The following is a 57,671-nucleotide window of genomic DNA, read 5'->3' as shown; positions in this document are numbered from 1 at the left end:
GGCGGTTGGGTGATTTCCATCCTCGACAGTTCAAGCGCTACCGGACTCTATACTTCGCTCGCCGTTGACGGCGGCGATAATATCCACCTTAGTTATTACGACGCGGCCAACAAAGCCCTGAAATACGTCCGGATCTCTTCAAGCGGCTCAAAATCGTTTGAAACGGTCGACAGCGTCGAGGATGTCGGCCAGTACAGCGCCTTAACGGTCGACAGCGGTAATGTTCCGCACATCTGTTATTACAACGCGACCACTCATACCTTAAAATACGCGAAGAAGAACGGGGTTTGGAGTGTGGAAACGATCGACGGGACCGCCGATAACGGCCAGTTCTGCTCGATCGCGGTTGACGGGAACAGGAAAGCGCACGTCAGTTACTACGACGCGACCAATTCGGCGCTGATCTACGCGACCAACAGGAGCGGAGCTTGGCTCCGCTCCCCGATCGACAGCACCGGTTCGGTCGGCCAGGATACGGATATCGCGATCGGCAGCGACAATAAACCCCACATCAGCTATTGGGACGCGACGAACAATACGGTGAAATACGCCGTGGAGAACTAGTTTATAATAACCCTCACCCGACACGATTTCGCTTCGCTCATCGTGTCGCCCTCTCCCAAAGGGAGAGGGCTTAGGTTTAAGTTAAAAAAAAGTATTTCCCCTCTCCCCCTGGGAGAGGGGTGTCACGAACGAAGTGAGTGACGGGGTGAGGGTTCTACAAAACTTTGATCTGCAGTTCTTTCAATTGGTTGGGAGAAACTACGTCCGGCGCCCCCGAAAGCGGACAGAACGCCGATTGGGTCTTCGGGAAAGCGATCACGTCGCGGATCGAGTCCATCCCCGCCAGGAGCATCACCAACCGGTCCATCCCTAAGGCGATCCCGCCGTGCGGCGGCGCCCCGTATTCCAGCGCTTCCAAAAAGAAGCCGAAACGGGACCGGGTCTCTTCTTCTCCGAGGGATAAGAGCTTAAATATCTTCGCTTGAACATCGGGGCGATGGATACGGATCGAACCGCCGCCGATTTCGGTCCCGTTGAGGATCAGATCATAAGCCTGCGCTTTGATCGAAGCTGGGTCTTTAAGGAAGCGGTCTTCCAAATCGTCCCAACTGCCGTGCGGCGCCGTGAAGGGGTGATGATTGGAAACCCAGCGTTTTTCGCTCTCGCTGTATTCCAGTAGCGGGAAATCAGTCACCCAGAGGAAATGAAAACTGTTATTATCGATCAACCCCATTTTACGGCCCAGTTCCAGGCGGAGTTCGCTCAAGACCTGATGCACGACTTTAGTTTTATCGGCGATAAAGACTAAGATATCACCAGCCTCGCCCTTCATCCGGTCAACGATCGCGTTAAGCTGCTCTTCCTTGAAAAATTTAACGATCGGTGATTTCAGGCCGTCGGCATTGATGGCGATCCAGGCCATCCCCTTGGCCCCAAAACTTTTAGCCAGCTCTTCCAGTTTATCGATCTCGGCGCGGGAGAACTTCGAGCCCCCCTTGATATTGAGCCCCTTCACCCGGCCGCCTTTGTCGACCGTTTCGCGGAAAACCTTAAAATCGACCTCCTTCATCAGGTCGGAGAGTTCGATCAGTTCCAGGCCGAAACGGGTATCCGGTTTATCGTTGCCGTAACGGTTCATCGCCTCTTCCCAGCTCAAGCGGGGAAGAGGCAGGCTGACCTGCGGCAGGTGTTTTCCCCGGTATTGGTCGATGTCTTTAGCCAGGGCAGCGAGAGTCTGTTTGATCATCCGTTCCATCATTTCGATAACATCTTTTTCTTCGACAAAAGAAAGCTCAAGATCAAGCTGGGTAAATTCCGGCTGGCGGTCGGCCCGCAGGTCCTCGTCCCGGAAACAGCGGGCGATCTGAAAGTACTTCTCGACTCCGGCGACCATCAGGATCTGTTTATAAAGCTGGGGAGATTGGGGCAGGGCGTAGAACTTGCCGGGACTGACCCGGCTGGGGACCAGATAATCCCTCGCCCCTTCCGGCGTTGATTTACCGAGGAACGGCGTTTCGATCGCCAGGAATCCTTCGTCATCGAGAAAATCGGACATTGCCTTGGTGATCTTGTGGCGGAAGATCAGATTTTCCCGCATTTTTTCTTTGCGCAGATCAAGATACCGGTATTTCAAACGGACCATCTCATCCGGTTCGGTCCTGGGGTCGGCGATCTCGATCGTCGGGGTCTTGGCGGCATTTAAGATCTCCAGCTCTTCTCCGGTCACTTCGATCTCGCCGGTCGGAAGATCACGCTTGATGGTCGCTTCGGACCGTTTCACGACGATACCGCTGACGGCGATCACATACTCGGAGCGGAGTTGTTGGGCTAAGGCATGCAAAGCCTTATTCTCTTCGTTAAAAACTATCTGGATCAGGCCGGAGCGATCGCGCAGGTCGATAAAGATCAGGCCGCCGTGATCGCGGCGGCGATGGACCCAGCCGCAGAGACCTACCTTCTCCCCCTCCCTTTCGGCCCGTACTTCCCCGCAGTTAATGGTTCTCTTGATCTTCATGAGTTTTATTATAACTTATTAATAACCGGTGTTCCAGTCAAGAAGAAGGCGGACTTTATCGGCAAAGTAGCCGGTTTTGGTGACCATTTCAGCCACTTCGGCGCGGGTCAGCTGCTTGTTCGGCTCGAATCTAAACCCCTCAAGGTAACTTAAGATCCCCGCTTCTTTCGCGGCGCTGACCTCTTTGATCGCCCAATGACGCCCCGGCAGGTCGGAGAACGGCAGTTCCAGCAAGCGCGGCTCGCCCAGTTTGGCAAAGCGGGAAAGGACCGAGACCCCCTCGGCCCTGGTAATATTCCCCCGCGGCCGGAAGGTTTTGTCGGGATACCCTTTGATCAACCCGTCTTGAGCCCCTTGGTCGATAAACATGACCGCCCAGTGGTCCAGCGGCACATCGGCAAAGGGCTGCCGGCCGGGCGCGGCGGCTTTTTCTCCGGTCGCTTTGGCGATCAGCGCTTTTTCCTCATCCATAGTGATCGCCATTTCCGGATGGAAAGATCCATCGGAAAAAAACGGCACCATCAGCCCAGCGTCAACGACCGCTCGGACATAAGGCGCAAACCTATTGTCTTTTTTGACATCGGGCGCGACATCCTGCTCGACCGACGGGAAAGAAAGATCGTTCGCTTTGACCAGCCATTTGGCGAGATCGCCGCGGGAAAGCCCTTTTTCCGGACTGAAATCGGTCGGTTCAATAACCCCGGCAATGATCAGCTCCTGGATCTTTTTTCGCTGCGCCGTCTGCTGTTCTCCCAGCGGGGACATGGTTTTGACCAGCATCGTCGCCATTTCCGCCCGGGTGATATTCCCTTCCGGCCTAAAGGTACCGTCGGGATAACCGGTTAGAACGTTTTCCATCGCTAAATAAGCGATCGGAAAAATCGCCCAGTAATTGGCGGGAACGTCGTCAAAGCTCTTCATGCTCAATAAGCGGATTCGCTCGCTCCCGATCAGCCGGTCCTTGGCGTCATACCCGGCAACCCGGACGGTGTTCTTGCCCGGCCGCAAGGAAAGGTTAAGTTGGAATTTGCCGTCGTCTCCAACCGCGACTTCCCGGCTGTTCACCGTCACCCGACGGATCAGCCAATTCAGAACTTCGCCGGCAACCACCGCTTCCTGGGTATAGAGAACACTTTTATCGGTCGGAATGATCGAAAAGTTTTTGATCGCGACCGCCTCGGCCGACGGTTTCCCGCGACTCACTCCATAAGTGATCGAAAAATAATGGGTATCATTGGCGGAAACCTGGTTATACTGGTGAAACGCGTAATCGAATCGATAGTTGCCGTAATACAAGCCGACACCCAAGGTCAGGTTGTTGGTAAACTCAATATCGGCCCCGTTGTTCCGGCCGACGTAATCCTGATCGATGCCGGCCCGCAGATCGAGGAAATCGATCGGCGACCATTCCACCCCTTGGTGGAAAAGACTGGGCAGACTATAATTGGTCGGATAATAATCATAATCGAAATTGTAGGACAGCTCATGATCGCCGAGCCGGCGCCAGCCTTTTGCCCCGAGAACCCTGAAGCTGAAGCCGGTCTTGAGAAGCGCGGGAAACGATTCTTCCGCTCCGCTGTCCCATTTCATTTTACCCCCCATTGAAAAAGGGAGGGCGTTTTGCAGCACCATCCCGGCCTTAAAAACATTATTAGGCACATAATGGAGCGCCAAATCAATTTCGTTGCCGCCGGCATTACCGCCGGTGATCCCGGGCCCGGTTATATTGGCAAAATAAAACTTCAGCGTCGCCCCGGCGGCAAGGTTATCCAAAACCCTCCAGTTCATGAACCCTTTGAGCGGCGCTCCCCACGACAAGAGCAAGGTTTTAGTGCTGTAAGAGAAGCTGGTCCCTTCTGAAGACGACGGAACGTAACGCACCCCGTCCTGGACCTCGGTCGTGACGCCCGGACCGGTAAAACCGATGCTACTGCTGACCAAACCGAGACCGAACGTTCCATAATTAGTCGGATAAGCGCCGCCGAAATTCAAATAATCGTATTCATTAATAAACTTACCGGCCATCGTGGTCAACTGCCAGTTGGAGAGATAGGCTAAAGACGCGGGATTGCTGAAAATACCGAGCAGATCATCGGCCACGCCAGCATAAGCTTTCCCCATCCCCAAGGTCCGGGCGCCGACGCCGATATAGGTCGGGTCGTTGGAAACGGCGATTTGCGCCGCGACAACCGAAGAAAACAGCAATACAACGGCGACAACGCCGAAAAAGGCCCTAATTGATCTCATTTGCCGCTCCCTTCAATTTGTTTTTAATAATAACCTATCAAGGCCGAAGATTCCACCAATTTAATTATAAATGACCAGGTAAGCTTTGCCGATCGGATTATAATCGCCAATCACTCTGATGACATAGATCCCGTTCGCCAGCCGGCTCCCGGTATCGTCGCGGACCGCTTCGATCTTGACCTGGTTAAAGCCGGCTTTGCCGCCGTTGGTCCCCGGCAAATAGAGCCGGGTAATGACCTGGTGACCGCCCCCGCTGATCAGGTAGATCGAGACCTGGGCGTCTTTGGTCAGGTTATAAGCCACGCCGAATTCTTTATCGACGGAAGAAGAAAACGGCATCGGAAAGACGGACAGTTTACCGCCAAGGACCCCGACCGAGCCGCTGGTCGCGACCCGCAGATTATCGATCGTCTTAGAAACGAGATTGTTCGACATATCTCTTCCTTCCACATAAAGGGTGTGGGTCTTGACCGATTCATCGGCCAGCTCTTCGGGCGCGTCCCCGGACATCTTGACCATGTAAGACGTTACCAAATCGGCTTTCATCACCATCTCCGTCCCGTCGAGCACAACTTCATAATAGTTCTTATCGATCGCCACGTTATCCACCATTGTCACTTCAAACTTCGGCCGCTTACTGATGTAATCCCCGCTCTCCAACGTTACCCCGGCGATCGACACCCACAACTGCGGCAACTGACCGTCCATCTTAACAAAGGCGACCGGATTCGGCTCCTCTACCCGACCGAGCGTAAAGGTCCCGCTGGTTCCCGATCCGCTATTCCCCGCCAGATCGACCGCCTCCAGTTTAATCATTGAATCGGTCGAGTAACTCGACGGCAAGGCCCAGTCATAAGTCCCGCTGTTGGCTAACCCCGCGGCTATAACCGACCAGGTCGCCCCCCCATTAAGCGACAATGAGATCGTAATGGGGGTCGGCCCAAAACCGACGCTATCGGCCGCCGAGTATTGAATGGCATAAGCGGTGCCGGAGACCAATGCTCCAGCCGACGGCGCTATAACCGAGACCGCCGGCAAACTGGTATCGACGGTGAAGGTCCAGGTCGAAGAGTTCGCGCTCCAATTGCCGGCATTATCGCGCGCTCTGATCCTCCAACTGTGAGCGGCATCGGACAGCGCCCCGGTTACGGCGTAAGAAGTCGCCGCCCCCAAGGTAGCGACGATCGAGCCGTCGATCGTCATTTCATAATTGGCGATCCCGCTGGTCGCGTCGATCGCCGCGTTCCAGATCAGGGTCGTTAGATTATTATTGACGTAGGCGTTATTCGCCGGAGTCACCAGGTTAGGCGCGGTCGGACCGGCCGTATCAAGAATAATACCGTCGCTACCGGTCGGCGATTCATTGGAGGCGACGTCCCGAACCTTAACATAGACGAGCCTGATGCCGTCACCGTCCGTCAGCGTGTAAAGCCGCGACGCTTCATAAGTTATCCAGCCGGTATCATTGCCGCTGCCGTCAAAAAGATTGTTGCCGGCGGCCCTCATCTGAACAATATCAGGCGCCGCCGCCACCTCCAAAGTGATGGTCGCGTCTTTACTATAAACAGTACTGCCGCTCAACCGATCTTTAAGCAGGACCGTTGGCGCGGCCGGGCCGAAATTAACCACGATTTGGGCGCTTGCCGCCAGGCTTTCGTTGGAGGCGGCGTCGCGGACAAGGTAGTAAGCCTCGCGGGTCCCCTCGCCGTCAGCCAGAGTAAATTCGTACCTTGAATTATAAGCAATCCAGCCGGTCTCCCCTTGAGTAAATCCGGCGTCGCGGGCGATCCGCATCGAAACCGCGTCGGCGCTCACCCCGAACGCTTCCAGAGAAATCAGGGAAGCCGAGGAATACAGCGAACTGCCGGTCACCCGATCAAACAAAGTAATATGATCGACTTCCGGTGAAACGGTATCGATTGTTATGCCGTCGCTGACCACATTGCTTTCGTTGGAAGAAATATCGCGGACCTTAAAGTAAACCGTTCTTTGCCCCTCGCCCGCGGTCAAAGTGTATTCGGTCGTCGCCAGGAGAGTGGTCCAGCCGGTCGAATTCTCCGTAAAGCCGGCGTCTTGCGCGATCCGCATCGAGACCGCGTCGGCGCTGATGCTTAACGCTTCGAGACTAATCGTCAGTTCGTTGGAATAAGACAAACTGCCGGTTACCCGATCTTTCAGGAGGATACTGCCGACCGCCGGCGAAGCGGTATCGACCAGGATCGCGTCATTAACAACGTTGCTTTCATTCGAAGCGGCGTCGCGGACCTGGTAGTAAGCGGTCCGCAGGCCGTCACCGGCCGTAAAGGTATATTCGGTCGTCGCCAGGAGAGTGGTCCAGCCGGTCGAATTCTCCGTGAAGCCGGCGTCTTGCGCGATCCGCATCGAGACCGCGTCGGCGCTGATGCTTAACGCTTCCAAAGTTATGGTCAATTGATTAGTCAGAACGGTACTGCCGGTCACTCGGTCTTTCAGGAGGATACTGCCAACCGTCGGCGAGGCGGTGTCGACCAGGATCGCGTCATTAACGATATTGCTTTCGTTCGAGACCAGATCGCGGACCTGGTAGTAAACCGTTCTTTGCCCCTCGCCCGCGGTCAAAGTGTATTCGGTCGTCGCCAGGAGAGTGGTCCAGCCGGTCGAATTCTCCGTAAAGCCGGCGTCTTGCGCGATCCGCATCGAGACCGCGTCGGCGCTGATGCTTAACGCTTCGAGACTAATCGTCAGTTCGTTGGAATAAGACAAACTGCCGGTTACCCGATCTTTCAGGAGGATACTGCCGACCGTCGGTGAGGCGGTGTCGACCAGGATCGTATCATTAACGATATTGCTTTCGTTCGAGACCAGATCGCGGACCTGGTAGTAAGCGGTCCGTAGGCCGTCACCGTCCGTAAGGGTATATTCGGTCGTCGCCAGGAGAGTGGTCCAGCCGGTCGAGTTCTCCGTGAAGCCGGCGTCTTGCGCGATCCGCATCGAGACCGCGTCGGCGCTGATGCTTAACGCTTCCAAAGTTACGGTCAATTGATTGGTCAGAACGGTACTGCCGGTTACCCGATCTTTCAGGAGGATACTGCCGACCGTCGGCGAGACGGTGTCGACCAGAATGGTATCGCTGACAACCTGGCTTTCATCCGAGGTCAGGTTCCTGACTTTATAGTAAGCGGTCCGCAGGCCGTCGCCGGCCGTAAAGGTATATTCGGTCGTCGCCAGGAAAGTGGTCCAGCCGGTCGAGTTCTCCGTAAAGCCGGCGTCTTGCGCAATGCTCATTGCAGTCGGCTCGCCGCTGACCCCGAACGCTTCCAGAGAGACCGTCAGCTGATTCGTACTCAAGCCGCCGGTCACCCGGTCAAACAGGGTAATGTGATCGACTTCCGGCGAGACGGGAGCGGAGTAAGTAATGGTAAAGTCGTCGGCGCTCATCGCCGTACCGACATAACCAACCTGGTCGACCGCCTCAACGCTGACCCGGGAACCGGCGCTGTTGACCGAAGGGACCGTCCAGATATAACTACTGTCATTCGGTTCCTGACTGGCGATCAGGGTCCAGCTCTCACCGGTATCGAGAGAATAACGCAAGGTGATGGGACCGGCGCCGAAACCGACCTCATCGGTCGCCGCCCAGGTGATCTCATAAGTAGTCCCGGCTGACAAGGTCTCGCCGCCGTTCGGATTGATGATCGAAACCTCCGGGGTGCCGGAATCGATCGCAAAGACGCCGGACTCTCCCGTTCCTAAATTATGGTAAAGGGAATTATCGGATACCGTTACTTTGACCCGAACTTCAGTCGTTGAAAGATCGGCCGGGGTCGTCCAACTGAACGGAGAGACGACCGCCGCGTCAGAGGTGATCAGGTTCGGATAGGTCAAGCCGCTGTCGATCGAATACCAGATTTTCAGAGAATTCGGACCGATCCCGGCAACGTCGGTCGCTTCGAAGGAAATAGTCTGGACCGAGCCGCCGCGATAGACTTCCCCGCTGGCCGGCGCTTCAACGGTCACCAGCGGCGGAATGTTATCAACATAGCCGAAGAAAATATTACCGGTCATCGCCGCGCCGATCAAACCGACCCGATTTTCCGCCGTAACTCTAACCCGACCGCTGGTCGATTCAAGGGTCGCCGGCACCGGCCACGAATAAACGCCGTCGTTCGGCTCCTGGCTGGCAATTTGCGTCCAGGTTTCTCCGGTATCGAGGGAATAATAAAGCGTGATCGGATTGGCCTTGAAGCCGCATTCTTCGGTCGCCACCCAGCGGAGATCATAAGAAGCGCCCGAGGAAACAACTTCACCGCTCTGCGGGCTGATAATCGTTACTTCCGGCGAGGTCGCATCGATGACAAAAGTGACATTGGATTCGTCGGAACCGGTATTATGCAGGTCGCCGTTAGCCTGAACAGAAACTCTAACCTTGACTTCCGTGGTTGAGATCAGCGGAGTGGTCCAGGAGTAAGGGGCGTCAACCGCTTCCTGGGTCGCCACTTCTATCCAGGCGGTCCCCTCGCCGGTCGTGTAATAAATTCTTGCTGAATCGGCCAGGATCCCTTCCCGGTTGCTGGCGGCAAAGACCACTTCGTAGCTGACCCCGCCGCGCCAATCTTCTCCCCCGTTGGGAGCTTCGATCGTCACCAAAGGAAGAGACGGATCGGCAAACCAGTCGTAGGCTCCCCGATCGGTCCCGGCCGGCGTGCCGCTCGCCCTATTTGGGGAGATATCTAACAAGTGGTAATCATGCGTAGCCTGGCTCCAGAACCCGGGCTCGACAGAGATGTCGCCGATATCGGGCGAAACCCCGTTCCAATCTGTCGCCCAATTATAAACGTCATTGTAGCTGGGGGTAAGGACCGAAGTGCCGCTCCAATAAACCCCGGTCCCATATCCCCGTCCATAAATTATATTGTTCTTCAACAACAAAATACTACTCAAGCCGCCGGTCGAATCGGTGCTATAAAACCCATATCTGGCGTAAGATGAGTTTTTGCCGGCAATCGTATTCCTGTTTACCAGGCCGGGAGAACCCGAAGGAAAATTATAACCATTGACATAAAGATCATAATTGTAATTATTAATTACGTTCCGGTAAATTTTCAGAGCTACCGGTCTTGATACAAATATTCCATAAGTAACAGAGGACATCGGATTAACTGCTTCCCCGGAAACATAATTTCCTTCGATCGTTACCATACAGGTATTGGGCCCAAGTGAACTATCCCCCGCGTAAATCGCCTTTTCCCAGGCAGCGTAGAAATTGACTACATTATTTTTAATATAAGTTTTCCAAAGACCGGTAGACCTGATCTGACCGTTAATATTTAACCCTTCAATTGTCGTAAAATTATGCATCACAAAATTGCCGGTCAAATGGTTGCCATTGAGGTTCCCCACCTCCGTGCTTGGGGTCACGCCGTGCACATACCGCTCGACCCCAAGCTGGAAACTGCTCCCCCACTCCCCATTGGCCACGGAGTAATTTCCATTGCCGATATTAATATTATAAATGGTGTAACGGTTCGCTTTGCTCAACGTCCGCCAGGCGGTCGCCCAGGAGAGCCCGTCTCCGGTCGCGTCACTCCCCTCGCCACTGACAAAGGATTCGGCTATATATGGTGAGTAAGCCTCTCCAGTTCCATCATACGCTCCAATATTAACCCCGCCGATCCCGGTTCCGATACACGGTGAATCATAATAAAGCCGGTAATCACTGTTCCACGGCTCGACAAAACGAGGGTATAGTGAGATCGTATTGGAAATATTCACTCCATTAGGGGCGTAAACATCGATCCCGTTCCGCCAAATTAGATTGGTATCAAACCGCTCTTTCCCTCCGCTGTAGGGATTATAAATGCCATAGCCTTCGACTGTCCCGTCAAGCGCGGCGGCATAGGAAATAATATTGTTCGTTACTTCGGCGGTCGCGTCGTTAAAGGTATCGCCGGTAATCCCCTGCGGCGCATGAACAATCGTGTTCCGGTCGATATTGGAAACCGCGTTGGTTATACCGGAAGAATCACCATCTTCTCCGTAAAAAACGGTCATTCCATCAATTAAATTGCGGTAGATATAATATCCCTGTCCGCCATTATCCCATGTCCCGCCCGTCAGACCAAAAGCATATCCGCCAGGAGTCAAGGAAGTATTGATAAGTTCATTGGCTTCAATGGTGGTCAACGAACCACGGCGCAAGTATATGTTCCTCGCGTCATTTGAGCTAAACCGATTGTTTCTAAGATAGTTATTATTCCAGCGGACCTGAATAAGCCAATCATACAAATCATATATGCCGTTGATAATAGAAATCCCTTCAATAGTTGAGTTTCGATCGATATGCAGAATTTCGGTCGCGGTTGAGTTGGCGTTAATTATGGAAACATCGCGTCCCGCCCCCTGAAGATGATGGTTGTAGCCAAACTTGATCGGGAAGGACTCGCCGGCCGCCGCGGTATACTGCCCGCCGCCGATATTGATTTTCCGCTCGGTATATCTGGCCGCCCGGGTCAGGGTCCGCCACGGGCTGCCGATCGAGCCATCTCCGGTTGTGTCATTGCCGCCTCCGTCAATGTATGATTCCGCCCGATAGGGGGAACCAGCTTCACCCGCCCCGTCATAAGCGCCGATATTGACCACCCCCCCCTCACCGGCGTTAATACATGGAGAGGTGGAATAGAAGCGATAATCACCATTCCAGGGAGCGACAAAATGAGGGGAGGAGCTGATGGCGCCAAGCCCGGCCGACACGCCGGAATCATATTCCGTTTCATTCTGCCAAACATTGTTATAGTTACAAGAATAAACCGCGTTGGAGTTTCTCTTTTTAATCCCATTTGAACCATAATCTGTCCCGCTCGAATAACGCCAGGTGTAATAGATGTCGCCATCAAGCCGGGGTTGGTTCATGACAATGTTATTCTTAACGGTCACCGTCTGGGTTGAAGAAGAGGTAATACCATCATGGTTCATCACTAAAGTATTCCGGTCAACCGTCCCGCCGTAATTGTCTCCATTAATATAAATGCCATCCCCATACTCCCTGACCTCATTTTTATAGATCGTCCAGTTGTTAATGGTGTCATCAAAATAGTTGTAAATCCCAATACCCCGTCCGGCCGGTTTGTCATAAGATAAATTTCTGGCAGAATTAACTAAAATATTGCCGCTGGCGTTAAAATAACCGTCGCAGGCGGAGAGCGCCGTATCCTGGGTTTGGGTAGTCAATCGATTGTTGAGGACCGACGCGTACTGTCCATTGATCACGATCGTTCCGCCAAAGGAGATATAAACCGTCCCCCAGAACGGCGACCAACCATAGACCGCGCTCCCCCCTTCACCCAGGGCCAGCAGGTGCATTCCTTCTACCGTCGTGTAGCTCCCCATGGTGAAGGCGGCGGTAGCGGCCAGCGCCTCCAGCGTAACCGTATCCCGGCTCGCCCCGGAAATATGCATCCTCTCACGGAGGTTGATCGGGGTAGTGTCGCCATTTGCCTGGTTGTAGGTCCCGGCCAGGACATTGATCTTAGTAATGGTATATCTTAAGGCCTTACTGATGCTCCGCCACGGGTTGCCGATCGAACCGTCGCCGGTCGTGTCATTGCCGCTCCCGCTGACGTAAGAATTATATTGATAAGGCGACCCGGGAAGACCAGCTCCATCGTAAGCCCCGATATTGACCCCCCCTTCACCCAACCCAAGACACGGATTGGTCCAGGTCCCGGTTGAGGCGTAAAGCCGGAAGTCTTGAGCGTCATAATCGTAAAACCCGGGGCACTCCGACTTATTGGTCGCGTCATAGGCAAAGGCGCCGCCATAATCGGCCCCGTTGTTCCAGGTATCGTTATAGCCGTTGATCAAGCCGGCGCCGCCGTACAAACCGACGCTGTCCGACGCCGCGACCGCGTCAAGCGACGGCTGGTTGACCATAATATTGTTCTTCACCGTTCCGGCCAGGGCGTAAACGCCGTACCTGAACCTGGCGATCGTATTTCGATTGATATACGCGTCGGTCGCCCTGACGCCGTAATTGGTATAACCGTAGATTGCCGTCGTTTGGCGGTAAATAGTGTTCCCTTCGATCGTCGGGTAACCGGCATTGGCCAGGATAGCGTAAGTGTAATTTTCCGCGTTAATAATATTCCTGGAGACGACCACCCCTTCAAAAGAAGTCGTCAACAGGGCGTTGCCGCCGTTCCCTTTCAGGAAGAAACCCTCAAGCCGGGCCGCTGTCTCCAGGCTGACCGCCGTGCCGGCGCCGCCGTCTTCTTCGATCGTCGCCTGGCCGGTTACTGAAGCATAAACGTTCCGGCCGGAAATGGTGACCGGGAAAGTTTCACCGGCTGATGTATTGTAGGTTCCCGAAGCGGCGTAGATCGGCTTGCTCGCCGCCGCCGCGGTCGCCGCGTAGGTCAAAGTCTTGAAAGGCCCGTTGTTGCCGCTCCCAACTTCCGACGTCAAACCGTTATAGCTGTTGTTGCCGGTCACCGGATTAACGTAATAGGCCGCCTCTGAAGTAACGGCAAAGATCCCCGACTCTTCGGTCACTACGTTGCTCCGGGTCGCGATGATCTTGATCCTGGCGGTATCGGTCGCGACCTCGGTGACAAACCAGGGGAAACTATTATCGTCAGCCTCCCCGGTCGCCAGATCAGAATAGGTCGCGCCGCTGTCGGCTGAATAATAGATATCGATCCGATCGGCCGTCCCCGGCGAGACCTCCCAGGTAATGTTATGCCAACTCCCTCTCTGCCAGACGTCGCCGGCTAGCGGCGCCCCGATGGTTAGTGAGATCGGGTGGTCGTAGTAATAGGCCCCCATATCGGCCCGGGTAGTGTCGGGGTCGTTGTATTGCGGGTCGGGATCGCCGGCGTCGATGCAATTGGAAGCCGCCTGCAGGTGATAGTCGTTACCGGCCGCGTCGACAAACTGCGGATCGTCAAAAATAGTCCCGGTCCCGCCGCCGACCGTCCCTTCGTAAGTCACGTTAACCGCGTATAGGTCGTTATAGTTGGAATTTACCGTTCCGCCGGTCTGAACAATCCCTTTGACCGTTTCGGTAGTAGTATATCCGCCAACGCTCCCGGCAATGATCGTGTTTAAAATATTAGCGTTGACCGCCGACCTGATCCCGACGTTGCTCTTGGCGATCGTATTTTTGTTGATGGTAAAGGTCCCGCCGGCGACGCAATTGATGCCGCCTTCCAGCGGATCGAAATAATCGCGGATCTCGTTCAAAGTGATGTTACCGTCGCCGTTGAGGTAGATCCCGGCCTTTGATCCGCCGTCGAGGCCCATGATCACGTTGTTCCTGGCGATAAAGTTGGTACAGGCTCCGGCTTGATAAATACCATAATTAGCGGTAATGGTGTTCCCTTCAACAGTAATACTGTCGCCGCCAGCCAAATAAATGCCGTCACTACCGGAAGAATGGTTGGTAATAACGTTGTCGCTGAAGACAACGTTGTTGGCGCCGCTGCCGACCGAAATGGTCCGGTGTCCTTCGGAACTGATGGTGTTGTTATAGACCCGGCAATTATCGCCGCCCGCGTCAATATGCAGGGCGCGGGCATTCCCGCTCGCCGCGCTAAGCAGAAGTTGGTTATTGTTCAGCCTGGCGTTCGGCCCGGTCACCTTAACCCCCGCATAATTACCCGTTGCGGCGCTCCGCACGACAAAACCTTCCAGGGTCCCGTTCCCCTCCACAGAAACCCCGTCGGTCTCGAGAAGGCCGGTATCGATCTCGGTCGTGCCGGTCCCGGAAAAGACCCGGCCGACAATAATGATCGGGAAAACCTCGCCGTTGTCGGCGCTGAAATCACCCCGAGCGACAACGGTTGAGCCGGCCACATCCTGGGTCCCGGCGTAAGAGAGGGTCTGCCACGGTCCGTTGCCGCCGGAAACTTCGGTCGTTAACCCATTGTAATTGTTCGCCCCATTTATCGAATCAACGTAATAGTAAGTGGCCGGGGTGATCGTGAAATTGCCGTCTGATTCATCCGTTGACAACCCGCTAAGCGCGCTAACGCCTTCAACCTTAACCCTGGCCTGATCGGTAAAAGTGCTGTCAACCAGCCAAGAGTAGGTCCCGTCATCGGCCTCGTTGGTAGTGATTTGCTGATAGCTGGCCCCGCCATCCCTGGATAAATATAAATTGATCGAAGTCGGGAAACCGCTCGACTGCCAGGTAATATTCCGGGCGCTCCCCGCCTGCCAGACCTCGCCGCTATTCGGCGCGGTCACCCTGACGCTAAAGTCGTAGTCATACGCCCCGCGGTCAATCCCCAGCCCTTCCGGCGTCCCGGTGTCGATACAGGGAGAATCCGGCTGAAGATAATAATTCCGGTTATTTGGATCGTAGAATTTTGGATCAACGGTGTTGTCGCCGCTCCCGGCGGTCACATTATAGTAATTGGTATCGTTGGCAAAGAAAGTATTGTACCGCGAAGTGATCTGATTGGTACTGTTACTGTAAAGACCGTAGGTCCCGGTAGCGGAATAACCCCCGACTTCGCCGGCAATAATATTATTGGTCATGATAATATCAGCGCTGTTACTCCTGACCCCGCGATTATTTTGAACTATCGTATTTTTGTCCAGAAGGAAATTGGTCCCGGTTGAATAATAAAGATATATGCCGCCATAGGTTGAACTTTGGTAACCGCGCACCTCGTTGGAAGCAATCGACCCGTCACCCGAAAAATACATCCCGGCATAGGTCGAGGTCCCCGGATGGGTCGCCGTGATCTTGTTGCGATCGATCGTTACCCCGCGAAGATAATTAGGATAATAAGAATAAATCCCGTAATCGGCGGTAATTGTATTCCCTTCAATGGTAATGCCGTAAATATTACCGGTAGAGGCTTGATAGAAGGCAATCCCGTTGCTGTACCAATTCGAAAATAAAGTGTTATCCCTGATATAGGTCAGCGGATAATAATTATTTGAATAATACAAGGCGGAATTATATGAATAGATATTATTCCCGATAATATTCGACCGACTGCCGTCAATAAAAACGGCATTACCGCTACTCTCCTGGGAAATAATATTATTCAGCAGGGTAACATTGGCGCCGTTGACGTAAACGCAGGCATAACTGCCGTTGTTCTTTTTAACCGTAAACCCTTCAAGAGAAATATTGTTTCCCAGGACCAAATTGTGGGCGGCAGTCGCTCCGGCGTCAATTGTCACCAGCGCGGTCGAAGGATACTTGCGCAGGGTCGCGGTCCCCAGGTTGAGAGGGAAAGTCTCCAGTCCGGAATAGCTCCCCTGCAGGGCGTAAACCGTCCCTTCGGTCAGGGAGAGCGCTTTGGTCATGGTCCGCCAGGGGTTGGCAAAAGTCCCGTTCCCGGTCGTGTCGCTCCCAAAAGGACCGACATAAGACTCGCTGGTAACAGAAGATGGTGTTCCAACGCTTGCAAAAGCGCCGCGGTTGCCGCCGTCGTCCGCCGCCGCGATACAAGGGGAATCGGCAAGAAGGCGATAATCGTTGCCACTCGGATCGACAAATTTAGGGTTCTGTTCGTTATCCGCGGTCTCGTTAGAGACTGTCCCCACATAATTGGTCGCGGTATTGAAGAAAGTATTATAAGAAGAATCGACGCCCTCCTCGTACTCTTGGACCTTGATCCCTTCGCTTCCGGGAATAAATGTCCCCAGGACCGGCGCGGCGGAGATAATATTGTTTTTGATGATATTACTGCCGCTAGTCGAATAAACACCCCGGTAATTCTTGACCAGGGTATTGTGGTTGACGGTAAAGTAATTCGGCGGAACGGCGTCGCAAACAATCGCCGCCCGGTCACTTAGCGCGGCCTGGAACCCGCGCACCTCATTGGAAGAGATATTTCCCGAACCCCCCAGCACCATCCCATAACCGCCGCTCGCCGGTGTTTTCGCCTCAATAGTATTTGACCTGATATCCAGGTTCAGACAACTGGCGCCAAGGAAATAGATGGCGTTGTCGGCAATAATCCGGTTCGCTTCAAAGGTCAGATTCGGCAAAGAGCCGCTGGTAGCGTAAAAGCCGTAGCCGCCGGTCCCTGAATCAAGGCTGGTGAAACTATTGTTCCGGAAAATGGTATTCGCGGCCGCGAGCCGAACAATAAAGTTATCGGTGGAATAGAGCTGGTTCCCTTCAAAAAGATTTTCTCCGCCGTAAGCGGTCAGGGGGGCCATCGCGGTCGATTCGGACGAGATCAGGTTATTCCTGACCACCGCGCCGTTAGCGTTAACATACAAACAAGCCGAGTAGGCGGTCCCGCTTTTTCCCCTGACGGTAAAGCCTTCGAAGGAAATGTTGTCCTTTTGGATAATCACCGTATGGCCGGCGCTGGTATTGGAATTAATGACGACCGTCGATTGCGGGTCGTATTTGCGCAGTTCCGCGTAAGTTAGGGAAAGCGGGAACGTTTCGCCGCTGGTAATATTGTCATAGACCCCCGGCAGAACATAGATTGTCCCTTCGGCGGTCGACAGGGCGTAAAATATTGTCTTCCACGGATCGGCATAGGTCCCGGTCCCGGTGGAGTCGCTCCCCTGGTTAGAAACGTAAGATTCGGTCGTTATCGGGGAACTTTGGGCGACCGCGCCGTAGCAACCCCGGTTCCCGCCGTTATCAGCGGTCCCGATACAGGGGGAATCGGCAAAAAGGCGAAAATCGTTGGCGGCGGGATTAACAAACCTGGGATTAAGAATATTGTCCTGGTACTGGCTGTTGGCCGTGCCGGAATAAGCGGTAGCATTGTTAAACAGGGTGTTGTATTCTGATGTCGCGACCCCTTCAACCTTAATGCCGATACTCCCCGCAACATACCCCCCAAGAGTCGGCGCGGCGGAAATGATATTATTTTTTAAATAATTTGAAGCGTAAATATTGGACGTGCCAGCGGAAATGCCGACTAAATTTTTCGCCACGGTGTTGTTCTCGATCGTCGCGATGGAACTTGTGTTGGTCACGATCCCATAACTGTTGCTGTCAATAAACCCATTAACTTCGTTTGAGGAGATCAAGAGGAGAGGCCCACCAACGGAAATCCCGCTGGCATAGTCATTCCAGCCGCCATATTTATGAACAACATTGCCTGATATTTTAACGAAAGCGGCGCCGCTGGCTTTAATGCCATCATCAAACGCGAAGACGGTGTTCCCTTCAGCCGTCAGATCCCCCTGATGGACCCAAATAGCGATACCGGCTTCAGCGGTAATAATATTGTTGTTTACGGTTTGATTAGCCAATCCGTACTTGAAATCAACCGCCCCATAGTAATCATAATAACCGGCATTAGCCCTGATCTGGTTTCCCGAAACCAAACCATTGTTGGCATTTTCATTAAAGTACAAAGCCCTACGATTACCGGATGTTTTTGAATTAGTGATCCGGTTGTTAAGGATCGAAACCCGCGGCGCGGCAACGCGAACACAAGTGTTATCGCTGCTGCTGGTATAAAGAGTTATCCCTTCAAGAGTTGTCCCGGCCACTCCCAGGATCAGCGTATCATTGGCGGAAGCGCTGGAATCGATCGAGACTTCGGAAGTCGCGTACAGCCTCTGCATCGAAACGTAAGTAAAGTTAAGGGGGAAAGTCTCACCGGCGGCGTAGCTACCGGAAAGAAGATAAACCTTCCCACCTTCAGTCAGAGAGGTCGCTTTAGAAATAGTCTTGAACGGACTAGCTAATGAGCCGGTATTGGAATCACTCCCCAAAACCCCGTCAACATAAGAGTCGGCCAGGAGGCCGGAGCTGGCGACAATATCACCGTATTTCCCCATGTTTGATCCGTCGGACGCTGTCCCCTTGCACGGCGAATCGCCGTAGAGGCGGTAATCGCTTGCCGTGGTCGAGACAAAACGGGGAGAGGCGTTGATTTCACCAAAGGTCGCCTGGGTCCCGGCCGCCAGGATATAACTTGTTTCGTTGTTAAAAACACAGTTGTGGTGGACCAGCGCGTACTGGGTCTGGGTGGTTATCCCGGAACTGTCGGCGTAAAAGCCCCCCAAGATCGGGGCGGCGGTAACAATATTATCAAAGACCTCAATCGAATTAACCGAACTCCCGGAAATATAGAGCGACTGTTTATTATTGACGATCGTGTTGTGCCTGATCCTGGTCAAGCCGTTATATGAAGAAGTCGCTGTAACCTTGACCCCGGTCGTATTGTAGCCGCTGACCAGGTTCGCCTCGATCGTCCCCAGACATTGGGTCATTATGATCCCTTCGGAACCGGCCCCCGAAATTGACCGGATCGTGTTATTGTAAATATTAAAAGAGTTGAACCCGCCGTTAATTCCGCGGTCAGCAATAATAGTATTCCCCTCGATCGTCACCAATAAATTGCTATAGTACGAAGAAAATGCCAAGATGCCGGTCCAGGTTGTACTAAGATAATTATTTTTCACCAAGATCCTGGATTGATCGCCATAGTTCTTAAAATAAACCAAAGTGCTCTGGCCGGCGATTCGGTTCCCTTCGAGGCGACAGTTAACAACGTCTTCGGTCAAAGCAACCGGATTGCCGGGATAACTAGGCCAAACCACGGTTGACTCCTGGGTAATGTTATTGTTAATGACTACAGTATTATTTCCGATGACATTTAAAGTGGCATAATAGGTATAATCATTAGTCGCGTAAGCTTTACTTTTTAGAGTAAAACCTTCAACCGTCCCGTTATTTCCCACTCTAACAGTATCTCCCGCCAGCAACACAGAATCGATCGTCGCCGTGTAAGTCTGCTGGGCGGTCAGCCAGCGGTCAGTTGCGGTAATAGGGAAAGTTTCATAGGTTTGAAGGTAAGTGCCCGGCATCACCCAGATCCGATCCCCCGCCTGGCTGTTGGCCAAAGTGTAAGTAATGCTCTGCCAGGGGCCGTGGGTCACCCCGTCGGTCACGAAGACTTCCGAGGTCAAGCCGTCATAGCTCTCGTTGCTCCCTATCCCGACACTGACGACATATTGGGTCGGCCGGGAAATGGTAAAGCCCGCGTCTGATTCGTCGGTTGAGACCAGGACGCTGTTTTTGATCGCTTCGACCCGGACCTTGGCCTGGGTCGTCGGCCGGTTCGGCACAAACCAGGAGTAAGAGCGGTTCAGGCCCGAAACTTCGGTCGTAATTGTCCGGTAGCCGGTCGCTTCGTTGGTCGTGTAGTAGAGGTTAAATGAACTCGGCAGGCCGGTCGCGCTCCAGGCAAGGTTCCGCCAAGAACCAGCCTCAAGATTTTCTCCCCCATTCGGGAAAGTAACGGTCGCGACAACCGGCGTATAAAGCTGGAGGGTAAAGGCCGCGTCCGATTCGTCGGAAATGACTTGCCCCCCCTTCACCGCTTCGACCCTGACCCGGGCCTCGGTCGTGGTGATATTGGCCACCCGCCAGTTATAACTTCTTAGCAGGCCATTGACTTCGCTAGTGATCAGGACATAGGCGTCGCCGGTCGTGTAATAGAGGTTGTAGCTATCGGGAAGCCCGGCCGCTTCCCAGGTGATTTCATGCCACGATTCCCCTTCCCAAATTTCTCCCCCATTCGGCGTGGCAACCTCAATTGAAAGAGGAGGAGTATAAATGGTAAAGGTATCGGTCTCCATGGTCGCGATGAGTGTTTGTTTTAGCGCCTCGATCTTGATCCGAGCTTCGGTCGTGGGGAAATCGGAGACCAGCCAACCGTATGACCGGTCGGCCCCGCCTACTTCGCTGGTGATCAGGACATAGGCGTCGCCGGTCGTGTAGTAGAGGTTAAACGAGGTTGGCAGACTGACCGCTTCCCAGCTGATCCCATAGATCCTTCCCGCCTCCAGTATTTCAGCGGTTACCGGCTGGGTAATGGTCGCCCCCAGTTGGCTGATCGTAAAGTTGGCGGCCGATTCCCGGGTCGCGATGAGCCCCAGCTCTTCCGCCTCGATCCTGACCTTGGCTTCGGTCGTCGCCGGCGCCGGAATGGTCCAGGTATAGGTCCCGTCATCGGCCTCGTCGACCGCGATAGAAGCATAAGTCGCGCCGTCGTCGATCGAGTAAGAGAGATCGATCGCGGTCGGATACCCTTTGGTCCGCCACAGAATTTCGCTGGTCCCCCCGATTGTCCACTCTTCCCCTCCGTTTGGCGCGAGGAGGTAGACCGCTGTCCCGTCGTAGGCCCCCAGATCGGTCCCCTCCGGCGTGCCGACGCCGACGCAGGGGGAGTTTGGTTTCAGGTGATAGTTACTATTATCAATATCAATAAACTGGGCGTTAATCGAGATCGAACCTTCGCGGGAAGTGACGCTGGAATAAAGGGTTTCACAACCGTAAACGTCGTTGTAGTACGGCCGGGTGACGCCGCCAGTCCCGGAACGGTAGATCCCGATGCTCCCGACCGCTCCCCCGGTCCCGCTTTCAACGGTCGGGGCGTTGGAAATAATAGTGTTGTAAATATACACGTCATTATCGGGAGTTTGGATCCCGACCAAATTCTTGACCACTGTACAGCGGTTAATATCGATATCAGTAGTCGGAGTTGTTCCGGCCGAGCCGGCATAGATGCCGACGCCAAAACCGCGGACCTCGTTGGTGCTGACTAGAGCCGAGGCGCCGGTCAATCTGATGCCGCTCCCGGCGGCGGAGCGACCGATAATGAGGTTTCTGCTTACCCGGGCGTTAGTGGCGCTGGCTAAGTAAACAGCGTAGTTTGTCCCGGTATAGCCAATGGTATTTCCATCGATCACAATATTGCTGTCACCAAACCCTGAAGTCAGGGGCGAGGTGCCGCAGTTGGCCTCAACAGTGTTCCCGCTGATCACCAGGTTATTGCCGGAATCGTAGAAAACATTACCGGCAGAGGTCGGCGCGGTGACGGTGTTTCCCAGGAACGAACCATTGCTCAAACCGCCAAAATCAAAACAGTAGGAATTGGCCCCACGATAAAAGCGGCTGTTCCTGACCGTCCCGTATTCGCCGGTGTAATCAATGATCCAATCCCAGGTCGGACCGCTGTAAGTAAAAGAGAGCCCTTCGACCGTGCAATAGCGCCCGATATTGACCATCGCGTCAGAAAGCGCCATCCCTCCGGCTTCCAGGGTGGCCAAGCCGCTCCCGTCCCCGGAAAGGACCGTCCTGGCGTTCAAAGTAATGGGGAAACTCTCCCCCGTCGGGCTGGCCGGGGCGGCGTAACGGCCGGGAAGAATATTGATCTTGCTAAGGGTCCTGGGCAGGGAGTAAGTAATGGTCCGCCACGGATTGCCGATCGTCCCATCCCCCGTCTCGTTGCTTCCGCTCCCACTGATATAGCTCTCGGTTAAAATCCCGGAACTGCTCCCGATCGATTCGTAATACCCGATCACCCCGCCGTCGGACGCGGCGCCAAGACAAGGTGAATCATCATATAAATGGTATTCATCGGTCGCGACATCAACAAATTTTGGATAGAGATCAAAAAGGTCATGTGACCCATAAGAATAGGAAGAAGCGTTGTTGAAATGAGCATTGTAATCGGCGTCTAGAATACCGCTGAAATATTGCAAGCCGATATTGGCGGCCGCATCCCGCAGACCGGGGGCCCCACTGATAATGTTGTCGTAAACCCGGGACTTATAGGTACTATAATAGCCTTCGATCCTAACCCCTGTCCCGTTTTTAATAATCGTATTCTTAATGACATTGACCGGGTAATCAGGATCACTGCCGCACTGTTCAAGATGAATCCCAATCCCAAAGCTTCTGATCTCACTGGATGAAATAGTACTCCCATAACCGCGGAGCATGTAAATTCCTATGCCGGAACCATTGCCGATCATCACGTTCCGCTGAAAACGATGATAAGAACCATAAGTATCACGAACTAAACTGCCGCTGCCGGTGTAATTGAAGCGGTTCGCTTCGATCGTCGCCCCGGTCACATAGTTGACCCAGGAGATGATCTGATCGGCGGAAGCGTCAAAAGTATTGCCGGCCACGGTCATATGCTTGCCGTTGGTATTGATCCGAATACAATACGTATTGGTCCCGGTATTGCGGAACCAGTTCCCCTGGATCAAGTTCCCGCTGGAATCATTATAGATGGTATTAGTATTGACGCTCCGGATTAAGGTGTTGTTCCTGATCACCGCGCCGCCGCCGCTGCTCGCCAGGTTGATCATGTACTTGGCCGAATTGTTGGCGAAAGTGAAGGTCAAGCCTTCTATCGACACGGACCGCCCAATCACGCTGAAGAGGTCTTGGGTAATTGCTTCCCCTTCGATCGTGGCCAGACCGGTCCCCTCTCCCACGACCCGGGCATTGTCGCCTAAAAGCAAGGGGAACGCTTCGGTCGTGTTGTTGTAAACCCCGGCCAAAACATGGACCACACCGTCCGTTTGTGGCAAGGCATAGCGGATGCTCCGCCACGGATTGGCAAACGAGCCGTCCCCGGTTTCGTCACTCCCGCTCCCGCTGACGTACGAATCGCTTAGAATGCCGGAAGATGACCCTTCAACCGTCGGATAAGCGCCCTGATACGACCCGTCGGAAGCGGTATTTTTGACCGGGGAATCGCCGGCTAACCGGTAATCGTTGGTCAGCGGAGCGACAAATCGCGGGTAGAGAGTATTGCTGTTGGACCCGGTCGTCAGAGTCCCGCTATAGGCGGCCGCACAACCGTAAAAATTGTTATAGTCTTCGCTGACCGAAAGGGAGTTTCCGGTGATCCCGGTCGTCACCCCAATCGCTCCCAGCGTAACCGCATTATTAATGACATTATCCTGAATGGCGACGGTGCCGGTGCTGATCGCCCCGTTGATTCCGGTGGTACTCGATTTAACGACCGTGTTTTTCCTTATATACAACGCGCCATTAGCGGTAGCATTAATTCCGGTAGTAAAACTGCGGACCTCGTTGGTCGTGATGTAACCGCTCAAAGTCGCCAGGATCCCGGTACCAGTTCCATTGCCGATAACAACGTTGTTTTGTATGGTCCAGCCGGTCGAGGTGCCGGCGTTAATGACGGAGCCGGAATTGTTGTAGACAAAACGGTTCCCGTCGATCACCGCGTTGTTGCTAGAACCCCGAAGTAAACTGCCCGACGCCGACCCCTCCACTGTGTTGCTGGAAAAGGTCAAATCGGTATAATTACAATAAATGACATTATAATTAGCGGTACTGGTCTCCGACATGTAGTTCCCATAGATGTACGCATAATTAGCGCTGGCATCGATCAATTGCGGCTGGTTGGTCCTCACCAGGTTACACCGAACAACCCCGGCTGATGCTCCGCCGATATCAACCAGATAATAACTGGAACTGCTGTTACTGGAGCGGATCGATAGCCCTTCCAGAGTAGACGACGCCCCCAGGTCAAAAACATCGCTGGCATTGGCAAGGGCGTCAAAAGTGGCCTGCCTGGTATAAGTGGAAACGACCAGCTTGGTATTGTTAATGCTGATCGGGAAAGTTTCGCCGGAAGCGGCGGTATAGGTCCCCGGCGCCAAATTAATGATGGAGTAAATGGGAGTATTCGCCGCCGTGTAGGTCAGGGTTTTCCTGGGGCCGGTCGTCCCGGAAATGTAGACCGGAGTCAAGCCGTTGTAGCTATTGTTGCCGGTGTAGACGTTGACATAGTAATCCCGCTGGGCGGTCATCGAGAATTTGGCATTCGATTCGTCGGTTACCGTCCCTTCGGTGCTGACCGCTTCGATCCTGACCCTGGCTTCGGTCGTCACACTCCCCGCCACGAACCATTCATAACTGCCGGTATCGGGCAGACCGCTGGCAATAGAGGCATAAGTCGTTCCGTTATCGACCGAATAATACAAGTTGATCGATGATGGGTTGGTGATCGCTTCCCAGGTGATCTGCCGGTATGAGCCGATCGACCAGCTCTCTCCGCCGTCCGGCGAATAAAGCTTGAGCGGCGGTTGATAATATGTGTAAGCGTCCAGCGTCGCAACGGACTGGCCGTCCGGGTTGACGACCTGGACATTAACGGTCCCGACAGGATGGGTCGGGGCCAGGGCCTTGATCGAGCTTGAGCTCTCCCAGGTAACGGTAGCGGCCGGGGTAGTTCCAAAATTAACGGTTAAAAGCTGGCCGGTTTCAGTCGCTTCAATAGCCGCCGTGGGAAGAGAGCCGGTATCGTAGAGCTGATACTTGGTGTTCAGGTATTTTTCCGCCCGCTGGCGTTCGTCGGTCGGGAGAAATTTGTTGAAAATAATCAGCTCCGCGATGTAACCGGAAAGCGGATACAAAGTCGAAGAATATTCCAAAGCGCCGACCCGCAAATAGAGCGGATTATAATAAGCTGAAGTGTTTAAATTTTGATTCTGCAGGGTCCCATTCATGTAAATCGCTCTTTGCGCCGCCTTATGCTCGCCATAAAAGAGGTTATAATTGGTCGTGTCGCTGAAAGAAAAAGAGGCCTGATTCGCAAGCTCATCATGAGGCCGCCACTTTATCAGCCCGTCCATGGCGATCAGCATGATCGTCTTATTGGTCACGTTATTCTGATCTGAAAGATCGAATAAAGCCCGGTTGGTAAGATTGGTAAATTTTCCGACGACTAAAGCCGATTCCTGGGTGGTGATCCCGGTCAAGCTTGATCTCTTCAGCCAGTCGCCGCCGTCAAAATAAACCGCCGGAAACTGGTTCAATTGATTGGTTCTTAATCGAGGCTGAAGGCTGGTCGTCCCAGGTTGTGTAACCGTATTGCCGCTGCCGCTCATGTCGGTCCAGGTAGGTATATATGCCCAATCAATCGTCTGGCCGGTCCCGTCATTCGCTTTCAGCCAAACTTTGTTCCCCGCGTCGGCCAGGACCGGAATAGTATCGGCCAGACTGCTTTGCGAAGTCAGGGCCGGATCGCCGTACATTAAATAAACATATGAATTCCCGGACAGTAAGGTTGGAACTTTAACCCAGATCAGGGTCCGGGCCGTATTTAAGTCCGATTCTACCCAATAGCTAAGGGGGGTCGCTTCATCGGACGCGACGAACCGGATATCGCCGCCGTCGGCTTTCATCTTCCCCTGGGCGATCAGCGCGGCGGTATCGACGATCGCCAGAACCGGATAATTGGTTTCCGCCGGTCCGGGATTATTGAGATTGATCTTCCGTCTGATCCCCTCTTTATAAAAGCCGGAGCCGGTAATTGTCACCTGGTTGCCGCCGTCAATCATCCCGGTAATGGGATCAACCAAAGTGATCGTCGGCGGACCATTGGTAATGGTAAAACCGCTGGTCAAAGTTCCCGCTTGTTCTCCGGGATTTGTGATCACAACATTATAGAGGCCGCCTTCTTTGCCGGTAAGGTCAAGATCGCAGGTCAGCTGGTTTTCACTTATAAAATTCACATCGGTCGCGTTAATGTCAACCGCGCCCGATCTGGTCAATTTGACCGTCGCGCCGGACTTAATCCCGCCGCCGCCAACGGCAACATCATTAAACGACTGGGTATTGACCCCGGTATTCGGATTGATCGAATTGACCGTCGGAGCTGAAAAAACTATGGTCATCTTACTGGTCGACTCGCCGCTCCCGACATTCTGGCTGATCGTATTGTCGGTCACGGCGACCTTGACCCTGACCTCGGTCGTGTTGATATTCGGCACCGTCCAGTTGTACGGCGAAACGACCGGCGCCTCCGACGTTATCAGATACGGATAAGTCGCTCCATCGTCGATGGAATACCAGATCCCGAGAGAATCGGCCTTGATCCCGTGCTCATCAGTCGCGGTAAAAGTTAGGTCATGGCTGGTACCGCCAACCCAGCTCTCGCCGCCGCTCGGAGCTTCAACCGTGACCACCGGCGGCGCTTTTTCCAGGTAGGTTACTTCCCAGCTGACGCTCCACTCCCCCCAGTTCCCCACTCCGTCCCTGGCAATCACCTGCCACCTATGGAGCCCATCCCGCAGGTTGGTCGTCGGCTCAAAAGTTACGACATTGCCAAGAAGATAAGTGTCGTTATCGATAGCAATCTCATAACTGGCCACGCCGGAGAAATTATCCGCGGGTTGCAGCCAACTGAACATCGGCCGCGACTCGGTCGTCGTACTGCCGTTGGCCGGCGCTTCCAGGGTCGGCGCGTCAGGCCCCAGGCTGTCGACGGTAAAGACATCGCTTTCCCCGGTCCCGATGTTGTGATTAGCGGAACTATCGATCGCCTCAACTTTAATCGCCGCCTCAACTGTGTTCGCGGCCGGCACTAACCAGAAATAATTGCCGCTATTCGGCTGGCCGGTAGCAATGGCGGTCCAGGATTCAGCCGAACTTAAGCGATAATAGAGGCTGACCGAATCGATCCCGCTTTCATCGGTCGCCGTCCAAGTTACTTCATAAGTCGCGTTCCCCCGCCAAATGTTCCCAAAAGTCGGGTTGGTGACTTCCACGCTCGGGGCGATTTGATCAGGCGTGATCGTAAAGAAGCCGCTCTCCCCCGTTCCAATACTGCCAATTTTGGCCCCCTGGATCAGGACTTTCGCTTCGGTCGACGGGTTATTAGGGATCGGCCAAGAATAGACCTTGCTATTTGGTTGGCCGAGAGCGATCGGCAGCCAGACTTCCCCAGTCGTGTAATAAAGATCGATCGCGGTCGGCCGTCCGCTGGTCTCCCAGATTATCTGCCGGGAACTACCGATCGACCAGACGTCGCCGGTCGCCGGAGCGGTCACGAAGATCTGAACGTAGCCGACGCCGAACTGATAGCGGCCCATGTCGTTCCCTTCCGGGGTGCCGGCGTCAACGCAGATCGAGTTTCCCCCCAGTCGGTAATTATCAGTGGAAACATTCACGAACTCGGGGTCTTCGTAAACATCTCCGGTCTTGTCGGTAATCAGGAGATTGGTATTAGTTTCGTTCCCGTAAAAGGAATTGTAGCGGGAAATCGAAGTACTGCCATTCCCCGCGTCGAGCATCCCGTAACTGCCGGCCAGGCCGACGCCGCCGGTCTCCGGCGAGCAGGCCAAAATAGTGTTGGTCACGGTCGCCGAATAAGCGGCGCTCGCCTCGTTCCGCCAACCGACCAGGCATTTCACGATGGTATTGTTGTTAAAAGTCATATCGCCGTTATTCATTTCGGCGACATAAATACCGGAGCCGAAACTCCGGACTTCGTTGGAGACAACCGAACCGTAGCCGACCAAATAGAGCCCCATGCCGGCGCCACTGGTGTCGCCCCCGATAATAGTATTGTCATGAATATAAAAGTTATTGATCGAAGAACTTACGTAAACGCCGTTGCCGCCGCCTGCCGCTTGGATAGTATTGGCCTCGATCGTTAGATAAGTATTAGCGCCGCTAACGTTGATACCGTCTCGATCAGCGGCAGAATTACTGATCTGGTTATTGGTTATCCGATTAAAACTTCCAATCCTCATATTAACGGCCTGCCCGCCAAAGCCGCTGTCATAACTCCCCGTGAAAGTGTTTCCTTCGATCGTCCCGGCGCTCCCCTGATATTCGAGGCCGGAACGCGCCAGGCTGCCGATAAAAGTGTTTTGCGCCACCCGAACATTATTCCCGACAACCTGCAAGCCGTAGGCGTTATTGGAAATTTCCAAAGTACACTGGGAGACCAAGGCCTTGTTGTTATGTATCGCCAACGCGTATTGAAAGCCGCTATCCTGTTGAATATCAAGCCCGCTAACGACGGAATTAAGACCGGCGTAAATAATGTTGACCCCGCTCCCGGTCCCGTCAATTATCGGCGAGCCGGCAGATGCCAGCAGTTGGCGATCGTCGCCTAAATAGATCGGGAAGGATTCCCCGAGCAGGCCATCATAAGTCCCGGCTAAAACGTGGATCGTCCCTTCGGTCGAAGCCGAAGCCCGGGTGATAGTCTTCCAAGGGTTACCAATCGTCCCGTCGCCTAGCGTATCATCGCCGGTCAAAGCGCTAACATATGATTGGCTGGGCAAGGTCAGGGAAGCCCCGATCGCGTTATAGCGCCCCATATTGACCCCAAATTCTCCGGCACCAACACAAGGCGAATTGGCATAAAGCCGGAAATCATTCCCAGTCGGGTTAACGAACCGGGGGTTGGTAATAATATCGCTCACTCCCGCGCTAACCCCGGAAAAGTGTTGCATATTGTTAAACAGGCAGTTGTAATCGGAAACAACCGAACCGGCCCCGCCGTTATAAAGACCGTAACTGCTTGCAACTCCCCCTCCCAAATTCGGCGCGGCGGCAATAATATTATTTTTCGCGATTATCGTTAAAGTATCGCTGTTGTTGCTTACCCCTCCCTGGAAGCCAACGATCGTATTCCCTTCGACCGTTAAAGTCCCGCTGCTGTCCCACTGCCCCTCGATCGCCGTGTTAAACGATCGGACTTCGTTGGAGACGATCGTCCCGTTGCCGTAAAGGGAGATCCCGGTCCCGTTGTTGTAATCAAGGCCGGTTATCAAATTGTTTCTGATTAAAACATTATCGGAAGAAGCGCCCGAATCGAAATAAACCGCCTGACTGCCGCCCGGGCCGGCAATAACGTTATTTTCAATTATCGTATTACTGTTGCCGCGCCTGAAGTAAAGAACCTGATTGCCGTTCGCTTCGGAGAAATAACTGTTTCTGATGATATGACCGGTCGTCAAGACGTTAAAATACATCAATCTGCCTAATAAACTGCCGGTCAAAGTCCCATTATTGATCGTAAAATTGGACCCGTTGATCTGGTTGCCGCCGCCATTACCGGTAAAGGAACTGTTAAGGAAAGAACCATAACCGCCATCGACCAAAAAGCCGCCGGCGCCGTTCGTGACTTCCAGAGAACATTGATTTACGTAGCCATAATTATCGCTGTAATAAACGATATAGCCAGTGCCGGCAAGGTTGCGAATAGTAAAACCTTCAACGGTCGAAGCATAATAAAGAGAAAGAACATCGTTGCCGCTGCTCGATTCGATCGTTTTAATCCCCGCCCCAAACCCGACCATGGCGACCTCGTCGGGAAGATAGATCGGGAAAAATTCCCCAAGGACCGCATTGTCATAGACCCCTTCCTTGACTAAAATTCGTTGTCCGCCGCCGACCTGACCGGTCGCGTAGGTCAGCGTCTGCCAGGCCTGGCTTTCCGACGTGCCGGTGTTGCCGTCGTTTCCGTTGACCGCGTCGACATAAACATCGGTCGTTACGGTGTATGTCCAAAGCGGGCTGTAAGCGCTCCAATTAGCGGCCTGATCTTTGGCCCTGATCTTCCAACTATGCGCGCCGACCCCGGAAGTTGGAGTTGAAAGGGTCGCCGCGCCAAAAGTCACGACCAGAGTAGCATCAAAGGTCAGCTCGTAATTGGCTACTCCGCTCAAGTTATCGGTCGATTCCTGCCAACTGATGGTCGGCGGCAAAGCCACAATCGCCCCGTCGGCCGGAGAAAGGAGGACCGGGACCGAAGGGGGCTCGCTGTCAATTATAAAGGGGGCAGCGCTGGCGTCATAGCCGATATTTAAGGCGCCGGAGTTGTCGATCGCTTCAACGCTGACCAGCGCCTCATTGGTGTTATAAGCCGGGAGAAGCCAGGAATATGAGCCGGTGTTGCTCAAACCGCTGACGATCGCCACCCACCCTTCGCCGGTCCCATAATAAAGTTTAACCTGGCTGATCCCGCTCTCATCGGTCGCCTGCCAGGTAATATTATGAGTTTGCCCTCCCCCCCACTTTTCACCCCCATTGGGAGCTTCAACCGTGACCAGCGGCGAATCAAGGTCGTTATGCGTAAAACTAAAGAGCGAACTCCAGCTCCCCCAGTTCCCCGCCCCATCCTTCGCCCGGACCTCCCAGGTGATCGTCCCATCCGGCAGATTGCCGGTTGGGGTATAGGCAAGGACCGCGCCAAGAACGCGAGAGACGCCAGCCACGTTGATCTCATAGCTGACGATCCCGGACAGGTTATCGCTCGCCGCTTCCCAGGTAAAAGTCGGCTTCCCTTCGGTTATCGTACTCCCATTGGCGGGGGTCACCGGATTAGGAACAGTAGGCGGGGTACTATCGACAATAAAATAGGCGCTCTCCGCGCTCCCAACATTATGAGCGGTTGAATCATCGATCGCCAGGACCGAAACAATCGCTTCATTAGTATCGATCAACGGCGCGGTCCAGGAATAAGCGCCGTCATTCTGCTCTCCGGTCGCGATCGTTTGCCAGCCTTCGCCGGTCGTATAATACAATTGGATCTCGGCAATTCCCCCCTCATCGGTCGCCAGCCAGGTAATGTTAAACGACATACTGCCGCCAATCTTACTCCCGGAGTTCGGCGTAAAGACTTCAACGCTGGGATAATCGTAAGTCGCGACTATTTCAAAGGGGCCGTCGCTTTCAGCGGTCACCACCGCGTTAGCGGTATTTTCAGCTTCAATCCTGACTATGGCTTCGGTCGTGTTAACATCGGGCAAGGTCCAGAGATAAGAACCGGTATCGCTTAAACCGGTCGCGATCGTCTGATAGGCTTCCCCGCTGGTGTAGTAAAGTCTGACCTCCGTCGGATCCCCCTCGGTCGTCCACCGGATCAGGTGCTTACTCCCTGCCTCCCAGGTTTCCCCGCCGTTGGGCGAAATGAGGTTGACGCTCAATAAATATTGATAGCGACCGATGTCGGTCCCGGCCGGGGTGCCGGCGTTGATACAAGGAGAGTCGGGATTAAGATGGTAATCATTATTATTGGGATCCTTAAAGCTGGCGTTAGTTAAGATATCGCCGGCCCCCTGGGAAACAACAAAATAATTCGTTGTATTATTGTACAAATCATTATAGTTGGAGACGAAATCATAAGTATAGTAATCATAAATACCGTAGCTGCCGGCAATCGGGGTCCCGCCGACTTCCGGCGCGCTGCTGATAATATTATTATTGATCGTCGTCGTATAGCTGGTTGCGGTATAACCATATATGCCGTTATAATTTTTAACTATAGTATTGTTGCGGATCGTCATGTTGCCATATCGCTGGTAGTCATATATGGCCATGTAATAATTGGAGACTTCGTTCGAAGTGATCGAACCGTAAGAACGATAAGAATAAATGCCATAAGCATAATTCTGCCAATCACCGCCATTCAAAGTGTTCTCGGAAATATCATAATTATAATTGTAGTAATACAGGTAAATAGCGTTCGAAGGCGAGGAGAAATTATTGTTCTTTATGATCGCGTTATTATTGTAGTTATATAAATAGATGCAAGGACCCGAAGACAAAAAATTATTGTTCCGAATTATTAAGCCGTAATTATACCAATAAGCGTAGACCGCCCGATTGAAGCTGCCGGTAAAACGGCACCCCTCAATAATGTTATTGGAGTTAACGGCGCTGCTAAGATAATAATAGACGGCGTAAGTCGCGGCGTTAAACCCGTAGAAGCTCGAGTTCCTGACGATATTATTCAGCGCGGCGGTCGACTGAAAGTAAACTTGATAGGTGTAATACGCCCCTTCGAAAGAACAACTATCGATCAAGCAATTTGAAGTCGTGATGTTGATCAAAGAATAAGAAGCATAATCGCTCGACCCATTATGTCGGATGGTAATCCCTTCAAAAGTCGTGCCGGAACCGGAGACGGTAAAGAGGTTGGAATTGGTGCCGTAAGCCCCTTCGACCAGCGGCGTCCCGCTCCCCCACTTCTGAAAATAGCGCTTGGTCGCGACACTGATCGGAAAAGTTTCGCCGAGCGACGCGTTGTACGTGCCGGAAAGCATTCTAATCGTGTCGCCGGAGATAGAATTGGCGACGGCATAAGTAACGGTCTGCCAGGCCTGCCCTTCGGACAAGCCGATGTTGCCGTTGCTGCCGGCAGGACTAACATAATAGATCGCCGCCAAAGCAGGCAGTGAAGTCAGCAGATAAAGAAAAACCGAGGCAGTAAACAACCATATTTTTACAGGTCGCTTCAAATGCCTGGTCATTAAAGCTGGGCCCCATCAGTAGTGCATATTTTTCTGGGCATGATTGCTCTAGTGATGAGATTATATCACCGCCTCAAACCCTATTTCAACTATTATTTTTCGCTTAATTTTGCCGTTTCAGCGGCTTTTTTTAGGGCAAGCAAAATATCGATCATCGCCTGGGTATCCAGCTCGCAATAAACCTCCAACGCCCGGCGAATTTCCGCTCGGTCGGCGGGCTCAACCTTCGGGTTAAAAGTTACCCTGTAATACTCGAGGCTGGCGGTCCGGCCATCCTCGATCCGCAATCCCTGATAGCTCTTGCCGGCCAAGATCGGCAGGACTTTTTTGAGCGAAAGTTTCCCCTCCTGCCCCGGATGATAAAAAGCAAAGTCCTGGAAGACCTCCAGCAAGTCTACAAATCGTTTCTCCACTGCCTTGAAATGGTCGAGAAACTCCGGATAAGCCTGGCAGCAGTTCATAATGATCTTCATTTCGTACTGGGCGTAATAGGCCAGGATCGTCCCCGCTGTTCCCAGATCGATCTTTAACCGTCGCAAAACTTCCGGCCGGGGATCAACCGCCCCGTCCGCCAGGAAAGACAAATGCCTTGGGGCCACCCCCTCCCGATCGATCACATGCAGGGAAAATTGAAAAGGGACCTCATCGTATGGGGTCGTCTGGTCGTAGATCGGAATGACCGGCGCGATCGTCTCAAAGTCGAGAAAATATAAGGGGTATTGGAGCTTGGCAAAAAAACGCTCCAGCGCCGGGGGATCAATATGGGGCCGGCCATTCTTGATCGCCGCGATCTGGATCGCCTGTTTATCGGTCAGATTAAAATCGGCGGGAACGTTCTTGAGGTCGAAAACCCCCTGTTCAACCAGATCAAAAGCGCTTTTAACCCCTCGGTGAAGAGTAAAAACATCGTCTTGAACCGGTAAAAACGACCAGCAATCGCTTTCCAGCGGGCAGTCGCGCAATTCCTCGCATTGCCGCCCGGGAGAGATGTTCGGGCTCTCTTTATCAAGGATGTCGATCATCGCCGCGACATTTTCCGGGACTTCCGGCAGGATCTCGTCAACTTTTTCGCTGATATCTTTTTTGGCAAAGAGCGCTTTAACGTCGAGATCGCCATTCTTCACGTATCCCCGGTTAATATGCATCAAATAACAGCGTCCAATCTTGAGCCCGGCCGATTGGTAAACATATTTCTGAAAACCGACGTCATAATAGTGTTCCGCTTTGGTGTCGGTCGAACTTTTCACTTCGATCAGGTCCCATTCATCTTCCCCGACAGGAAGCAGGATATCGGCCCGGGCATAGGCGTTATCGATCAGAAAGCCGGCCTCGAAAAGCGGTTTTCTAAGTTGCAGCGCGGCGCGGGAATTAGCGTCGACCTCGGCCTTGTCGTAGCTGGATTTGATAAGAATTCCATCGGGAAAATTCAACCGGGCCATTTCTTCCACCCGGCGGCCGTCGTTCATGACGGCCCGGAGCGCCAGATCAGGCTTTTTGAGTTCAGCGCGACGGTGGACCTTGAACCAGAGGAGTTTCAGACAGCGGAGTCCGTCCTTGTAAAGTGATTTGGTGATTAACGGGCCCATGTTAAGGGCTAGTCGTTCCGCTCCCAGTGGACCTCGACAAATTTTTCGCCGTTGAGAAATTTGAACTCATGAGCGCCCTTATAGGCGTGGGTCAACGCCTTGCCGATATGCAAGGCCAAGTTGTGGGTGGAGGTTTCAGCCCAGATCGCGCCGTCTTTTTTCTCGACTTTTATCAGGCGGGCCTTGGCGTCCCGTTCTTCGGCCAGTTTCCCTTCGTTATTGATCAGATTGATCAGGTCGGTCTCGTGGTCGAGCAGGAAGGAACCGCTAAGCTTGATCAGACCGCCCTCTTCGATCTTGTCGGGCTTCATGAAATCTTCGTAATGTCTCTCGATCTTCATAGTTGATCCCTCCCCCAAAAAATCCTTATCGTTTGGTGAACTGGAAGGCGCGGCGGGCGCGTTTGAGGCCGTACTTCTTCCGTTCCTTCATTCTCGGATCGCGGGTCATGAGCCCTTCTTTCTTCAATAGGGTCTTAAATTCAGGGTTGGCGACAACGAGCGCCCGGGAGATCCCAAGGCTCATCGCGGTCGCTTGGGCCGGAACGCCGCCTCCCAAGACTTGGGCGATAACGTCGTACTTACCGGCAGTCTGGGTCACGACAAAAGGTCGGTTGATCCGATATTCGAGGATTTTGCGGCCGCAATAGTACTGTGGGACGGTCTTACCGTTAACCGTCATACCGCCTTTACCGGGAACCAGCCAGACTTTAGCGATCGCTTCTTTACGCCGACCGGTGCCGTAATACTTAACCGAGTTGTCTTTGACTTTTTCTTTCGCTTTTTTCGGATGAGCGTGGTGGGCCGGAGCGGTATGCGTCGCCGGAGCGACTTCTTCGCGAGCGGCCGGTTTCTTATGATGGACAGGAGCTTTTTTTGTTTCGTTCATCTTTTTTTACACCTCAAGTTCAGGAATTTTCGCGTATTGGGCTGGGGTTCCGGTGAACACTTTCAATTTTCTGATAATTTGCGCACCAAGCCTGGTGTGGGGGATCATCCCTTCAATCGCCAGGCGAATGACCTTTTCCGGCTTGGTCTGGAGCATCTTTTCCAGGATGACCGTTTTGTCCCCGCCCGGATAGCCGGAGTGGGTAAAATAAGTCTTAGCTTTGAGCTTATTCCCGGTAACCTTAACCTTATCGGCATTGACGACGACAATGTAATCGCCGCAATCGGTCTGGGGAGTATAAAGGGTCTTATGCTTCCCGCGTAAATAGACGGAGGCTTTGGTCGCGAGCCGGCCCAGGACCTTGCCGGTCGCGTCGATCCGGTACCATTTTCTCTTGATCATCTTGTTGTTAGCGAATATCGTGTTGTTCTTTTTCATGCCTTTATACCAATTCCAGCCGGGCCAGAGGAGCGGCATCTCCCAAGCGACGGCCGATTTTAATAATGCGGGTGTAACCGCCCGCTCGACCTTCGAACCTTTCCGGAAAACTCTTAAAAATTGTCGTGACCACGGCTTTGTCGTGCAACACGCTTTCCGCTTTGCGGCGGGAAAAGAGGTCGTTAGACTTTGTGCAGGTGATCAGCTTCTCCGCCATCCGCCGGGCTTCTTTCGCCCTGGTCAAAGTGACGTTGACATGGCCGTAGAGAAAAAGCGATCTGACGATCGAGCGGAGCATCGCCATCCGCTGGTCGGCCGGCTTACTTAATTTACTGTTGCCTTTCCGGTGTCTCATTCTCCCGACTCTCCTTTTAGATGCAATTTGTATTCCGACAGCCGCGCCCGGACTTCGGTCAGTGATTTCTCGCCGAAGTTATCGAGCTTCATCAGTTCCGGTTCGGAATAGGTCATCAGCTCCCCAACGGTCTTGATCCCCGCCTTTTTCAGGCAGTTGAGGGACCGCGAAGAGAATTCCAGGTCTTCAACGCTCATGTCGAGAACGGCGGAAGGAGAATCTTCCTTCCCGCCCAGTTCCAGGTTGAGCGCTTCGGACTTTTCACCGACATGAACAAACAGATCGACGTGGCGGGCCAGGATCTTGGCGCTTTCTTTGACCGCTTCGTCGGGCCGAATGCTGCCGTTGGTCCAAACGGTCATGACCAAACGATCATAGTTGATCTCTTGACCGACGCGGACCTCTTCGGTCGCGATGTTGACCTTGACCACCGGGGTAAAGATCGAATCGGTCGGGATAAAGCCAACCGGCAGACTGGCTTTTTTGTTCCGGGCGGAAGAAACATAGCCATGGCCGCGTTCGACGATCAGCTCCATGGAAAGTTTGCCGTTGGAATCAAGATTCGCCAGGACCAGATCTTTATTGATGATCTCGATCTCATCGTCATGCTCGATGTCGCCGGCCTTAACCTCGCCCGCCCCCTTAGCTTTAAGGGTGACGGTCTTCGGCTGGTCGGAATGGGACTTAATAACCAGTTCTTTCAGGTTCAAAATGATGTGCAAAACGTCTTCGGTCACCCCGCTGATGGTCGAAAACTCGTGCGACACGCCGTCGATCTTAACCGCGGTCACGGCCGCACCCGGCAGCGAAGAAAGCAGGATCCGGCGCAAGGGATTGCCCAGGGTCTGGCCATAGCCCCTCGGCAGCGGCTCCACCACGAATTTACCGAAACTGTCCGAAACTTCAGCCACCTTGACCCATGGCTTCTCTCCAATAGTTACCATTAATTTACCTCCTTAAAAATCACTTACCGAGAATAATACTCAACGATAAGATTTTCGGCGATCGCCGCGTCGATCTCGTCCCTGGTCGGCAGAGAAACGATCTTCCCTTCCGCCTCACCGGACAAGGCCAGCCATTTCGGCGTAATCTTGTCAGGGAACTTTTCGAGCGCTTCTTTCGCTAATTTCACGATCTTGGCGTTAACCTTGATCAGATCGCCGACCTTCACGGAGAAGGAAGGGATGTTGACCTTTTTCTCGTTGACGATGATCCCGCCGTTGCGGACTATCTGCCTTGCCGCCTGACGGGAAGTAGCGAACCCAAGGCGATAAACCACGTTGTCCAGCCGGCGTTCAAGATATTGCAGCAGCTGTTCTCCGGTCACCCCTTTGCGCTTGGCGGCTTTATCGAAATAGCCGGCGAATTGCTTCTCGCCCAAACCGTAAATGCGGCGGGCTTTCTGTTTTTCGCGCAAACGGATCTGATATTCGGAAACGCGGGCCGGCAGTTTGCCGTGCTGTCCCGGAGCGTAGGAACGCCGCGAATAAGGACACTTCTCGGTATAGCACTTCTCCCCTTTGAGAAAAAGCTTTTCGCCTTCCCGGCGGCAAAGCTTACAGGTCGCTTCAATATGTCTGCCCATTAGACTCTCCTCCTCTTGGGAGGCCGGCAGCCGTTATGCGGAATGGGGGTAACGTCTTTAATGGAACTGATCTCCAGTCCCGCCCCCTGCAAAGAACGGATCGCCGTTTCACGGCCCGCGCCCGGTCCTTTGACCAAAACACTGACCTCACGAACTCCCATTTCCAGCGCTTTAGCGGCCGCCTTTTCGGCAGCGGCTGACGCCGCGAACGGAGTCCCTTTTTTTGTTCCTTTAAAACCATTCGCCCCGGCCGATGACCAGGAAACGACACCACCATTGGAATCGGTAATGGAAACAATCGTGTTGTTGAAAGTCGCCTGGATATGCGCGACCCCAACCGAGTGAACCTTTCTTTTATCTTTCTTTTTCTTAGGCGCTGCTGGCGCCTTAGCCGCTGTTTCTTCCATGGTTTATGTCTTTTCCTCCTTTTTCCTTCCAAGCCCGACGGTCTTTCTCTTGCCCCGGCGGGTGCGGCCGTTGGTCCGGGTCCGCTGTCCGCGAACCGGCAAACCTTTGCGGTGGCGCGAACCGCGGTATGAACCGATGTCGATCAAGCGCTTGATATGCATGGAGATATCTTTGCGGAGATCCCCCTCCAACCGGTAATCCTTGAGCACGTCACGGATCGTGACGACTTCGGAATCGGTCAGGTCTTTAACTTTAGTTTCAGGGCTGACGTTCGCTTTCGCTAGGATTTCCTCGCTTAGCGTGTCGCCAATCCCGTAAATATAAGTTAAGCCGACAATTATCCTTTTATTGGGCGGCAAATCGATACCAATCAGACGTACCATCAATTCCTCCTTTTAACCTTGCCGCTGCTTATGCTTCGGGTTCTCGCACAGAACGTAGACCCGACCGCGCCGGCGGACAATCTTGCATTTATCACATATTTTTTTAACTGACGATCTTACTTTCACAATTTTACCTCACTTTAAACGATACGTAATTCGGCCCCGGGTCAAGTCGTAAGGCGAGAGCTCAACTCTGACCTTATCTCCAGGGAGGATCCGAATGTAATTTTTTCGGATCTTGCCTGAAACGTGCGCCAGGATCAATTGTCCCGTTTCGACCTTGACCCTGAAAAGCGCGCTCGGCAGAGCCTCCGTCACTTCGCCTTCCAGTTCGATTACATCTTTGTCTTTTGCCATAAGGTCAATATCTCCGGATCACCTTTAGTGATCAAAACCGTGTGCTCGAAATGGCAAGAAAGCCCGCCGTCTTCGGTCACGACCGTCCAGCCATCATCAAGAGTCTTTATCCGCCAAGTCCCCGTGTTCAGCATCGGCTCAATCGCGATGATCATTCCGGCCTGAAGGTGGATCCCTTCTCCGGGGAACCCGAAATTCGGCACCAACGGGTCTTCGTGCATCTCCCGACCGATCCCGTGGCCGTAAAGTTCACGGACAACTGAAAAGCCTTGTTTCTCGCCGGCTTTCTGGATCGCGTGGGAAATATCCCCTAACCGCTTGCCGACCCGGGCCTGTTTGATCCCCGCCCGAAGCGCCTCTTTTCCGGCCCGTAAGAGCTTCTCCGTTTTGCCGGAGATCTTGCCGACCGGGAAAGTCGCGGCATTGTCGCCGCAATAACCCTTATACTTGACCCCGACATCGATACTGACAATGTCTCCATCTTTGATCAGTCGTCCGCCAGGGATCCCGTGGACCACTTCCGAATTGACCGAGAGACAAGTCGCGTGCCGGTAACCGCGATACCCCTTAAAAACCGGCTCGGCCCCTCGTTCGCGGATGACCTTTTCACCGTAAGCGTCAAGCTCGGCGGTCGTGATCCCCGTTTTCAGGTAATCTTTCAATTCAGCCAAGGCTTCAGCCGCGATCGCGCCGGCTTCGCGCATCAACTGGATCTCTTTTTCGGTTTTAATCGAAATCGCCATCAAAGAGCAGTGGCATTAGCCAGGACCTTGAGCACGTTATTGAACGCTTTTTCAATCGGCAAGGAAGCGTCAATCTCCACCATCTTTCCGGTCTTGCCGTAATAATCGACCAATGGTCTGGTTGATTTTTCGTAAACTTCAAAACGGGTCCGGATCACGCTCGGATTGTCGTCCTGGCGCAGGATCAATTCTCCCCCGCAAATGTCGCATTTGTCGGCGACTTTCGACGGACTGTGCTCCAGGTGGTAGACGGCGCCGCAATCTTTGCAGCTCCGGCGGCCCGAAAGCCGGCTGACCACTTCTTCCTGATCGATCTTGAAATAGAGGACGTAATCGATCGACCGGTTCAACTCTTTAAGCATCGCGTCGAACGCTTCCGCCTGGGCCGCGGAACGCGGAAAACCGTCCATGATAAAGCCGACCTGACAATCCGGATTACTGATCCGTTTCCTGGCCAGCGCGATCGTCAGCTCGTCCGGCACCAATTTGCCGGCATCCATGAATTCTTTCGCCTTTTTTCCGATCTCCGAACCGATCCGAACTTCTTCCCGCAACAGATCGCCTAAAGAGATGTGCGGCAGTTTTTTCGCGTCCGCGATCAACTTCGCCTGCGTCCCTTTCCCCGATCCGGGCGGTCCAAGTAAAACCAAGATCATGCGATTATTCCTTCGTACTGGCGGGTCACCAGATGGGTCTGGATCTGACGGACCAGATCAAGCGCGACGCCGACCATGATCAGCAGCGCGGTTGAACCGAGTCCCTGGAACGACGTGATGTGGGTCAAGCTTTCCACAATTGTCGGCACGATCGCCACCAGCGACAAGAAAAGGGCCCCCACCAAAGTCAGCCTGGTAATAACATATTCCAAATACTGGGCGGTCGGCTTACCAGGCCTGATCCCCAGAACAAACCCGCCGTATTTCTTAATGTTCTCGGCCAGCTCGGTCGGATTGAACGTGATCGCCGTATAAAAATACGTAAAGAAAAAGATCAATCCGAAATACAGGAACATGTACAAACTACCCGACGGCGAAAAGAGCTGGACAAAACTTTGCACGGCCGGGTTCGGAATGAACTGGGCCAGCGTCGCCGGGAACATTAGGACCGATGAAGCAAAAATGATCGGGATAACCCCCCCCTGATTGATCCGCATCGGAATGTAGGTCGATTGTCCGCCATACATTTTCCGGCCCACGACCCTTTTGGCGTATTGGACCGGGATCCGCCGCTGGGCTTCCTGGACCAGGACGATCGCCACGATCATCGCCAAAAAAGCCAGGAGCAGGATCAAGACGCCGAAAAATGACGCCCCCCCCCGGACCAACGTTATCGTCTGGCTGATATTGGACGGGATGCGCGAAACGATCCCGACAAAGATCAGGATCGAAGCGCCGTTCCCAATTCCCCGTTCGGTGATCAACTCACCGAACCACATTACCAAGGTACTGCCTGCCGTTAGGGAAATGATCGTTCCCAGCAGGAAAACAAGAAAACTATAACCGTCAACCATGACCCCGCGCAACCAAAACGACATGCCGAACGCCTGAAAGGCGGCCAGGACAACCGTCAGATAGCGAGTGTAGCTCGCGATCTGCTTGCGGCCGGCGTCCCCTTCTTTCGCCAGCTCTTCGAGCTGGGGGACCACGACCTGCAGAAGCTGCATGATGATCGACGCGTTAATGTACGGTACGATCCCCATCGCGAAGATCGAAAAGCGCATAAACGCGCCGCCGGTGAACAGGTCCAGAAAACCAAGGACGTTGCCGCCACCGAATAACCCGGCCAGCTTGACGGTGTCGATCCCCGGGACCGGGATATGCACGCCGACCCGGAAAAGGACGATCATGCCGACCGTGAATAAAAACTTTTTCCTTAAATCGGCTATATTGACCAGACCGGAAACAAAGTTAAGCATTAATTAACGTTACTTTCCCGCCGGCTGCTTCGATCTTCTTTTTCGCCGCGGCGCTGACCTTATGAGCCTTGACTTCAACCGGTCCTTTCAATTCCCCGGAGCCGAGGATCTTGATCAAACCGGTGGCCTTTTGCGCTCTCTCAATTTCCGACAGGTTAAACACCTGGTAAACGACCCGGAACGGATAATTCTTGAAACCACGTTTCGGCAAGCGGCGGTAAAGCGGGGTCTGCCCGCCTTCAAACCGCGATCCCTTGGTTCCACCGGAACGACTGGTCTGCCCTTTGTGGCCGCGACCGCAGGTTTTGCCGAGACCGGAACTGGTTCCGCGACCGACCCGTTTTTTTCTTTTTTTAGCGCCCGCTTTGGGCTTTAAATTACTCAGATTTAACATAATGTACGTTCGGTTCCTTTCCTCTTTCTTTGGTCACCTGATCGAGCCGTTTCAAAAGGCTAAGCCCGTTCAGGGTCGCTCGCGCCACGTTGATCGAATTGGCCGAACCGATCTTTTTGGCAACGATATTCTTAACCCCGGCCAGTTCGAGGATCGTCCGGACGGAGCCGCCGGCGATAACGCCGGTTCCCCGGGGAGCCGGGCGCAAGACGACCTTGCTGGCCGAAAATTTACCGTGCACATCGTGCGGGATCGAGCCATTGATGATCGGCACTTCCATGATCGCTTTCTTGGCCGCCTCAACACCTTTGCGGATCGCGGCCGAAACTTCAGCCGCTTTCCCGATGCCGAGACCGACCCGAAACTTCATGTCGCCAACGACCACGACGGCGCGGAAACCCATCTTTTTACCCCCCTTGACCACTTTGGTCACCCGGGCGATGCTGACTACTTTTTCTTTAAATTCCGAATCTCGGTTCCTGTCCTGATATCTCATATTAGAATTCCAGTCCTCCTTCGCGAGCCGCGTCCGCCAGCGCCTTTACCCGACCGTGATAAATAAAAGAGCCCCGGTCAAAAACAACTTTCTTGACCCCTTTAGCTTTCGCTCTTTCCGCGATCAGTTTGCCGATCTTCTTGGCGGCGGCAATATTCCCGCCGTTTTTGACCAGATCTTTTTCAATCGAGGAAGCGGCCGCCAGGGTCCGGCCTTCGCTGTCGGCAATGACTTGCGCGTGAATATTCTTAATGCTGCGGAAAACAGCCAAGCGCGGCCGTTCCAGTGTTCCAAATACTTTTTTCTTTCTGATCGCCATTTTAGCTCTTGCCTCCCGACGTCGCCTTGGCCGCTTTACCGGCTTTGCGTCTGACTACTTCGCCAACGTAACGGATCCCTTTCCCTTTATAGGGTTCAACTTTTCTGGTCAACCGGATCTCGCAAGCGATCGCGCCGACCTTTTGGGCGTCGATCCCTTTGATCTTGATCCTGGTCCCCCCCTGAACTTCAAAATCAATCCCTTGGGGCGGCTCAAACTCAACCGGGTGCGAATATCCAAGCTGTAATTGAAGCTTCTTGCCAGCCAGGGTCGCGCGATAGCCGACGCCGACTAAGTCTAGTTCTTTTTCAAAGCCTTTAGTCACGCCGGTGATCATATTCTCGATAATGCTGTTGTAAAGACCCTGCATCGCCTGCGCTTCACAAGTAGTCTCGACGATATTGGTCAGCAGCTTGCCGTTATCGATCACAACCTTGACGATCGGCTTGAAATCAAACGCCAGGGTCCCTTTCGGTCCTTTAACGCTGACATTCCCTTCCGGCGTGAGTTTGATATCGACGCCTTTGGGGATCTCTAATATTCTTTTGCCTATTCTTCCCATTTTCTTCTCCCTACCACACGTAACAGAGCATCTCGCCGCCGATCTTCTGCTTGCGGGCAGCGTCGTCGGTCATTAGCCCCTTTGGCGTAGAAATTATCGCTAAACCGAAACCGGCCTGAATGCGCGGGATCGCCTTGCTGCCAACGTAAACCCGGCGGCCGGGGGTGCTGACCCGTTTGACGCCGACGATCACGCTGCGGCGATTATCGTTATACTTAAGAGCGACCCGTAAAACTTTCTTGTTCATGCGGGCGATGACGTCGAACTTGCCGATAAACCCTTCTTCCAGCAGGATCTTGAGGATCCCTTCCTTCATTTTGGAATGAGGAATATCAACCGTATCCTTTCTGACCTTGATCGCGTTGTTTACTCTAACCAACAAATCTGCTATTGGATCCATTCTTCTATCTCCTTAAATTTACCAGCTGGATTTGACCACGCCTGGGATTTGACCTTGGTGCGCCATCTTCCGAAAGCAAAGACGACAAAGCCCGAATTTTCTAATATAAGCGCGCCGGCGGCCGCAGACAAAACAGCGGTGGACCAGCCGGGTCGAAAACTTCGGCTCACGTTTTAATTTTTCCAACCAACACTTTTTCGCCATCATTTTCTCCTCTTATACATCGTGGGTCCGGAACGGGATGCCGAGCGCCTCCAAAAGATCTCTGGCTTCGGCGTCGGTCCGGGCCGAGGTCACGAACGTGATGTCCATCCCTCTAACCGCGTCAACCTTGTTGTAATCGACTTCCGGGAAGATCAACTGTTCTTTGATCCCCATGGAGTAATTCCCCCGACCATCGAACGACTTGGGATTGACCCCTCTGAAGTCGCGGATCTTCGGCAAACAAATACCGATCAATTTATTGACGAATTGCCACATCCGCTTCCCGCGGAGGGTGACCTTCAAGCCGATCGGGGTGTTCCCTTTGAGCTTAAAGTTGGCGATCGCTTTTTTACTATTGATCACCAGCGGCTTCTGCCCGACAATGCCGGCCAGTTCGGCCGCGGAAACCTCGATCGCTTTGGGATTTTCCCTCGCCTCGCCGACCCCCCGGTTGATCACCAGCTTTTCCAGTCGCGGAACCGACATCGCGTTCTTGTAGTTATGCTTATCCTGCAGCTTTTTGACGATAATTTTATGATAATCCTGTCGTAGATCTTTCATGGTTATACCTTATCCATTATTTCTTTGCACTTTTTGCAAGTGCGCCGATTTTTTCCTTCGACTTTTGTAATGCCGACGCGGGTCGGCTTGCCGCAGCGCGGACAAACAAGGATCGCCTTCGAAGCCAGGAACGGCAGGGCCTTGTCAATAATACCGCCCGGCATCTTGTTCATCGGCTTCTGGTGGCGCTTGGCAACGTTGATCCCTTCAGCGATCAAGGTCCCTTTTTCCGGATTGACTTTGACAACTTTCCCTTTCTTCCCTTTGTTTTTGCCGGAAAGCATCAGCACCGTGTCGCCTTTTTTAATTCTTGTTGTATTTTCCATTTTTCCTTCTACCTTTTACACTACTTCCGGGGCCAGTGAAATAATCTTCATGTAATCTTGTTCGCGCAATTCCCGGGCAATCGGCCCGAAAACGCGGGTCCCGCGCGGGTTCTTGTCTTTGGCGACAATCACGACCGCGTTATCGTCGAAACAAACGTAGGAACCGTCGCTCCGACGGAGCTTCTTTTTGGTCCGAACAACCACCGCGAAAACAACTTCGCCGTCTTTAACGGTCATGTTCGGCATTACTTCTTTGACCACGCCAACGATCATATCGCCCACCCCGGAAAACTTGCGGTTCGACCCGCCGAGGCAGCGAATGACCATCAGGGTCCGAGCGCCACTATTATCGGCAACTTTTAAGATACTACGCGGCTGAATCAACGTTAACCCTCCTCACTACGCGCCAATGTTTGTCTTTCGAGATCGGTTTCGTCTCCATGATCTCGACTAAGTCCCCGATCTTGTACTGGTTCTGCTCGTCATGAGCTTTGAATTTCTTCGCCATCCGGACCACCTTATGATATTTCGGGTGCCGAAAAACCCTCTCGACTCTAACAACGATGGTTTTCTGCATCTTATCGCTGACTACCACACCCTGTCTGACTTTTGGATTACCTCTTTCCACTATTTGCCCTCCTTGGCAGGAACCGGCTTTTTAGCCGCCTTTTCGTTAACGATCGTCAAAACTCTGGCGATCCCCCGGCGCAGCTCCCGCTGTTTCAGAGGGTTCTTGACCTGCTGTCCGGATTTTTGGATCCGGAGCGTAAAAAGTTCTTTTCTAAGCTCCGACGCTTTTTTAGTTAATTCGCCGACCGATAATTCTCTTAATTCGCTGATCTTCATTGTTTCACCACCAGCCGGACCGCCATCGGTAATTTATAACTGGCCAGTTCGAAAGCCCGCTGGGCGTCTTCCAGGCTGACGCCGGCGATCTCGAATATGATATGACCGCGCTTAATCGGAACGACAAACTTGGCCGGCGCCCCTTTACCGCTCCCCATGCGGGTCTCGGCCGGCTTCGCCGTCACGACCTTGTCGGCGCAGACCCGGAGCCAGATCTTGCCGCCGCGTTTAAAAAAATGGGTCATCGCTTTTCTGGCCGATTCGATCTGATTGGTCGTCAGATAAACGCATTCTTCCGACTGCAAGCCAAACTCACCGAAGTGGAGAGTATTCCCCCGGGAAGCCTCGCCGTTGAGCCGGCGGCGCTGGTGCTTCCTAAACTTTGTTTTCGATGGTATTAGTGCCACTCTTCGTCTCCTTTACTTCAGGCAAGACTTCGCCCTTGTAGATCCAAACTTTTATGCCGATCTTCCCGTAAAGGGTCATCGCTTCGGCAAAGCCATAATCGATCCTGGCGCGCAAGGTCTGCAGCGGCACCCGGCCGCTCCGGTACCATTCGCTGCGGGCGATTTCGGCGCCGTCCAAGCGGCCGCCGCACATGATCTTGATCCCTTTGGAGCCGGCGCGCAGGGAGCGGGAAACACCTTGCTTCATCGCCCGGCGGAAAGAAATGCGCTTCTCTAACTGTTGGGCGATATTCTCCGCCATCAGAATGGCGCAGGAATCAGGATTCGGTTCTTCATGAATATTGAGCTGGACCGTCTTGCCAAGTTTCTTGATCAACTGTTCGCGCAGGGCCGCGACCTCTTTGCCGCCTTTACCGATGATCAAACCAGGCTTGGCAGTATTAAGATCAACTTCGATCTGATTCGCTTTACGGCTGATCTTGATCCTGGAAACCCCCGCTTTATAAAGCGTGTTCTTCAGATAACTGCGCAGCTCCACGTCTTCTTGCAATAATTTCTTGAAGTTCTGGTCGTCGGCATACCAATAACTATCCCATTCTTCAATAATTCCGAGCCTTAAACCTTTTGGGTGGACCTTTTGACCCATTACTTTGCCTCCTGTACTGATACTGTCACGTGGCTGGTGCGTTTCTTGATCGGAAAAGCCCGGCCCCGAGCGCGCGGTTGGAACCGCTTCATCACGAAGCCTTTGGTCACGAACACTTCTCCGAGCACCAACTTCGCTTCGTTCAATTTATAGTTATTCGTGGCGTTAGCGATCGCCGACTTCATGGTCTTCTCAATGATCCGGGCCGCTTTCTGCGGCATGAACTTGAGGAGAGCCAACGCTTCGGCCACCGACTTGCCGCGAACTTCATTCATCACCCGCATGATCTTGCGGGGGGAACTGCGCACCCATTTTGATTTTGCTTTTACGTTAACCATTAGGCTGGCGCCGTCCCTTTATCCGCCGGCGAACTGTGGCCGCGGAAAGATCTGGTCTGGGCAAATTCCCCGAGCTTGTGGCCGACATAATTTTCGGTTATATAGATCGGAATATGCTTGTTCCCGTTATGGACCGCCAGGGTCAGGCCGACCATGTCGGGAATGACCGTTGAACTGCGGGACCAGGTTTTAATAACTTTTTTGTCGTTAGTCGCTTGAGCTTTCTGCACTTTTCGGAGCAGCTTCTCTTCAACGAACGGCCCTTTATGCAAAGAACGTGCCATGTCTACTTTTTCCTCCTAGACAAAATAAAGCGATTGCTGCGCAGACGAGGTTTTCTTGTCTTCTTACCCAAAGTAGGTTTGCCCCAAGGGGTAACAGGATGTTCTCTCCCGATGCCAGACTTACCCTCACCGCCGCCGTGGGGATGATCACAAGGATTCATCACGACACCGCGGACTTCCGGACGACGACCAAGATGCCGTTTCTTACCGGCCTTACCCATAATGAGATTTTTGTGATCAAGGTTCCCGACCTGCCCGACCGTGGCCCGGCAGGTAATCAGGATCATCCGCTGCTCGCCGGATGGCATCTTTACAATAGCATAATTTCCTTCTTTTGCCAACAGCGATAATCCGGCGCCGGCGGAGCGGGCCAGTTTGCCGCCGCGGCCCGGATCGATCTCAACATTATGGACGGTGGTCCCGACCGGAATCGCCGACAGAGGCAAAGCATTCCCCGGCTTGATATCGGCTTCGACCCCGGACATAATCGCGTCGCCGACCCCAACCCCGAGCGGCGCCAGAATATAATTTCTGACGTTGTCGGTATATTCGATCAGCGCGATGCGGCAGTTCCGGTTCGGATCGTATTCGATCGCCACGACCTTGGCCGCGACATTGTCCTTGTTCCGGACAAAATCGATGATCCGATAATGCTTTTTGTTCCCGCCGCCCCGATGGCGCATCGAAACAAAACCGCGCCAATCGCGGCCCGACTTCTGTTTTTTGCCGGCCAGCAAACTCTTCTCCGGATAATTTTTTGTAATATCGGAGTAGTCGTCGGCAATCCTAAACCTTGTGCCCGGACTTGTTGGTCTATTTCTCTTCAAACCCATGTTACGCCTCTAGCTCCTTTATTGTTTGTCCGGCTCGCAAAGCGACGTAAGCCTTTTTCCAGCGGGAAGTTTCGCCGGCAGTTTTGCCAATGACCCGGCGTTTCCCCCGGACATTGAGCATGTTGACCGACTTGACCTTCACCTTGAACAGCTTTTCGACCGCCTGCTTGACCATGATTTTTGTCGCGTCCAGATGGACGCGGAACGAGTAACCGCCCTGCGGACGGTTGCCCAGCGATTTTTCGGTCACGACGACGCCTAAAATTACGTTTTCAACTTCCATTTTAACTTAATCTCTCCTCTAATACCTGCACGGATTTCTTATCGACAACCAGCCACTTGGATTTCAGCAAATCTATCACCGTGACTTCGATCGCTTTAGCCATCGTCACCCCGGCAATGTTGCGCAGGCCTTTTTCGAAATCGTCCTTTTCAGCGTAGATCAAAGTGACCTTGCCGCTGACGCCGAGTTCCTTGAGGAACTTCACCCCTTCTTTGGTCTTCGGCGCGGCCAACTTATACCCGTCGATAACTTTCAATTTATCGGCCCGGTTGAATTCGGAAAGCGCAACCCGAAGAGCCAGGCTACGGACTTTCTTCGGCAGAGGATATGAATAATCCCTCGGCTTCGGGGGGAAAATAACCCCACCATGGCGCCACAAAGGTGAACGGGTACTGCCGGCACGGGCCCGGCCGGTCCCTTTTTGCTTCCACGGCTTGATGCCGCCGCCGCGGACTTCACTGCGGGTTTTGGCCGAATGGGTCCCGCGGCGAGCCGAGGCTTGCAGCCAGCGCACAGTCTCGTGCACGACCGCCATATTTTTTTTCTCGTTGAATATCTTGCTCTTTTCCACGTTATGCCTTCCTTATAAAAACTGTATTTCCGCGTTTGCCCGGGACCGATCCTTTGAGCAGGATCAGGTTCTTTTCCGGGATGACTTGGATCACGGTCAAACCTTTGTTCGTCGCTTGGCAGTTACCCATCCGGCCGGGCATTTGCTTCCCCTTCCAGACGCGGCCCGGAGTGGTACCGGAACCGATGGAACCGGGGATGCGGTGAAACTTGGAACCGTGGGACATCGGCCCGCGGTGTTGATGCCAGCGCTTAATGCGTCCGGCAAAGCCCTTGCCGACGGTAGTGCCGGAAACTTCGATCATGTCGCCCGACTTGAAAGCGTCAGCCTTCATTTCCTGGCCAACTTTGAAATCAGCCGGATTGTCGACCCTGATCTCGCATTTTTTCTTGCCGAACGTGATCTGAATCGCGTCGTAACCTTCTTTGGCCACGGTCTTAACCTGGGAGACGACGCACGGACCGGCTTCGACGACGGTCACGCCGATCATGTTGCCGCTTTCATCATAAACCTGGGTCATGCCTATTTTTTTACCTAACATATCTATCTGTCCTTAATCCATTTTTATTTCGATATCGACGCCTGCCGGCAGGTCGAGTTGCATGAGCGCGTCGACCGTTTGCGGCGGCGGCTCAAGGATATCGATCAAACGTTTGTGGGTCCGCATTTCGAAATGTTCGCGCGACTTTTTATCGACGTGCGGCGAACGGAGCACGCACCACTTTTGAATATCGGTCGGCAGCGGGATCGGTCCGGAAACCAGCGCTCCGGCGCGTTTTGCCGTATCAACGATCTTCTCGGCCGACTTGTCCAAAACCCGATGATCGTAGGCTTTTAACTTGATTCGAATTTTTTGTCTCTTCTGTTTGTTCATCTTTACTTTCCTTGTGCCTTTTCAATTATTTGAGTCGCGATGTTGTTTGGAACTTCGCGGTATTCAGAGAATTCCATAGTGTAGTTGCCGCGTCCCTGGGTCAGCGATCGCAGATCGGTCGAATAACCGAACATCTGCGCCAGCGGCACTTTGGCCTTGATCGTCTGCATGCCGAGGGCCGGACTCATCTCTTCAACATGGCCGCGGCGGCTGCTCAAGTTGCCGATCACATCCCCCATGTACTGTTCGGGAACGACGACCTCAACTTTCATGAGCGGTTCAAGGAGGATCGGTTTGCTCTTCATAAACCCGCTCTTGAAGGCCATGGAACCGGCAATCTTAAAGGCGATTTCCGAAGAGTCGACGTCGTGATAAGAACCATCGAACAGGATCACTCGAACGTCGATCACCGGATAACCGGCCAAAACCCCCGTCACCATCGCTTCCTTAATACCGGCGTCGACCGCGGGAATGTACTCCTTAGGGATCGATCCGCCGACGATCTTATTGACGAACTCATAACCTTTGCCGGCCTCGAGCGGCTCGATCTTCAGCCAAACGTGGCCGTATTGACCGCGGCCGCCGGTCTGGCGGATGAACTTCCCTTCGACTTCGGTCGAACCGAGGATCGTTTCTTTATAGGCGACCTGCGGCTTACCGACGTTGGCTTCAACTTTGAATTCGCGCAGCAACCGGTCGACGATGATCTCCAAGTGGAGCTCGCCCATACCGGAAATAATGGTCTGGCCGGTCTCGGGATCGGTCTTGATCCTAAAGGTCGGATCTTCTTCCGCCAGCTTCGACAGTGACATCCCCAGCTTCTCCTGATCGGCCGAGGTCTTCGGTTCGATCGCCACGAAGATAACCGGTTCCGGGAATTGGATCGATTCCAGGATGATCTGTTTGTCGCCGTCGCAGAGCGTGTCGCCGGTCATCGTCTCTTTCAAACCAACGATCGCGCCGATGTCTCCGGCCCGGATCTCGCCGATCTCTTCCCGCTTGTTGGCGTGCATCTGCAGCAAGCGGCCGATCCGCTCTTTCCGGTCCTTCGACGAGTTAAACGTATAGGAGCCGGTGCTCAAGACCCCGGAATAAACCCGGAAGAAGGTCAGGCGCCCGACAAAAGGATCGGTCATGATCTTAAAAGCCAGCGCCGAGAACGGGGCTTCGTCTTTGGGGTCACGGGTGCTCTCTTCGCCATTCGCGGGATTTATTCCAACCACCGCCTTCTTATCGGCCGGAGATGGAAGATAATCGACGATACCGTCAAGGAGCGGCTGGACCCCTTTGTTCTTAAACGACGAACCGCAGAAAACCGGAACGATCTCGGCATCGACGGTCAGCTTGCGGATCCCCGCTTTGATCTCTTCTTTGGTCAGCGGGGTCCCGGAGAGATATCTTTCCAGGGTCGCGTCGTCGGCTTCCGCCGCCGCTTCGACCAACTGGTCGCGGTATTTTTTCGCTGTTTCCTGCAGGTCGGCCGGGATCGGCTCTTTGTGGAACTTCATCCCCTGCTCGTCGTCATAAATGACCGCTTCCATCTCAACCAGATCAACGATCCCTTTTAAGTTCTCTTCAGAACCGACCGGGAGCTGCATCACGACCGGTTTAACAAGCAAACGATCCTTGATCTGACCGACGACCCGGAAAAAGTCCGCGCCCAGGCGGTCCATTTTGTTGACGAAAGCCATCCGGGGAACTTTGTAGCGCATCGCCTGCCGCCAAACGGTTTCCGATTGGGGCTGGACGCCGCCGACCGCGCAGAAAATAACGACGACGCCGTCCAGAACGCGCATCGAGCGTTCGACTTCGACGGTAAAATCAACGTGTCCCGGCGTGTCAATGATATTGATCCGGTGATCGCGCCAAAAAGTCGTGGTCGCGGCCGAGGTAATGGTAATCCCGCGCTCTTTTTCCTGGACCATCCAGTCCATGGCGGTATTTCCCTCATCGACGTTGCCGATGCGGTGGAGCCGGCCGCTGTAGAACAGCACCCGTTCCGTGGTCGTGGTTTTGCCGGCGTCGATGTGCGCCGCAAAACCCATATTTCGATATTTATCGATCGGACATTCTCTTGCCATTTTTTACCACCTAAAGTGCGCGAAAGCCTTGTTGGCTTCGGCTGTTTTATGTAATGTCTCTTTGTTCTTCATCGCGTTGCCGCCGCCGTTGTAAGCATCGATCATTTCGCCGGCCAGATTTTCGGCCATCGAACGACCGCTCCGTTGCCGCGCCGATTCCCTAAGCCACTGCATCGCCAAGGCTTCGCCGCGCAGCTTGGAAACTTCAACCGGGACCTGATAGGTCGCGCCGCCGACGCGCCGGGGCTTGACTTCGACCAGCGGAATCAAGTGCTCGAGCGCTTTGGTGAAGACCTCCAGGGCCGGTTTCTTCAACTTACTCTCGACGATTTCCATGGTTTCGTAAAAGATCTTTTCAACTTTGCTCTTTTTTCCGTCCTGGATCATCTTGTTGATAAAGCGGGAGACCGTCACGCTATTGTAAACGGAGTCCGGCGATATTTTTCTTTTAGGGACCCTTCCGTATCTAGGCACTGGCGCCACCTCCAGACTTCGGTTTCTTCGCCCCATATTTGGAACGGCTTTGCATCCGTTTTTCGACTCCGGCCGTATCGTACGCGCCGCGCACAATGTGATAGCGAACCCCGGGGAGATCCTTAACGCGGCCGCCGCGAACGAGGACCACGGAGTGCTCCTGCAGGTTGTGCCCGACCCCCGGAATGTAAGCGCTGACCTCGATCCCGCCGGCCAGCTTAACGCGAGCGACTTTACGAAGAGCCGAGTTCGGTTTTTTAGGAGTGGTTGTATAGACCCTGGTACAGACCCCTCTCTTCAAAGGGCAAGACTTGAGCGCCGGAGCTTTGCTCCTTGTCTTCTTAAAGCCCCGCCCTTTTCTGATCAATTGATTGATTGTCGGCATTATTCTTCCTCCTGCTTAACTTCTTCCTCGAGTTCGGAAACGGTCCCGGCCGTCGGAACTAATTCAATATAGCGGTAATCTTCGAAGCCGGTCCCGGCAGGGATCAGCTTGCCGATAATGACGTTCTCTTTGAGCCCGTACATTTCGTCGATCTTCCCCTGAACGGCGGCTTCAGTCAGCACTCTGGCCGTCTCCTGGAAGGAAGCGGCGGAGAGAAAACTGTCGGTGCTAAGCGACGCCTTGGTAATACCGAGAAGCACTTCATTGGCTTCGGCCTTTTCACCCTTGGAAGCGTCGTTGATCCGAGCCATCGCATTGGCATCGATCAATTCGCCCGGGAGCAAGGTCGTGTCGCCCGATTGAACGACGCGGACCTTCTTGGTCATCTGGCGCACGATCACTTCAATGTGCTTGTCGGCGATCGTTACCCCTTGCGAGCGATAGATCTTCTGGATCTCGGCGACCATGAAACTTTGGGCCGCCCGGGAACCGAGAATGCTCAAAACGTCGTGCGGATTGACGGTCCCTTCGGTCAGCTGCATGCCGACATGGACCTTGTCGCCGGTGGCGACGCGCAGGCGGGTTTCGTAAGGCACGAAATATTCCCTGGAATCTTCTTTGCCGCGGACCCGAACGGAGCGCTCCCCTTCCTTTTCGGAGATCTCAACAACCCCTTCGATCTCGGAGAGAATAGCCGGGTCTTTCGGGCGGCGTCCTTCAAACAATTCTTCGACGCGCGGCAGACCCTGAATGATGTCGCGGGTCTTGCTCGGATCGCGGCGGATCGCCTCAACTTTAGCGATCACGTCATGACTTTCAACGTTGTCGCCGTCTTCCACGTAAACATTGGAACCGGCGATGATCAGATAAAGTTCGCCGGGGGCGACGATCAGATATTCTTTCTTCGCTTCGAGGACAACGCCGTTGGTCTTACAGATCACGCCGGTCGCGATCTCATCGCCGATTTTGACCTTGTCCCCGACATTAACAAAAGACTGGGCGTCTTTCGGGATGGAATATTCTTTGCTCCCCTTCGGATTATAGGTGAAGATCTCGCCGTCACGCTTGGTCGTCTTTTCGCCGCGCTTGCTGCTGACTTCCAGCTTAATAAACTTGACCTTGCCTTGGGTACTGGCGATCACGTACTCGAAAGAGGGATCGAATTCGGCGATCGTCTGGTTGGCATCAACCTTGTCGCCGTCGCCAACCATCAGGAGGGAACCAACCGGCAGTAAGTACTCTTCCTTTTTGTCTTTGACCTTAACGAAGGCCGAAGCGCTGCGGGTGACCATTTTCCGTTTGGCGCCGAATTCATCGACGATGGCCCGGAGTTCGAACCCTTCGCCGAAATGGATGGTCCCGGTGTGCTTGACCTTGATCGCGGTCTTGGTCGTTTTATGGAGCGCGACGCCGCCGATATGGAAGGTTCTCATAGTCAGCTGGGTGCCGGGCTCACCGATCGACTGGGCGGCAATGATCCCGACCGCTTCGCCGACATTGATCACGTTCATGGTCGAGAGATCAAGCCCGTAACATTTCTGGCAGAGACCTTTCTTCGTGTGGCAGGTCAAGGCCGAGCGAACCTCGGCTTTTTCCACGCCGGCCGCTTCGATCTTTTCAGCGGTTTCTTTATCGATCATTTCATCCGCTTTGGCCAGCGCCTTGCCGGTCAGCGGGTCATTGATATTCTTGGTCGGAGTGCGATGGATCAACCGCTGCGAGATCGGCACAACGATGTCGTAGCCTTCGCGGATCGCGACCAGTTCAACGCCTTCCTTGGTCCCGCAATCAACTTCGGTGACGATAACGTCTTGGGCCACGTCGACCAAACGACGGGTCAGGTAACCGGAATCGGCGGTGCGGAGCGCGGTATCAACGAGGCCTTTACGCGCGCCGTAAGAAGAGATGAAATATTCGGTAATGCTCAAACCTTCTTTAAAGTTCGATTTGATCGGGATGTTAATGATGTTCCCGAACGGATCGGCCATCAAACCGCGGATACCGGAGAGCTGACGAACCTGTTGGACGTTACCGCGGGCGCCGGAGAAGGCCATCATGTAAACTGAATTCAGCTTATCGAGATTGGCCAGCATCAATTCGGTCACTTCTTCGGTCACGGTGCTCCAGATATCGAGCGAGCGGATGAATTTTTCTTTGTCGGTCAGCTGGCCGTTGCGGAACATGTTTTCCAGGCTTTCGACCTGGGAGTTGGCTTTTTCCACGATCTCTTTTTTGCGCTTCGGCACGTTCAGATCTTCAATGGAGATGGAAACGCCGGCCAGGGTCGCGTACTTGAAACCAAGCCGTTTGATCTCGTCGGCGATCTCCGCGGTGACCGCGGCGCCGTAGCGGGCATAACAATCGGTAATCAGCTTCTCCAGTTCTTTCTTGGTCAGAACATTATTAAGATACGGATAAGCTTCCTTTATTCCCCGGTTCCGAAGAACCCGGTTCAGGGTGTAATTGAATTTGACCCGGCCAACGGTCGTTTCAACCAGCTGACCGCCGCGGCGGACCTTGATCTTGGCGTGCAGGTGAAGTTCGTCGAGATCGTTGGCGACCATCGCTTCTTGATCGTTGGCAAAAATGATGTCTTTGCCAAGCAGTTCTTTTTCGTTGTCGACCGTCAGGTAATAGGTGCCGAGGACCATGTCCTGGGTCGGGGTAATGACCGGCCGGCCGGAAGCGGCCGACATGACGTTGTTGGAAGAAAGCATCAGAATGCGGCATTCCACCTGGGCTTCGGGCGTCAGCGGCACGTGGACCGCCATTTGGTCGCCGTCGAAGTCGGCGTTGAACGCCGGACAAACGAGCGGATGAAGCTGGATCGCTTTTCCTTCGACCAGGATCGGTTCGAAGGCCTGAACGCTTAAGCGATGGAGCGTTGGGGCGCGGTTCAGCATGACCGGGTGCCCCTTGATGATCTCTTCGAGAATATCCCAAACAATGACTTCCTGCCGTTCGATCATCCGCTTGGCCGATTTAACGTTCTGGGAAATCCCCCGCTCAACCAGCTTACGGATCACGAAAGGCTTGAAGAGCTCCAGCGCCATTTCTTTCGGCAGACCGCACTGGTGAAGTTTCAAACTCGGGCCGACGACGATAACTGAACGGCCGGAATAATCGGTCCGCTTACCGAGCAGGTTCTGCCGGAAACGACCCTGTTTTCCTTCGATCCCGTCAGTCAGCGATTTGAGCGGGCGGCCGGTGGAACCGGTCACGGCCCGTTTGCGGCGGCCATTGTCGATGAGAACATCAACCGCTTCCTGGAGCATCCGCTTTTCGTTCCGGATGATCATTTCGGGCGCGCCCATGTTGATCATCTTCTTCAAGCGGTTGTTCCGGTTAAGAACGCGGCGATAAAGATCGTTCAGATCGGAAGTGGCAAAACGTCCCCCTTCAAGCTGGACCATCGGACGCAAATCCGGCGGAATGACCGGGACATTGGTCAGGATCATCCATTCCGGGCGATTGTTTGATTTGAGGAAAGCTTCGGCGATCCGGAGCCGTTTGATGATCTTCATCCGCTTCTGGCCGACGGAACCTTTCAGTTCGCGGCGCAGCTTGGCAACCAGGGCGCTCATGTCGATCCGGCCTAAAAGCTCCTTGATGGCGCGGGCGCCGGTCTCGGCCTTGAGGCTGTCGCCGTATTTCTCCACCGCTTCCTGATAATCGGCTTCGCGGAGGACGGTCCCAACCCGCAAGCCTTTAACGTCTTCGTCAACTTCAGTAATGATAAAGGCATCGTAATAAATGACCTCTTCCAGCGCGCGGGTCGAAATGTCGAGCAGGAGACTGATATAGCTCGGGATGCCGCGCAGGAACCAGATGTGAGCGACCGGCTCAACCAGCTTGATATGCCCCATCCGCTCGCGGCGGACACGGGAAGTTGTAACTTCGACGCCGCAGCGTTCGCAGACGATCCCGCGATAGCGGACCCGGCGGTATTTGCCGCAATGGCATTCCCAGTCTTTGGCCGGCCCGAAGATCTTTTCACAAAACAGACCGCGGCGCTCCGGCTTAAAAGTCCGGTAGTTAATCGTTTCCGGTTTTTCGACTTCACCGTGCGACCAGGAAAGGATCTGCTCCGGGGAAGCCAACCCGATCTTAATAAAATCGAATTCTTTATCTTCTGGTTTTCTAATCGGCAAGTTTTTCCCCTCCTCGGGATTTACCAAAGATCTGCGGCGATCTTTCTCTGGCAGACCTAGTGTCCTCGTCAATGTTTATTTCTTTGCCTTCGCGGGTAATGGTCTTCATGTCGAGGGCCAGACCGCGCAATTCTTTCAGCAGAACCTTGAACGATTCCGGCATCCCCGGCTTGCCCATCGATTTACCTTTCAGGATCGCTTCGTAGGCGCGGGAGCGGCCGACCACATCGTCGGATTTAATGGTCAGGATCTCCTGGAGAGTGTGGGCGGCGCCGTAAGCGAACAAGGCCCAGACTTCCATTTCACCGAACCGCTGGCCGCCGAACTGCGCCTTACCGCCCAGCGGCTGCTGGGTGATCAGGGAGTACGGGCCGGTGGAACGGGCGTGCATCTTATCGTCGACCAAGTGGATCAGTTTCATCAGGTACATCTTACCGACCGCGACCTTGCGGCCGAACGGCCGACCGGTGCGGGCGTCGATCAGATCGACTTTGCCGCTCTTGTTGACCCACGGAAAATCTTTATGGGTCGAGGCTTCCTGCAATTCGTTCTCGATCGTGTTGATCGAAGCATACTCTTCAAAGGCCTCGTCAAACGGCGGCATTTCATATTTGCGGCCGAGCGACCACCCGGCCTGGCCGAGCATCAATTCAAAGATCTGCCCGATGTTCATACGGGAAGGAACACCGAGCGGGTTCAGGATCACGTCAACCGGAGTCCCGTCCGGGAGATACGGCATATCTTCTTCCGGCATGATCTTGGCGACTACCCCTTTATTCCCGTGGCGGCCGGCGATCTTATCGCCGACGCTGATCTTGCGGAGCTGGGCAATGTAAACTCTGACTAATTCATGAACGCCCGGCGGGAGTTCGTCGCCGTTCTCGCGGGAGAACGAGCGGACCGCGATGACTTTGCCGACTTCGCCAGGCGGAACGCGGAGCGAAGTATCGCGCATGTCTCTGGCTTTATCGCCGAAAATGGCGCGCAGGAGCTTTTCTTCGGCTGGCAGCTC

At 53.7% G+C, this 57,671-nt stretch carries 42 protein-coding genes and 1 pseudogene (2 of these 43 only partly in view); 1 reads left to right on the top strand and 42 read right to left on the bottom strand.

What is annotated here, in order from left to right:
* Positions 1-564, top strand: partial view of a hypothetical protein gene (locus tag WC772_01705; GenBank protein ID MFA6169471.1) — the 3' end only. It extends 636 nt beyond the left edge of the window; 564 of the gene's 1,200 nt are visible here — the last part of the coding sequence; the start codon falls outside the window, past its left edge; the stop codon is at positions 562-564.
* 154 nt (positions 565-718) lie between these two features.
* Here WC772_01705 and aspS read toward each other — a convergent pair whose 3' ends face one another.
* The 42 genes and pseudogenes from aspS to rpoB all read right to left on the bottom strand — a co-directional run.
* Positions 719-2,518, bottom strand: coding sequence for an aspartate--tRNA ligase (gene aspS / locus WC772_01700; GenBank protein MFA6169470.1), 1,800 nt, complete (start codon positions 2,516-2,518; stop codon positions 719-721).
* An 18-nt stretch (positions 2,519-2,536) separates the two neighbouring features.
* Positions 2,537-4,765 carry an S-layer homology domain-containing protein gene (locus tag WC772_01695; protein ID MFA6169469.1) on the bottom strand — a complete coding sequence of 743 codons (2,229 nt, stop codon included), beginning with the start codon at positions 4,763-4,765 and terminating at the stop codon, positions 2,537-2,539.
* A 60-nt stretch (positions 4,766-4,825) separates the two neighbouring features.
* Entirely contained in the window at positions 4,826-32,566 is a 27,741-nt protein-coding gene (locus tag WC772_01690) for a DUF2341 domain-containing protein (GenBank protein MFA6169468.1), read from the bottom strand.
* Between the two features lie 92 nt (positions 32,567-32,658).
* Positions 32,659-34,152: a DUF2779 domain-containing protein gene (locus tag WC772_01685; GenBank protein MFA6169467.1), complete on the bottom strand. Its 1,494-nt coding sequence runs from the start codon at positions 34,150-34,152 to the stop codon at positions 32,659-32,661.
* 8 nt (positions 34,153-34,160) lie between these two features.
* The gene (locus tag WC772_01680; GenBank protein ID MFA6169466.1) at positions 34,161-34,493 is read right to left on the bottom strand and encodes a hypothetical protein; all 333 of its coding nucleotides are present in this window, start codon (positions 34,491-34,493) and stop codon (positions 34,161-34,163) included.
* Positions 34,494-34,518: 25 nt separating this feature from the next.
* Positions 34,519-34,905 (bottom strand): annotated as a pseudogene (gene rpsI, locus WC772_01675) (30S ribosomal protein S9).
* A gap of 141 nt (positions 34,906-35,046) precedes the next feature.
* On the bottom strand, positions 35,047-35,478 hold the full coding sequence (rplM, locus tag WC772_01670; GenBank protein ID MFA6169465.1) for a 50S ribosomal protein L13: 432 nt from the start codon (positions 35,476-35,478) through the stop codon (positions 35,047-35,049).
* Between the two features lie 4 nt (positions 35,479-35,482).
* On the bottom strand, positions 35,483-35,833 hold the full coding sequence (rplQ, locus tag WC772_01665) for a 50S ribosomal protein L17 (GenBank protein ID MFA6169464.1): 351 nt from the start codon (positions 35,831-35,833) through the stop codon (positions 35,483-35,485).
* Entirely contained in the window at positions 35,830-36,777 is a 948-nt protein-coding gene (locus WC772_01660) for a DNA-directed RNA polymerase subunit alpha (GenBank protein MFA6169463.1), read from the bottom strand. Before WC772_01660 ends, rplQ begins: the two co-directional genes overlap by 4 nt.
* A gap of 23 nt (positions 36,778-36,800) precedes the next feature.
* Positions 36,801-37,418 (bottom strand): 30S ribosomal protein S4, encoded by a 618-nt coding sequence (gene rpsD / locus WC772_01655; protein ID MFA6169462.1) that lies wholly within the window; start codon positions 37,416-37,418, stop codon positions 36,801-36,803.
* Complete coding sequence (rpsK, locus tag WC772_01650) at positions 37,418-37,825, bottom strand: 30S ribosomal protein S11 (GenBank protein MFA6169461.1); 408 nt, start codon at positions 37,823-37,825, stop codon at positions 37,418-37,420. The genes rpsD and rpsK overlap by 1 nt, the downstream gene beginning before the upstream one ends.
* A gap of 3 nt (positions 37,826-37,828) precedes the next feature.
* Complete coding sequence (rpsM, locus tag WC772_01645) at positions 37,829-38,209, bottom strand: 30S ribosomal protein S13 (GenBank protein ID MFA6169460.1); 381 nt, start codon at positions 38,207-38,209, stop codon at positions 37,829-37,831.
* A 12-nt stretch (positions 38,210-38,221) separates the two neighbouring features.
* Positions 38,222-38,335, bottom strand: a complete 114-nt coding sequence (gene rpmJ / locus WC772_01640; protein ID MFA6169459.1) for a 50S ribosomal protein L36 — start codon at positions 38,333-38,335, stop codon at positions 38,222-38,224.
* A gap of 9 nt (positions 38,336-38,344) precedes the next feature.
* Positions 38,345-38,566: a translation initiation factor IF-1 gene (infA, locus tag WC772_01635; protein MFA6169458.1), complete on the bottom strand. Its 222-nt coding sequence runs from the start codon at positions 38,564-38,566 to the stop codon at positions 38,345-38,347.
* Positions 38,545-39,309 (bottom strand): type I methionyl aminopeptidase, encoded by a 765-nt coding sequence (map, locus tag WC772_01630; GenBank protein ID MFA6169457.1) that lies wholly within the window; start codon positions 39,307-39,309, stop codon positions 38,545-38,547. The genes infA and map overlap by 22 nt, the downstream gene beginning before the upstream one ends.
* On the bottom strand, positions 39,309-39,965 hold the full coding sequence (locus tag WC772_01625; protein MFA6169456.1) for an adenylate kinase: 657 nt from the start codon (positions 39,963-39,965) through the stop codon (positions 39,309-39,311). The genes map and WC772_01625 overlap by 1 nt, the downstream gene beginning before the upstream one ends.
* Positions 39,962-41,224: a preprotein translocase subunit SecY gene (gene secY / locus WC772_01620; protein MFA6169455.1), complete on the bottom strand. Its 1,263-nt coding sequence runs from the start codon at positions 41,222-41,224 to the stop codon at positions 39,962-39,964. Before secY ends, WC772_01625 begins: the two co-directional genes overlap by 4 nt.
* Positions 41,217-41,618 (bottom strand): 50S ribosomal protein L15, encoded by a 402-nt coding sequence (gene rplO, locus WC772_01615; protein ID MFA6169454.1) that lies wholly within the window; start codon positions 41,616-41,618, stop codon positions 41,217-41,219. Before rplO ends, secY begins: the two co-directional genes overlap by 8 nt.
* Positions 41,602-42,114 carry a 30S ribosomal protein S5 gene (gene rpsE / locus WC772_01610; protein MFA6169453.1) on the bottom strand — a complete coding sequence of 171 codons (513 nt, stop codon included), beginning with the start codon at positions 42,112-42,114 and terminating at the stop codon, positions 41,602-41,604. Before rpsE ends, rplO begins: the two co-directional genes overlap by 17 nt.
* Before the next feature lies 1 nt (position 42,115).
* Entirely contained in the window at positions 42,116-42,433 is a 318-nt protein-coding gene (gene rplR, locus WC772_01605; GenBank protein MFA6169452.1) for a 50S ribosomal protein L18, read from the bottom strand.
* A gap of 1 nt (position 42,434) precedes the next feature.
* Positions 42,435-42,995: a 50S ribosomal protein L6 gene (rplF, locus tag WC772_01600; protein ID MFA6169451.1), complete on the bottom strand. Its 561-nt coding sequence runs from the start codon at positions 42,993-42,995 to the stop codon at positions 42,435-42,437.
* 10 nt (positions 42,996-43,005) lie between these two features.
* Positions 43,006-43,395: a 30S ribosomal protein S8 gene (gene rpsH, locus WC772_01595; protein ID MFA6169450.1), complete on the bottom strand. Its 390-nt coding sequence runs from the start codon at positions 43,393-43,395 to the stop codon at positions 43,006-43,008.
* 18 nt (positions 43,396-43,413) lie between these two features.
* Positions 43,414-43,599 (bottom strand): type Z 30S ribosomal protein S14, encoded by a 186-nt coding sequence (locus WC772_01590; GenBank protein MFA6169449.1) that lies wholly within the window; start codon positions 43,597-43,599, stop codon positions 43,414-43,416.
* 12 nt (positions 43,600-43,611) lie between these two features.
* Complete coding sequence (gene rplE / locus WC772_01585; GenBank protein MFA6169448.1) at positions 43,612-44,160, bottom strand: 50S ribosomal protein L5; 549 nt, start codon at positions 44,158-44,160, stop codon at positions 43,612-43,614.
* A gap of 2 nt (positions 44,161-44,162) precedes the next feature.
* A complete protein-coding gene (gene rplX / locus WC772_01580; protein MFA6169447.1) occupies positions 44,163-44,486 on the bottom strand; it encodes a 50S ribosomal protein L24 in 324 nt (107 codons plus the stop codon).
* A gap of 15 nt (positions 44,487-44,501) precedes the next feature.
* Positions 44,502-44,870, bottom strand: coding sequence for a 50S ribosomal protein L14 (gene rplN / locus WC772_01575; GenBank protein ID MFA6169446.1), 369 nt, complete (start codon positions 44,868-44,870; stop codon positions 44,502-44,504).
* Positions 44,854-45,117, bottom strand: a complete 264-nt coding sequence (gene rpsQ, locus WC772_01570; protein MFA6169445.1) for a 30S ribosomal protein S17 — start codon at positions 45,115-45,117, stop codon at positions 44,854-44,856. The genes rplN and rpsQ overlap by 17 nt, the downstream gene beginning before the upstream one ends.
* Positions 45,114-45,332, bottom strand: a complete 219-nt coding sequence (gene rpmC, locus WC772_01565; protein ID MFA6169444.1) for a 50S ribosomal protein L29 — start codon at positions 45,330-45,332, stop codon at positions 45,114-45,116. The genes rpsQ and rpmC overlap by 4 nt, the downstream gene beginning before the upstream one ends.
* Positions 45,329-45,739 carry a 50S ribosomal protein L16 gene (gene rplP / locus WC772_01560; GenBank protein ID MFA6169443.1) on the bottom strand — a complete coding sequence of 137 codons (411 nt, stop codon included), beginning with the start codon at positions 45,737-45,739 and terminating at the stop codon, positions 45,329-45,331. The genes rpmC and rplP overlap by 4 nt, the downstream gene beginning before the upstream one ends.
* On the bottom strand, positions 45,708-46,385 hold the full coding sequence (rpsC, locus tag WC772_01555) for a 30S ribosomal protein S3 (GenBank protein MFA6169442.1): 678 nt from the start codon (positions 46,383-46,385) through the stop codon (positions 45,708-45,710). Before rpsC ends, rplP begins: the two co-directional genes overlap by 32 nt.
* On the bottom strand, positions 46,385-46,723 hold the full coding sequence (gene rplV, locus WC772_01550; protein ID MFA6169441.1) for a 50S ribosomal protein L22: 339 nt from the start codon (positions 46,721-46,723) through the stop codon (positions 46,385-46,387). Before rplV ends, rpsC begins: the two co-directional genes overlap by 1 nt.
* A complete protein-coding gene (gene rpsS / locus WC772_01545) occupies positions 46,723-47,007 on the bottom strand; it encodes a 30S ribosomal protein S19 (GenBank protein ID MFA6169440.1) in 285 nt (94 codons plus the stop codon). The genes rplV and rpsS overlap by 1 nt, the downstream gene beginning before the upstream one ends.
* Positions 47,008-47,009: 2 nt before the next feature.
* On the bottom strand, positions 47,010-47,840 hold the full coding sequence (gene rplB / locus WC772_01540; protein ID MFA6169439.1) for a 50S ribosomal protein L2: 831 nt from the start codon (positions 47,838-47,840) through the stop codon (positions 47,010-47,012).
* A gap of 1 nt (position 47,841) precedes the next feature.
* Complete coding sequence (gene rplW, locus WC772_01535) at positions 47,842-48,123, bottom strand: 50S ribosomal protein L23 (GenBank protein MFA6169438.1); 282 nt, start codon at positions 48,121-48,123, stop codon at positions 47,842-47,844.
* A gap of 1 nt (position 48,124) precedes the next feature.
* Entirely contained in the window at positions 48,125-48,694 is a 570-nt protein-coding gene (rplD, locus tag WC772_01530) for a 50S ribosomal protein L4 (GenBank protein ID MFA6169437.1), read from the bottom strand.
* 1 nt (position 48,695) lies between these two features.
* Complete coding sequence (rplC, locus tag WC772_01525) at positions 48,696-49,235, bottom strand: 50S ribosomal protein L3 (protein MFA6169436.1); 540 nt, start codon at positions 49,233-49,235, stop codon at positions 48,696-48,698.
* Between the two features lie 12 nt (positions 49,236-49,247).
* Positions 49,248-49,568, bottom strand: coding sequence for a 30S ribosomal protein S10 (rpsJ, locus tag WC772_01520; GenBank protein MFA6169435.1), 321 nt, complete (start codon positions 49,566-49,568; stop codon positions 49,248-49,250).
* 2 nt (positions 49,569-49,570) lie between these two features.
* Positions 49,571-51,649, bottom strand: coding sequence for an elongation factor G (gene fusA / locus WC772_01515; protein ID MFA6169434.1), 2,079 nt, complete (start codon positions 51,647-51,649; stop codon positions 49,571-49,573).
* A gap of 3 nt (positions 51,650-51,652) precedes the next feature.
* Positions 51,653-52,123 (bottom strand): 30S ribosomal protein S7, encoded by a 471-nt coding sequence (gene rpsG, locus WC772_01510; GenBank protein MFA6169433.1) that lies wholly within the window; start codon positions 52,121-52,123, stop codon positions 51,653-51,655.
* The gene (rpsL, locus tag WC772_01505) at positions 52,116-52,508 is read right to left on the bottom strand and encodes a 30S ribosomal protein S12 (protein ID MFA6169432.1); all 393 of its coding nucleotides are present in this window, start codon (positions 52,506-52,508) and stop codon (positions 52,116-52,118) included. The genes rpsG and rpsL overlap by 8 nt, the downstream gene beginning before the upstream one ends.
* Complete coding sequence (gene rpoC, locus WC772_01500) at positions 52,508-56,659, bottom strand: DNA-directed RNA polymerase subunit beta' (protein MFA6169431.1); 4,152 nt, start codon at positions 56,657-56,659, stop codon at positions 52,508-52,510. Before rpoC ends, rpsL begins: the two co-directional genes overlap by 1 nt.
* Positions 56,649-57,671: the final stretch of a DNA-directed RNA polymerase subunit beta gene (gene rpoB, locus WC772_01495; GenBank protein MFA6169430.1), read on the bottom strand. 2,250 nt of this gene lie beyond the right edge of the window; 1,023 of the gene's 3,273 nt are visible here — the last part of the coding sequence; its start codon lies off the right edge, out of view; it ends in the stop codon at positions 56,649-56,651. Before rpoB ends, rpoC begins: the two co-directional genes overlap by 11 nt.

Source organism: Candidatus Margulisiibacteriota bacterium (assembly GCA_041661965.1).
Taxonomy (GTDB): Bacteria; Margulisbacteria; WOR-1; order O2-12-FULL-45-9; family XYB2-FULL-48-7; genus XYB2-FULL-45-9.
Note: the sequence above shows the minus strand (reverse complement) of the source record. Positions and strands in the feature narration are given on the sequence as shown.

What these genes read in the sequence shown, in the direction of transcription:
- rpsL (MFA6169432.1), bottom strand. Translation starts at nt 52,508, where the DNA reads ATGCCGACAATCAATCAATTGATCAGAAAAGGGCGGGGCTTTAAGAAG.
- rpsH (MFA6169450.1), bottom strand. Translation starts at nt 43,395, where the DNA reads ATGGATCCAATAGCAGATTTGTTGGTTAGAGTAAACAACGCGATCAAG.
- rpsM (MFA6169460.1), bottom strand. Translation starts at nt 38,209, where the DNA reads ATGGTACGTCTGATTGGTATCGATTTGCCGCCCAATAAAAGGATAATT.
- rpsE (MFA6169453.1), bottom strand. Translation starts at nt 42,114, where the DNA reads ATGAGATATCAGGACAGGAACCGAGATTCGGAATTTAAAGAAAAAGTA.
- rplW (MFA6169438.1), bottom strand. Translation starts at nt 48,123, where the DNA reads ATGGAAGTTGAAAACGTAATTTTAGGCGTCGTCGTGACCGAAAAATCG.
- rplB (MFA6169439.1), bottom strand. Translation starts at nt 47,840, where the DNA reads ATGGGTTTGAAGAGAAATAGACCAACAAGTCCGGGCACAAGGTTTAGG.
- rpsC (MFA6169442.1), bottom strand. Translation starts at nt 46,385, where the DNA reads ATGGGTCAAAAGGTCCACCCAAAAGGTTTAAGGCTCGGAATTATTGAA.
- rpsD (MFA6169462.1), bottom strand. Translation starts at nt 37,418, where the DNA reads ATGGGCAGACATATTGAAGCGACCTGTAAGCTTTGCCGCCGGGAAGGC.
- secY (MFA6169455.1), bottom strand. Translation starts at nt 41,224, where the DNA reads ATGCTTAACTTTGTTTCCGGTCTGGTCAATATAGCCGATTTAAGGAAA.
- rpsS (MFA6169440.1), bottom strand. Translation starts at nt 47,007, where the DNA reads ATGGCACGTTCTTTGCATAAAGGGCCGTTCGTTGAAGAGAAGCTGCTC.
- rplF (MFA6169451.1), bottom strand. Translation starts at nt 42,995, where the DNA reads ATGGGAAGAATAGGCAAAAGAATATTAGAGATCCCCAAAGGCGTCGAT.
- aspS (MFA6169470.1), bottom strand. Translation starts at nt 2,518, where the DNA reads ATGAAGATCAAGAGAACCATTAACTGCGGGGAAGTACGGGCCGAAAGG.
- rpsJ (MFA6169435.1), bottom strand. Translation starts at nt 49,568, where the DNA reads ATGAACAAACAGAAGAGACAAAAAATTCGAATCAAGTTAAAAGCCTAC.
- rpsK (MFA6169461.1), bottom strand. Translation starts at nt 37,825, where the DNA reads ATGGAAGAAACAGCGGCTAAGGCGCCAGCAGCGCCTAAGAAAAAGAAA.
- rplR (MFA6169452.1), bottom strand. Translation starts at nt 42,433, where the DNA reads ATGGCGATCAGAAAGAAAAAAGTATTTGGAACACTGGAACGGCCGCGC.
- fusA (MFA6169434.1), bottom strand. Translation starts at nt 51,649, where the DNA reads ATGGCAAGAGAATGTCCGATCGATAAATATCGAAATATGGGTTTTGCG.
- rplM (MFA6169465.1), bottom strand. Translation starts at nt 35,478, where the DNA reads ATGAAAAAGAACAACACGATATTCGCTAACAACAAGATGATCAAGAGA.
- rplE (MFA6169448.1), bottom strand. Translation starts at nt 44,160, where the DNA reads ATGAAAGATCTACGACAGGATTATCATAAAATTATCGTCAAAAAGCTG.
- WC772_01680 (MFA6169466.1), bottom strand. Translation starts at nt 34,493, where the DNA reads ATGAAGATCGAGAGACATTACGAAGATTTCATGAAGCCCGACAAGATC.
- WC772_01695 (MFA6169469.1), bottom strand. Translation starts at nt 4,765, where the DNA reads ATGAGATCAATTAGGGCCTTTTTCGGCGTTGTCGCCGTTGTATTGCTG.
- rpmC (MFA6169444.1), bottom strand. Translation starts at nt 45,332, where the DNA reads ATGAAGATCAGCGAATTAAGAGAATTATCGGTCGGCGAATTAACTAAA.
- rplQ (MFA6169464.1), bottom strand. Translation starts at nt 35,833, where the DNA reads ATGAGACACCGGAAAGGCAACAGTAAATTAAGTAAGCCGGCCGACCAG.
- infA (MFA6169458.1), bottom strand. Translation starts at nt 38,566, where the DNA reads ATGGCAAAAGACAAAGATGTAATCGAACTGGAAGGCGAAGTGACGGAG.
- map (MFA6169457.1), bottom strand. Translation starts at nt 39,309, where the DNA reads ATGGCGATTTCGATTAAAACCGAAAAAGAGATCCAGTTGATGCGCGAA.
- rplO (MFA6169454.1), bottom strand. Translation starts at nt 41,618, where the DNA reads ATGTTAAATCTGAGTAATTTAAAGCCCAAAGCGGGCGCTAAAAAAAGA.
- rplX (MFA6169447.1), bottom strand. Translation starts at nt 44,486, where the DNA reads ATGGAAAATACAACAAGAATTAAAAAAGGCGACACGGTGCTGATGCTT.
- WC772_01660 (MFA6169463.1), bottom strand. Translation starts at nt 36,777, where the DNA reads ATGGTAACTATTGGAGAGAAGCCATGGGTCAAGGTGGCTGAAGTTTCG.
- WC772_01590 (MFA6169449.1), bottom strand. Translation starts at nt 43,599, where the DNA reads ATGGCGAAAAAGTGTTGGTTGGAAAAATTAAAACGTGAGCCGAAGTTT.
- WC772_01690 (MFA6169468.1), bottom strand. Translation starts at nt 32,566, where the DNA reads ATGACCAGGCATTTGAAGCGACCTGTAAAAATATGGTTGTTTACTGCC.
- rplC (MFA6169436.1), bottom strand. Translation starts at nt 49,235, where the DNA reads ATGTTAGGTAAAAAAATAGGCATGACCCAGGTTTATGATGAAAGCGGC.
- WC772_01685 (MFA6169467.1), bottom strand. Translation starts at nt 34,152, where the DNA reads ATGGGCCCGTTAATCACCAAATCACTTTACAAGGACGGACTCCGCTGT.
- rplV (MFA6169441.1), bottom strand. Translation starts at nt 46,723, where the DNA reads ATGGTTAACGTAAAAGCAAAATCAAAATGGGTGCGCAGTTCCCCCCGC.
- WC772_01625 (MFA6169456.1), bottom strand. Translation starts at nt 39,965, where the DNA reads ATGATCTTGGTTTTACTTGGACCGCCCGGATCGGGGAAAGGGACGCAG.